This window comes from Streptomyces sp. BK208, from assembly GCF_004364245.1.
Classification (GTDB): Bacteria; Actinomycetota; Actinomycetes; order Streptomycetales; family Streptomycetaceae; genus Streptomyces.
The window spans coordinates 397,682-453,482 of sequence record NZ_SOAV01000005.1; the positions used below are offsets into that span (position 1 = coordinate 397,682).

The following is a 55,801-nucleotide window of genomic DNA, read 5'->3' on the forward strand; positions in this document are numbered from 1 at the left end:
CCCGGCCGATGCGGGTCCCGGTTGCTCTGCGCGAGGACGGGGCCGTGCACTACCGGGACTACCGCACGGTCCCGCACGGGCTGACCCTTGGGGCCACGGAGTCCGGCAAGTCGGTCTATCAGCGCACCCTCGTGGCCGCGCTCGCGCCGCAACAGGTTGCCCTGGTCGGCATCGACTGCAAGCAGGGCGTGGAGCTGTTCCCGCTGGCACGCCGGTTCTCCGCGCTCGCCGACAACCCCGACACCGCCGCCGAACTCCTCGACGCCCTCGTGTCCCACATGCAGGACGTGTATCAGCTCATCCGGTCTCACCAGCGGATCACCGCCGACGTGCCGGATGCCGAGATCGCTGCCGACATCTGGGACCTGCCCGAGGACCTGCGCCCGGTGCCGATCGTGGTCCTGGTCGACGAGGTCGCCGAACTCGCCCTCTTTGCCACCAGGGACGACGAGAAGCGCCGCGATCGGATCATCACCGCGCTCGCCCGGCTCGCTCAGCTCGGCCGTGCCGCCGGCGTCTACCTGGAGATCTGCGGGCAGCGTTTCGGCTCCGAACTCGGCAAGGGCATCACGATGCTCCGTGCCCAGCTCACCGGCCGGACCGCGCACCGGGTCAACGATGAATCGTCGGCGAACATGGCTTTCGGCGATATCGCCCCGGATGCCGTTGTGGCCGCGATCCAGATTCCCACCGACACGCCCGGCGTCGCTGTCACCGGTGACTCGTCCGGCGGCTGGGCCCGCATCCGCGCCCCGCACACCTCGCTGCGGCAGGCCGTGAACGTCTGCAACCGGCACGCCGACCTGACCCCGCATCTGCCCGCCCTCGCGCCGTTCCGGCCCGCCCTCGGCGCCCTCGCCTCGGTTCCGGCCCCGGCTGTCGAGTCGGCCCCGGCCGCCGCCTGACCCCGCCCGGGAGGCATCCCATGCCCACCGCGAAGAAGCCCACCACCCGCCGCAGGAACACGCCGTCGGCGCCGGAACCCGCGAAGTGCCCCGACTGCGACGGCAAGGGCGAGACCCGCGAAACCATCCGCGTCGGCGCCCGCAAGGGCCGTGTGACCGACGACCACCAAACCGCCCTGTGCCTCACCTGCTGGGGCACCGGCCACGCCACCGACTGACCAGGAAGGGAGGACACCATGCCCCGCACCGTGTTCCGCGTGGATGCCGTCCTGGTGCAAGCCGTCATCGCCGGCGCCCTGTCCTTCGCTCACCTGCACGACCTCGCCGCGGCTGCCGGGCAGGACGGCTGGAAGGCCTGGGCCTACCCGGTCTCCGTCGACCTGCTCCTGGTCGCCGCCTGGCGCCGACTGCGTGCCGACGGACCGTCTCGGCTGGCCTGGTGCTGGTTCCTGATCGCCCTGATCGCCTCGCTCGGTGCCAACGTCGCCACCGCCGGACTCCTCGACCTGACCAACGTCCCGGCCTGGCTGCGCATCCTCGTCGCCGCCTGGCCTGCCCTGGCCTTCATGGGCGGCACCCTCCTCGTCCACTCACCCGCCGACCGCTCCTCGCCCCCGACGGCACCCGCCGCCTCGGACCCGGAGCCCGTGCCCGAGGCGGAATCTGCCCCGGCCCCCGCTGCTGAACCGACCCCGGAACCGGTCAACTCCGCCGACCGCACCCCGGCTCTCCCGCCCGCTGACCCGGCCCCGGTACCGCCGCCGGCCGTCCCGGTCCCGGCCGCGCTGGTCGACCACGCCCGCAAGGTCGCCGCCGACCACGAGCAGCGCACCGGCGCCCGGATCGACACCGACACCCTTCGCGCACGTCTCGGCGTCCCGCCGTACATGGCCGACGCCATCGCCGTCCAACTCGCCTGACCCGAGAGGAGATCACCGCCATGCCTGCCCGCGACTTCTTCCACTCCGTGATGCGGATCGGACCGGTGCAGATCGGCACCCACCGCGACCGCCACGGCCAGACCAAGCACGCCGCCGTGTGCAGCTCGGACGGCTGCGGCTGGTCCGCCGACTACACCAGCCAGTCCGCCGCCCAGCTCGCCGCCCGCACCCACCGCTGCAAGGTCCGCTAGGAGGCCGCCATGGACGTCCCGCTCTGGTTCGCCCTGCTGGTCGTCGGAGTCCTCGGCGTCAAGCTCATCCGCCCGCCCTGGTGGCTCATCGGCGTGCTCCTGCTCGGCGGGTTCCTCCTCGCCGACAGCGTCCTCGCCCCGGTCATCGACACCGCCCTCAAGTAACCCAGGAAGGAGCAACGTTCATGTTCCGGCCCAAGCTCCCGACCATGCCCCAGCCCACCGGCATCGTCACCCCGCCCACCGTCATCGAACCGACCACGATCACGCCCGGCACCCCGACCGCACCGCAAGCCCCGACCGCCCCCGCTCCGTCCCGACCCACGATCCAGGTCAAGCCCGGCACCGCCCTCGCTCTCGTCGGCGGCGGTACCGCCGTGGTCCTCGTAGTCGGCGCGGTCCTGGTCTCCATGCTCCTGGCGGTCGCCATCACCGGCGTCTCCGTCGCCCTGGTCGCCGTCGTCCTGCGCCTGCTCGTCAACGACATGCACAAGGGACGGTGAACCCGTGGAGACCGTGATCGCCGCCGCCTTACCGGCCCTCGGCTGGGCCCTGCACGGCAGTCTTCTTCTGCGCCGCCTGTCCACCGCCCGCCGCGACCCGCTCACCGGCCTGCACACCCGGGCCGGCTTCACCACTCGCGCCGAACACCTGCTCGCCAGGAACCCGGCCGCGCTCGTCGTCCTGATCGACCTCGACGATTTCAAGGCCATCAACGACACGCACGGACACGCCGCCGGTGACGCCGTCCTCACCGCGACCGCCCGCCGACTGCGTGACTGGTGCGCCGGCCACGGCATCGCCGCCCGCCTCGGTGGAGACGAATTCGCCGCCATCGTCACCGACTCCGCCCGCACCCCCGGAACGACCGCGCTGCAAGCCACCCTCGGCCGGCCGGTCGCCTTCGACGGTCACCTTTTGCCGGTCTCCGCTTCGGTCGGTCTCTGCCACCGCGCCGACCTGCCGGTCCCCGCCCTCACCGACGCGCTGTCCGCGGCCGACGCCGGCATGTACGCGGCCAAGGGCCACGGAAGGCGCAACGTCCACAACTGAACGGCCCCCGGAGCGGCCTCGGTCGCCAAACTTCCGCCGCTCCGGGCGCCTACACCCATCCAGATCCAACGGACCCGAAAGGCAAGCCCCATCATGCCCCAGCACGCCCAGAACAAGCGCGTCTGCCGCGACTGCGACGGCTTCGCCACCGTCGCCATCACCACCGGCACCCGCCACCCCGACGGCACCCGCGCCACCCTCCGCGTCACCTGCTCGACCTGCAAGGGCACCGGCCACACGGTCCCCGTCGCCTCCCTCACTCGCGCGGGGAGGTGACCGCCGTGGGAGACCTCACCCCGACGCAGGCCAGTCCCGGCTTGCACATCAGCAAGCCCTCCCCGGACGCTCCCGCCACCGGCTCCGCCGTCTGCCACTGCGGCGCCTCCGCCTCCGCCACCGGTGACGCACAGGTGCAGGGACTCGTGCAGGGCTGGGAGGCTAACCACGGCGCCGCCCACCGAGGGGGCAAGTGATGACCGCCCTGCCTCGGGTCCTGGACCTGTTCTCCTGCGCCGGCGGGGCCGCCATGGGCTACCACCGTGCCGGGTTCCTGGTCGACGGCTGCGACATCGCCGACCGCCCCCGCTACCCCTTCGCCTACCACCAGGGCGACGCCCTCGACTACCTCGCCCACCTGATCACCACCGGCGACATCGAGCGGTACACCCTCGTCCACGCCTCCCCGCCCTGCCAGGCCGGCTGCGCCCTCACCGTGGGCACCAACCGGTCCCAGGGCTGGGGCGGCACCCACGTCGACCTCGTGGCGCCGACCCGGGCTCTCCTCGACGCCGCGGGCCTGCCGTACGTGATGGAGCAGCCCAACGGCCGTGCGGAGATCCGCAAAGACCTGTCCCTGTGCGGCGAGATGTTCGGCCTCGGCGTGCTGCGTCACCGCAACTTCGAACTCGGCCGCTGGGCCACCGCACAGCCGGTTCACCCCCGACACCGGGGCTACGTGCGCGGCCACCGCCACGGCGTCCACCGAACCGGCCCCTACGTCGCCGCGTACGGCAACGGCGGCGGCAAGGCCACCGTCCCGGAGATGCAAACCGCCATGGGCATCACCTGGACCGACGTCCGCGAAGAACTCACCGAAGCGATCCCGCCCGCCTACACCGAGTGGATCGGGCACGCCTTCCTGACCGCCCGACAGGAGGTCTTCGCGTGACCGACTCCGCCACCCTGGCGGGCCTGGACCCGATCACCCTCGGCGATCTGCTGCGGGTGGCCGGGTCCCCCGGCTTCGATCGCTGGCAAGACCAGATCAAGCGCACCGGCGGCTGCTCCGACCCGATCCACCTGACCGGATGGACGATCCACAAGGACAAGACCACCGGCGAGACTCTGCACCACTACACCACCGCCGACGAGCCCGGCGGACGGCTGCGCCTCGCCTGCGGCAACCGCCGGGCCTCCCGCTGCCCCTCCTGCGCCTGGACCTACGCGGGCGACACCTACCACCTCATCCGCGCGGGCCTAGCTGGTGACGACCGCCGCGACATTCCCGCCACCGTCCGGGATCACCCGCGCGTGTTCGCCACCTTCACCGCCCCCTCCTTCGGCCCGGTCCACAACCGACCCGGCACCCGGCCCTGCCGCTGCGGCACCCGGCACGCCGAGGACGCCCCCGAGCTGGGCACCGCCCTCGACCCGACCACGTACGACTACGCGGGCGCCGTGCTGTTCAACAATCACGCCGGGCAGCTCTGGCAGCGTTTCACCAACCGCCTGCGCCGCGAGATCGCCGCCCGCGCCGGCGTCACCCAACGCGAGCTGAAGGAATGCGCCCGACTGTCGTACGGCAAGGTCGCCGAGTTCCAGAAGCGCGGTGCCGTGCACTTCCACGCCGTGATCCGCATCGACGGACCCGACGGCCCCGACACCCCACCACCGTCCTGGGCCACGGTCGACCTTCTCTCCGACGCGATCCGCGCCGCCGCCGCACACTCCTACACGTCCGTCTCGGTCCCGGCCGCCGCCGACCAACCCGCCCGCACCTTCCGGTGGGGCACACAGCTCGACGTGCGGCCGGTGAAGGCGTTCGGGGACGGTTCCGACATCACCGAACAGGCCGTCGCCTCCTACGTCGCGAAGTACGCCACCAAAGCGGCTGAGAACACCGGCACCCTGGACCGCCGGGTGGGGGAGCTGTCCGAACTGGACCGCCACGGCGTCCCCGACCACGCTCGCCGCCTCATCGCCGCGTGCAAGCAGCTCGATCCGCTCTACCCCGACCGGCGCCTGTGGGCCTGGGCTCACATGCTCGGTTTCCGCGGCCACTTCTCCAGCAAGAGCCGCCGCTACTCGACCACCCTCGGCGTCCTCCGCCAAGCCCGCGCCGACTACCGCGCCACCCAGGAGCACGCCGCCCTCGCCCTGGATGACCGCGAGCCGGACACCGTCCTCGTCCTCGCCGATTGGCAGTACGCCGGCCACGGCCACACCCCCGGTGAATCCGTCCTCGCCGCCACCATCGCCCGAGATCTCCAGCTCAACCGCCAAATCGCCCGCGAAGAACTCGCAGCCCTGGAAGGAGCCTGACGTGAAAGACGAGCTGATGACCGTTCCGCAGATTCTTGACGAACTCGGGGGAGTCTCCCGGCGGACGTTCTACCGATGGCGTGAGCTCGGGCAGGGGCCGTCTGCATTCAAGCTGCCCAATGGGGAATTGCGAGTGTGGCGGAGCGACTTCCGGACCTGGCTGCGGCAGCTGGAGACCGCCGCGTGAAGTCTCTCGACGTAAAGGTCTGGAGCGTCCGTAAGCGGGACACAAAGACGCCGTCCTACGGAGTGCGCTGGTCAGTGGCTGGCAACGTGTTCTCGGAGTCTTTCCGTACGAAGGCGCTCGCAGACCACTATCGAGCCAAGCTCATGCGTGCGATGCGTGATGGCGAGGAGTTCGACACGGGGTCCGGCCTCCCGGCGTCGATGAAAGAGACGAAGTCGGCCGTGTCTTGGTACGGTTTCGCACTTCGGTACCTCGCCATGAAGTGGCCGCATGCCGCCCCCAACACGCGCGACGGCATCAACGAATCGCTCACCAGTGTGACCATGCAGCTTCTCGGTGAGCGCCCTGGTAGGCCGTCCGACGAGACGATCCGCAGAGCACTCCGCAACTGGGCTTTCGTGCTGCCGGCGCCGAACGATCGCGAAGTCCCGGACGACGTGCGGAACGTTCTCCATTGGGTGTCCAAAGCGTCTCGGCCGCTCACTGATCTCGCCGAACCCGCCACGGCTCGCGCAGTGCTCGACGCGCTGAAACTCAAGCTCGATGGAACAGCCGCAGCGGCGGAAACTGTGCGACGCAAGCGCCGGACCCTCGTCAATGCTGCGAACTACGCAGTCGACCTGGGGGAGCTGCGGGAGAACCCGATCACGGCCGTTCGCTGGCAGAAACCGAAGGTATCCAACCAGGTCGATCCGCGGGTGGTCGCCAATCCGGAGCAGGCGCGGAACCTCCTGGCGGCCGTCTCTTACGTCGGTGGGTACCGGCGTGCTCGTGGTCGTCGGCTCGTGGGTCTGTTCGCCGCCATGTACTTCGGTGGTCTCCGCCCGGCGGAAGCGGTCGGCCTCGTCGAGACTGATCTGAAGCTCCCCGAACACGGCTGGGGTTCGGCACTGCTCCACCGGACCCGCCCGTCCGCCGGCAAGCAGTGGACCGACTCGGGGGAGACCCACGACGACCGCGGGCTGAAGAATCGACCCGCCGAGGATGTTCGGCGGGTACCCGTCCCGCCGCACCTCGTCGCTGTGCTCCGCGAGCACCTGGTGACCTTCGGCACCGCGGACGACGGGCGACTGTTCTTCAGCGAGAAGGGCGCGGTCGTCCCGTCCTCGACCTACTACCGCGTGTGGCAGGAGGCTCGGCTCCTTGCGCTTCCGCCGACCGTTGCGGCCTCTCCGCTCGCGAGTCGGCCGTACGACCTTCGGCACTCGGCGCTGTCCACGTGGCTCAACGCGGGCGTCGACCCGACCGAGGTGGCCGAGCGGGCCGGCAACAGCGTTGAGGTCCTGCTGACCCGCTATGCGAAGTGCCTCGACGGACGGCAGGACGTCGCCAACCGGCGCATTGAGGATCTGCTCCGCGAGTACGACTGACACCACGCAATCGCGCCCGAGGCCCCTGGCATCCTGTCCAGGGGCCTCGTCGTTTTCGATGGCTCACCTGGGACAACGCTTCAAGATCCCGTCCACGCCTCGTCCACAGACGCCGACATACGCCCGCTCCGAGCGGCATACGGCTGCACAAACGCGAAGACCCCGGCCTCAGCGTCTCCGCTGGTGACGGGGTCTTTGGGCACCTCATGCAGGGTGCCCCCGGCAGGATTCGAACCTGCGCACACGGCTCCGGAGGCCGTTGCTCTATCCCCTGAGCTACGGGGGCGTGTCCGTCGCGGGCGATGTTGCTCGCGGCGACGGGTAGAACACTACCAGCTCGTCCGGGGTGGTCATGAACGGGTTTTCGCGGGTCGTCGGGGTGGCCACTGCGAGGGCGTCGTCCCCGTGCGAGGCGAGCCGTGAGGGCGCCCCCGCGAGGGGTGGAACGCGAGGGCGTCCCCCGCAGGGGGTGGAAGTGGGGAAAACCCGGACGCGGTGGCGGGCGCGGACCTACTCTCGGGTTGTGCCTAGGGCGTCCGGCCGGATTCTTGTTGTGGACGACAACAAGGTCATCCGGCAGCTGATCAGGGTCAACCTCGAGCTGGAGGGCTTCGAGGTCGTGACCGCGGGCGATGGTGTCGAGTGTCTGGAAGTCGTCCATCAGGTGCGGCCCGACGTCGTGACACTGGACGTGGTGATGCCTCGGCTGGACGGGCTCAGGACCGCTGCCCGGCTGCGTGCCGATCCGCGTACCCGGGACCTTCCGATCGCGATCGTCAGTGCCTGTACGCAGTACGAGGTCGACGCCGGGTTCGCCGCGGGGGTCGACGCCTTCCTGGCCAAGCCCTTCGAGCCCGCCGAGCTCGTCCGGCTCGTCCGGCAGTTGGCCGAAGGGGAAAATGGTGAAGTGGGCGGGGCGGCTGCCGCCTCGTCCCCTGTCTCGTCGGTGCGGGCCGTTCGTGGGCTTGCCGGGGAGAGCGAGACGTCGCCTCAGGCGTGAGCACCACTCAAGGCTCGGCGCCCGACGACAGTGTCCAATGCCAGCGCTCAACGTCAGTGCCCAACGTCAGCCTCCAACGCTGAGGGCGGTTCTTCGGGGCCACCGATCCCCCTCCCCCCGCCCCGTCCATATCCCGGGACTGCCGGGAATCGGTTCGCGTGCCCACCCCCCTCCTCCCATACGCTTGACCCGTGACCCCCGTAGAGCTCTCCCGCACCGTGCTGCACGCGGTGCGTCGCGCCGTCGACGCGGGGGAGCTGAGCGTGGTCGTGCCGTCGCGGGCCGTCGTCGCGCCGCCGGGGCCCGGGGGGCGCGGGGACTACGCGACCAACATCGCCCTGCAGCTGGCCCGGCCGGCCGGGCAGGCCCCGCTCCGGGTCGCCGAGGTGCTGCGGCCGTACCTCGCCGGGGCCGACGGGATCACGGACGTCGTCCTCACCGGGCCGGGGTTCCTCAACATCAGTCTCGATCGTGCCGCCTCCGCCGCCCGGCTCGTCGGCGAGATCCTGAACCTGGGCACCCGGTACGGGTACGCCCAGTCCGCCCACGGTGACGACGGGACCGACGGCCACCGCGCCCGTATCGTCCAGCTGCACACCCCCCGCGACCTCCGTGCCGTCGTCGTCGCCGAGGTGTCGGCGCGGCTGCTGCGCAGTCAGGGGGCGCTGGTGCGGGTGACCGCCGAGGGGTTCGATCCCGCCTGGACCACCGTGCTCGGGGTGCGGGCCGACGCCGTCGGGATCGCTCCCGCCGAGTCGCCCGTCAACGTCCGGTCGGTGTCCGCCCCCGCTCCCGCCGAGTCGCCCGGCGGCGTCCGGCCGGTGTCCGCCCCCGCCCCCGCCTCCGCCGAGCTGCCCATCAACGTCCGGCCGGTATCCGTGCCCGCCCCCGCCACCGCCGATGTCCTCGCCCTAGGGCGCGACGCCGGACGCTGGGCCCTGTTGCACCCCGCCGCCCACGACCGGCCCCGGACCGGCGGCGAGCATCTCGTCCAGCGGGAGACCAACCCGCTCTTCCGGGTGCGCTACGCCCACGCCCGCGTCCGTGCCGCCGTTCGCAACGCCGCCGACCTGGGGTTCACCGCCACCCCCGGTCCCGTCGCCGAGCGCGACCTGCTGGCCGTGCTCGCCGACCATCCCCGCGTCCTCGCCGCCGCCGCGGACCACCGCGCCCCCGACCGGCTCGCCCGGCATCTCGTCGCCGTCGCCGATGCCGCGCTGCCCTTCCTGCTCACCGTGCTGCCGCGCGGCGGGGAGAAACCCTCGGCCGCCCACCGTGCCCGGCTGGCCCTCGCCGAAGCCGTCGGGGCGGTGCTGGCCGGCGGCCTGTCCCTCCTCGGTATCGACGCACCCGACCACCTCTGAGAGAGCACAGAAGACGCCATGAGCCGTTCCGCACACCCCGCCGGGCCCCGTCACGCCGATGTCCTGCCCGAGGGGCACTACTCCGCCCCGGCGGACGATCTGAACGCCCTCGACCCCAAGGTGTGGGCCCACACCGTCGGCCGGGACGCTGACGGTGTCGTCACCGTCGGCGGGATCGCCGTCACGCAGCTCGCCGAGGAGTACGGCACCCCCGCCTACATCCTCGACGAGGCCGACTTCCGGGACCGGGCACGGGCCTGGCGCACCGCCTTCGGGAACGACGCCGACGTCTTCTACGCCGGGAAGGCCTTCCTGTCGCGGGCCGTGGTGCGGTGGTTGCACGAGGAGGGGCTGAACCTCGACGTGTGTTCCGCGGGGGAGCTGGCCACCGCTCTGTCCGCCGGGATGCCCGCCGAGCGGATCGCCTTCCACGGCAACAACAAGTCGCCGGAGGAGATCGAGCGCGCCGTGCGCGCCGGGGTCGGGCGGATCGTGATCGACTCGTTCCAGGAGATCGTGCGGGTCGCCCACATCGCCCAGTCGCTGGGCCGGCGGCAGCCGGTGCAGATCCGGATCACCGTCGGCGTCGAGGCGCACACGCACGAGTTCATCGCCACCGCCCACGAGGACCAGAAGTTCGGCATCCCGCTGGCCGGCGGACAGGCCGCCGAGGCCGTGCGGCGGGCGCTTCAGCTCGACGGGCTCGAGGTCATCGGGATCCACTCGCACATCGGGTCGCAGATCTTCGACATGTCCGGGTTCGAGGTCGCCGCGCACCGCGTGGTGGGGCTGCTCAAGGACATCCGGGACGAGCACGGCGTCGAGCTGCCCGAGATCGACCTCGGTGGCGGCCTCGGGATCGCGTACACCAGTGCCGACGACCCCCGCGAGCCGCACGAGATCGCCAAGGCGCTGACCGAGATCGTGACCCGGGAGTGCGAGAGCGCCCGGCTGCGTACGCCGCGCATCTCCGTCGAGCCCGGGCGGGCCATCGTGGGGCCGACCGCGTTCACGCTCTACGAGGTCGGCACCGTCAAGCCCCTGGACGGGCTGCGGACGTACGTCTCGGTGGACGGGGGGATGTCGGACAACATCCGTACCGCGCTGTACGACGCCGAGTACAGCGTCGCCCTCGTCTCCCGCACCTCCGACGCCGAGCCGATGCTCGTACGCGTCGTCGGCAAGCACTGCGAGAGCGGGGACATCGTGGTGAAGGACGCCTTCCTGCCGGGGGACCTGGCCCCCGGCGACCTCGTCGCCGTGGCGGCGACGGGGGCGTACTGCCGTTCCATGGCCAGCAACTACAACCACGCGCTGCGGCCGCCGGTCGTCGCCGTGCGGGACGGCGCGGCGCGGGTCATCGTCCGGCGGGAGACCGAGGACGATCTGCTGCGCCTCGACGTCGGGTGACACTCCGGGGGGAGGCCGGGGGGAGAGGAGGGGGCGGGCGAAGATTTTTCGGCCCGGTACCCATCCGAAAATGAAATAAACGTCTCACGATCCGGACGAAAGGCAGAAAATCCCGTCCGGTGCGTGAGACTGGTCCAACCGTAGACGGTATGAGGAAACGAGGTCGGATGATGCGTACGCGTCCGCTGAAGGTGGCGCTGCTGGGCTGTGGAGTGGTCGGCTCAGAGGTGGCGCGCATCATGACGACGCACGGCGCCGACCTCGCCGCCCGGATCGGGGCCCCGGTGGAGCTCGCCGGTGTGGCCGTACGGCGGCCCGACAAGGTGCGTGAGGGGATCGACCCCGCCCTCGTCACCACCGACGCCACCGCCCTCGTCAAGCGGGGGGACATCGACGTCGTGGTGGAGGTCATCGGGGGGATCGAGCCCGCCCGTACGCTCATCACCACCGCCTTCGCGCACGGTGCCTCCGTGGTCTCCGCCAACAAGGCGCTCATCGCCCAGGACGGCGCCGCCCTGCACGCCGCCGCCGACGAGCACGGCAAGGACCTGTACTACGAGGCCGCCGTCGCCGGTGCCATCCCGCTGATCCGGCCGCTGCGCGAGTCGCTGGCCGGCGACAAGGTCGACCGGGTGCTCGGCATCGTCAACGGGACGACCAACTTCATCCTCGACGCCATGGACAGCACCGGCGCCGGGTACCAGGAGGCGCTCGACGAGGCCACCGCCCTCGGGTACGCCGAGGCCGACCCGACCGCCGACGTCGAGGGCTTCGACGCCGCCGCCAAGGCCGCCATCCTGGCCGGGATCGCCTTCCACACGCGGGTGCGCCTCGACGACGTCTACCGCGAGGGCATGACCGAGGTCACCGCCGCCGACTTCGCCTCCGCCAAGGAGATGGGCTGCACCATCAAGCTGCTCGCCATCTGCGAGCGGGCGGCCGACGGCGGCTCCGTCACCGCGCGCGTGCACCCCGCGATGATCCCGCTGAGCCATCCGCTGGCCAGCGTGCGCGAGGCGTACAACGCCGTCTTCGTCGAGTCCGAGGCCGCCGGACAGCTCATGTTCTACGGGCCCGGCGCCGGCGGTTCGCCGACCGCGTCCGCCGTCCTCGGCGACCTGGTGGCCGTGTGCCGCAACCGGCTCGGCGGAGCCACCGGACCCGGCGAGTCCGCGTACGCCGCGCTGCCCGTCTCCCCGATGGGCGACGTCGTCACGCGCTACCACATCAGCCTCGACGTGGCCGACAAACCGGGCGTGCTCGCCCAGGTCGCGACCGTGTTCGCGGAGCACGGTGTCTCCATCGACACCGTGCGGCAGTCCGGCAAGGACGGCGAGGCATCCCTCGTCGTCGTCACCCACCGCGCGTCCGACGCCGCCCTCGGCGGTACGGTCGAGGCGCTGCGCAAGCTCGACACCGTGCGGGGTGTCGCCAGCATCATGCGGGTTGAAGGAGAGTAACCAGCAATGACCCACCAGTGGCGCGGAATCATCGAGGAGTACCGGGACCGGCTGCCCGTCTCCGACAGCACGCCCGTCGTGACGCTCCGCGAGGGCGGCACCCCGCTCGTGCCCGCGCAGGTGCTCTCCGAGCGCACGGGCTGCGAGGTCCACCTCAAGGTCGAGGGGGCGAACCCGACGGGGTCCTTCAAGGACCGCGGCATGACCATGGCCATCAGCAAGGCCAAGGAGGAGGGCGCGCAGGCCGTCATCTGCGCGTCCACCGGCAACACCTCCGCGAGTGCCGCCGCGTACGGCGTGCGCGCGGGCATGGTGTCCGCCGTGCTCGTGCCGCAGGGCAAGATCGCCCTCGGCAAGATGGGCCAGGCCCTCGTGCACGGCGCGAAGATCCTCCAGGTCGACGGCAACTTCGACGACTGCCTCACGCTGGCCCGGGCGCTCAGCGACAACTACCCGGTGGCCCTGGTCAATTCGGTCAACCCCGTGCGCATCGAGGGGCAGAAGACGGCCGCCTTCGAGATCGTGGACATGCTCGGCGACGCGCCCGACGTCCACGTCCTCCCGGTGGGCAACGCGGGCAACATCACCGCGTACTGGAAGGGCTACAAGGAGTACGCCGCCGACGGGGTCAGCACGAGGACGCCCCGCATGTGGGGCTTCCAGGCCTCCGGCAGCGCGCCGATCGTGCGCGGTGAGGTGGTCAAGGACCCGTCGACCATCGCCACCGCCATCCGGATCGGCAACCCCGCCTCCTGGGACTTCGCGCTCGCCGCGCGGGACGAGTCCGGCGGCGCCATCGACGAGGTGACGGACCGTGAGATCCTGCGCGCCTACCGGCTGTTGGCCTCGCAGGAGGGCGTCTTCGTGGAGCCCGCGTCCGCCGCGTCGGTGGCCGGTCTGCTGAAGGCCGCCGAGCAGGGCAAGGTCGACCCTGGGCAGCGCATCGTGTGCACCGTCACCGGCAACGGGCTCAAGGACCCGGACTGGGCGGTCGCGGGCGCCCCGCAGCCGGTCACCGTCCCGGTCGACGCGGCGACGGCGGCCGAGCGGCTCGGCCTGGTCTGAGGACCGCAGGCGACGGCGCCGGGCGAAGGCGCCCGGCGCAGGAGGGCGTAGGCGACGTCCGGCCGCGAATGCCCAGTACGGGGGGTGCACAGGGGGCTTACGACACGCATCGTGCGCCTCCTGTGCGCCCTATGTCGCCACAGAACCTTCCTTCGATAGGCTGTACCTAATCCGCCTGCCGCATATGCCGCGGTGCCGCGCCGTCTCCGCGGTCGGTACGGGCCGGCCGTGCGACAGGAAGCGGCGAGCCCCAGGGCTCATGTACGTCATCGAATGTCATTCGACAGTCCCGCAGCTCAAGGAGAGTCATCGAGCGATGGCCGGTCCAGCGTTCCGCGCCGCCGCCGTCAGGGTGCGCGTCCCCGCCACCAGCGCCAATCTCGGTCCGGGCTTCGACGCCCTCGGCCTCGCGCTGGGTCTCTACGACGACGTGGTCGTCCGGGTGGCCGACTCCGGGCTGCACATCGACATCGCGGGTGAGGGCAGCGAGACCCTCCCGCGCGACGAGAAGCACCTCCTCGTCCGCTCCCTGCGCACCGCCTTCGACCTGCTCGGCGGACAGCCGCGCGGCCTGGAGATCGTCTGCGCCAACCGCATCCCGCACGGCCGCGGCCTCGGCTCCTCCTCCGCCGCCATCTGCGCCGGCATAGTCGCCGCGCGCGCGGTGACCATAGGCGGCGAGGCCCGCCTCGACGACGCCGCGCTGCTCGACCTCGCCACCGAGATCGAGGGTCACCCGGACAACGTGGCGGCCTGTCTGCTGGGCGGTTTCACCCTGTCCTGGATGGAGTCCGGCGCCGCCCGGGCGATCAGGATGGAGCCCTCCGATTCCATCGTTCCGGTGGTTTTCGTGCCCGGAAAGCCGGTGCTGACCCAGACCGCGCGCGGACTGCTCCCGCGCCACGTCCCGCACGTCGACGCCGCCGCCAACGCCGGCCGCGCCGCGCTGCTCGTCGAGGCCCTCACCCGGCGCCCCGAGCTGCTGCTGCCGGCCACCGAGGACCGCCTCCACCAGGAGTACCGGGCGCCGGCCATGCCGGAGAGCGCGGCGCTGGTGGAGAGGCTGCGCGGCGACGGCATCCCGGCGGTGATCTCGGGTGCCGGGCCCACGGTGATGGCCCTGGCCGACGCCGACACGGCCGACAAGGTCGAGGCGCTGGCCGGGACGGACTGGGCGGCCAATCGGCTGAGTCTGGACGGGCAGGGCGCGAGTGTCCTGCCGCTGGCGACATCCGGCGACATTTAGACGCGCGAGCGGTTGCCGGATTTCGAGAGGGGGAATGTTTGTTGGATCCGGTAGTGTTAACCTCAAGTCTGCACCCGACCTCACCATGGCGAGGTGCCTCGTGTCCCCGTCCGGGACAGACATTCTTCCGGGAGCCCCCCAAGCCGCATCGTGCAGTGGATGTCGTACGTGATCAGTACGGCCGACACGGGCATTGAGCGGCCCGCCGGTGGGGGTCACCCCCCGCTGGGGGAGTTTCGGAACCGGTGCGACCACGCCGCATGACACAGATACCGGGTGCCACGGCTAGGGGAAGCGCCATCACCAGATATCTCTTCCGCCGTTCAGGCGGACCACCGCCCCGGCACGGTTCACACAGCAAGGACCGAAGCCGGACAGCACAACCGGTCGCCGAGCCAGACAGGCCGACGTCCGCTCCAGGGAAGGACCCTTCGTGAGCGACACCACCGATCTGATGGGCGCACGTGTCGAGGAGACCGCTGCCGCGCCCGCCACGGACGCCTCCGCGCCTGCCACCGGTGCCGGCTCCCGGCGGCGCCGCGGTACCGGCCTCGAGGGCATGGTGCTGGCCGAGCTGCAGCAGGTCGCATCCGGCCTCGGCATCAGGGGCACCGCGCGGATGCGCAAGAGCCAGCTGATCGAGGTCATCAAGGAGGCGCAGGCCGGGGGGAGTGCCCCCGCCAAGGCCGCGTCCGCCGCGGACACCGCCGGCGAGACCAAGCCGAAGCGCCGCAGCACCTCCCGGGCCCGTACGGGCGACGAGGCCCCCGCCGAGAAGGCGGAGAAGGTCGGCAAGGCCGACAAGAAGGCGGACAAGGCGACCGCCGACAAGGCCGCCGCCCAGCAGCAGATCGAGATCCCCGGTCAGCCGTCCCCCAAGGTCAACGCCTCGGCCGAGCAGACCGCCCCCGCCGACGACGCCCCCTCCGAGCGCCGTCGTCGCCGGGCCACCGCGGACGCGGGCAGCCCGTCCGCCGCCACCGAGACGGTGGCCGTCGACACCCGCGGCGAGGCGAAGGCCGACGCGTCGGGCCAGCAGCAGTCGCAGCAGCAGGGCCAGGGCGACGCCCGTTCCGACGGCGAGGGCGGCGAGGGCCGCCGCCGTGACCGCCGCGACCGGGGCGACCGGGGCGACCGCAACGACCGCGGTGACCGGGGCGACCGCGGTGACCGCGGCCGTGACCGGCGCAGCAAGGGCGACGACCAGCAGAGCCAGGGCGGCGGTCGCCAGGACCGTCAGCAGCAGGGCGGCGGACGCCAGGACCGTCAGCAGCACGACGACGGTTTCGACGACGACGGCGGCGGCCGCCGCGGCCGTCGGGGCCGCTACCGCGACCGCCGGGGCCGTCGCGGGCGCGACGAGATCGCCGCGGAGCCGCAGATCAACGAGGACGACGTCCTCATCCCGGTCGCCGGCATCCTCGACATCCTCGACAACTACGCGTTCATCCGGACCTCCGGCTACCTGCCCGGCCCCAACGACGTGTACGTCTCCCTCGCCCAGGTCCGCAAGAACGGCCTGCGCAAGGGCGACCACCTCACCGGTGCCGTGCGCCAGCCCAAGGAGGGCGAGCGCCGCGAGAAGTTCAACGCGCTGGTGCGCCTGGACTCGGTCAACGGCATGGCGCCCGAACACGGCCGCGGACGCCCGGAGTTCAACAAGCTCACCCCGCTGTACCCGCAGGACCGCCTCCGCCTGGAGACGGACCCCGGCGTCCTCACCACCCGCATCATCGACCTCGTCGCGCCGATCGGTAAGGGCCAGCGCGGTCTGATCGTGGCCCCGCCGAAGACCGGCAAGACCATGATCATGCAGGCGATCGCCAACGCGATCACGCACAACAACCCCGAGTGCCACCTGATGGTCGTCCTGGTCGACGAGCGTCCGGAAGAGGTCACCGACATGCAGCGGTCGGTGAAGGGCGAGGTCATCTCCTCGACCTTCGACCGTCCGGCCGAGGACCACACCACGGTCGCCGAGCTGGCCATCGAGCGCGCCAAGCGCCTGGTGGAGCTGGGTCACGACGTCGTCGTGCTGCTCGACTCGATCACGCGTCTGGGCCGTGCGTACAACCTCGCCGCCCCGGCCTCCGGCCGCATCCTCTCCGGTGGTGTCGACTCGACCGCCCTGTACCCGCCGAAGCGCTTCTTCGGTGCGGCCCGCAACATCGAGGACGGCGGTTCGCTGACCATCCTCGCCACCGCCCTGGTGGACACCGGGTCCCGCATGGACGAGGTCATCTTCGAGGAGTTCAAGGGCACCGGCAACGCCGAGCTCAAGCTCGACCGGAAGCTCGCCGACAAGCGCATCTTCCCCGCGGTGGACGTCGACGCGTCCGGCACCCGCAAGGAGGAGATCCTGCTCGGCAACGAGGAGCTCGCCGTCACCTGGAAGCTGCGCCGGGTGCTGCACGCCCTCGACCAGCAGCAGGCGATCGAGCTGCTCCTCGACAAGATGAAGCAGACCAAGTCGAACGTCGAGTTCCTGATGCAGATCCAGAAGACGACGCCGACGCCCGGCAACGGCGACTGAGTCACCGCCGGCCGGTTCGCAGCACGGAAGTCCCGCTTCGTCACTCGTGACGGGGCGGGACTTCTGACGTGCGGGGCTTGTAGGATCAGCGCACCGCGGTGGGGGGGAACGTGTTTTCGGATACGCCCACAGGGTGATCAGTGCTGCCTTCACGGGCCCGCACCCATGGGCTGTTCTCTCCTGTCCGCGTCTATCCGCGACAGGAGACCTGAGTGACATCTACCCCCCGAAGAGCCCGGCTGGCTCTTCCCGCGGCCACCGCCGCACTCGCCCTGTCGGGCGCGGTCCTCGCGGCCGCCCCCGCCCAGGCATCCGGCGGGGCTCCCGTCCCGCCCCGGCCGGCCGTCACCGAACGTCCCGCCGCGGCGTCCAGCGCCGAGCTGATGCAGCGTGTCCAGAACTCCGCAGCCGCCCTCAAGAGCAGCGCCGCGAACGCCCCCGGCATGCGGCCGGAGGCATCCGAGGACGCCGAGGCTCCGGCCGGCCGGATCGATCCGAAGATCATCGGGGGCAAGGACGCCACGTTCTCCGAGGCGCCGTGGATGGTGCAGCTGTACTACGACGACGACATGGGCACCGACGACCCCGACGACGACGAGGGCTACTTCTGCGGCGGCACCCTGGTGGCCCCGGCGAAGGTCCTGACCGCCGCGCACTGCGTGTATGGGCTGGACTGGTCGGAGAGGGGAACCGTCGTCGCGGGTACCGCCCAGCTGCCCGTCGGCAAGGACCTGCATGGCGGCCGGGCCGTCGGCGTCTGGCGCCAGTGGGTCAACCCCACGTACCGGCCGAGCAGCACCTCGGGCGGCGACCTGGCGGTGCTCACGCTGACCGAGGCGCTGCCGTACAAGACGCTCCGGACGACGACGAGCGGCGACACCGCCTCGTACGCCAACGGGACCCCGGCGACGGTGTACGGCTGGGGGCGCACCAGCTCCACCAGCCAGGACATCTCGCCGACCCTCAGGAAGGCGACCGTGCCGATGCGCTCGGACGCCCCCTGCACCTCGTACTGGGGCCCGGACTTCGTGCCCGGCCAGATGGCCTGCGCCGGCGACCCGGCCAGCGGTCAGGACGCCGGTACGGTCTCCGCGTGCAACGGCGACTCCGGCGGCCCGCTGGTCGTCAACGGGCGGATCGCCGGTGTGGTGTCCTGGGGCGTCAAGGACTGCGTCGCCTCGGGTGCCTACAGCGTCTACGCCAAGACCAGCTCCTACGTCGGTGAGGTCAACGCCCGCGTCGACGACACGGACCTCGACTTCGACGGGCTGGCGGACCTGTTCGCCCGCACCCCGGGCGGCAAGGGGTACGAGTACTACTCGCTCGGCGACCGGTCGCCCTACCTTGGCAAGCGCCTCGCGCTGAGCGGTGACTGGGGCGGGCGGAGCCTGGTGCGCCAGGGCGACCTGGACCGCGACTTCCACCAGGACTACGTGTACCGCACGTCCAGCGGTGTGCTGTACACGCTCGCCTTCAACGGGGTCGACCGCTACGAGTCGATCCGCGTCGGCGCCGGCTGGAACGTCATGAAGGACATCCGCGTCCCGGGCGACCTCTCCGGGGACGCCCTGCCCGACCTGGTGGCCAAGGACAAGGACGGCGTCCTGTGGCTCTACCCGGGCAAGGGCGACGGCACGTTCGGCAGCCGCGTCAGGATCGGCGGCGGCTGGGCCTCGTACACGATCACCGGCAAGGGCGACTACAACCGCGACGGCAGGCCCGACCTGCTGGCGCGGGACGGCTCGGGCGTCCTGTGGCTGTACCCGGGCACCGGGAAGGCCGCGCCGGCGCTCGGCAGCCGGGTCAAGGTCGGCGGCGGCTGGTCCGTCTACGGCGCCTTCGCCACCGCCGGTGACACCACCGGTGACGGCAGGCCCGACCTGCTGGCCCGCGACTCCTCCGGGGCGATGTGGCTGTACAAGGGAACCGGCAAGTCGGGCACGGCCACGTTCAAGGCCCGCACCCGCGTCGGGGCCGGCTGGAACGCGTTCGACCTGTTCGGCTGAGAACGGCGCCAGGGGCCGCCTCCGCTTCGGGGGCGGCCCCTTCGTCATGGGCCCCACCTGCGACCTTCGCCACACGCGCCGTCCCGGCGGGCGCCCCGGCGCGGCGGGGCCGAGGCCCGCCGACGCGCAGGTCAGCGGGGCGGAGGACCGCGCGGTGAATACGCTCCGTCACCGTTTCCGCACCGGGTCGCCACAGTCCGTTGTGCAACCCTGTCCCGAGTTCCCCCGTCCCACTCACGGGGGGACCATGGTGAGGTAGCGGCCCCGACACCGACGGAGCCGGCCGACCCGACCCCGACCCCAGGGGGTAACCGACCGGACGAACACCGAGGAGCCCATGTCCGCCGAGAGCACGCCGGATCCCGCGATACCCGACCCCGGCAGGTCCCGCACCGGACCCGGCCACCGGGGCAAGGGCCGACGCCGCAAGCCCAGAGCCAAGCGCCGCAAGGCCCTGCTCGTCGCGGCCTGGAGCGCCGCCGGCATCGTCGTCCTGGGCGGCACCGGAGCGGGAGTCCTGTACTTCAAGCTCAACGGCAACCTGACGAGCGTCGACATCGACCAGGCACTCGGCGCCGACCGGCCCGAGAAGACCGACAACGGCTCCGAGAACATCCTGGTCCTCGGCTCCGACACCCGCTCGGGCGGCAACAAGAAGCTCGGCGGCGGCACCGACGACGGCACCGCCCGCTCGGACACGGCGATGATCGTGCACGTCCACCAGGGCCACAAGAGCGCCAGCGTGGTCTCCATCCCGCGCGACACCCTCATCGACCGCCCCGACTGCACCGGCACCGACGGCACCGAGCACCCCGCGGCCCAGGACGTCATGTTCAACTCCGCGTACTCCACCGGCGGCGCCGCCTGCGCCGTGAAGACCGTCGAGTCGGTCAGCGGCCTGCGCATGGACCACTACCTGGAAGTCGACTTCAGCGGCTTCCAGAACCTCATCGACGACCTCGGCGGCGTCGAGGTCAGTACCACCGAGGACATCAAGGACCCCGACAGCCATCTCGACCTCACGGCCGGCACCCACCGGCTCGACGGCGAGCAGGCGCTCGGCCTGGTCCGCACCCGGCACGGCGTCGGCGACGGCTCCGACCTCGGCCGCATCCAGCTCCAGCAGGCCTTCGTCAAGGCCCTGGTCGACCAGGTCAAGGACGTCGGCCTGCTCGGCAACCCCAAGAAGCTGTACGACATCGCCGACACCGCCACCAAGACCGTGACCACCGACTCCGACCTGGGCTCGGTGAACTCCCTGATGTCCTTCGCGACCGGCCTGAAGGGGATCGGCCCGGACAAGATGCACATGGTCACCATGCCGGTGGTCTACGACCCCGCCGACGCCAACCGCGTCCTGGTCGAGAAGGACAAGGCCCAGCAGGTCTGGACGGCCCTGAAGAACGACCGTCCGATCCCGAAGTCGGCCACGCAGGGCACGGCCACCGGCGAGGCCGACGGCGTCGTCGGCGCCGGGGAATAGATCCCGCCGCCCCCCGGTTTTGGGAGATGCGGCCGGTCCTGGCAGACTGGTACGTCGGCTCCGGTTCACGCTCCCGCATCCCGCGGCTGCGACCCGGCGCCCTCCCGGAACAGTAGGAGACACCTTGAAGCGCGACATCCACCCCGAGTACGTCGAGACGCAGGTCAGCTGCACCTGTGGCGCGTCGTTCACCACCCGCAGCACCATTCAGTCCGGCACCATCCGGGCCGAGGTCTGCTCCGAGTGCCACCCGTTCTACACGGGCAAGCAGAAGATCCTCGACACCGGTGGCCGCGTGGCCCGCTTCGAGGCCCGCTTCGGCAAGGCTGCCGCCGGCTCCAAGAAGTAGCGAGCCCCCAACCGCCGGTCCACGGCCGCATCCCCTCCCCGGGGAGCGCCGGGACCGGCGTTTTTGGTCGCCCGCCTTCCCTTCCCACGCAGTAGCAGGAGCCCAAGATGTTCGAGGCCGTCGAGGAACTCGTCGCCGAGCACGCCGACCTGGAGAAGAAGCTCGCCGACCCGTCGGTCCACTCCGACCAGGCGAACGCGCGCAAGCTGAACAAGCGGTACGCCGAGCTGACCCCGATCGTCGCCACGTTCCGCTCCTGGAAGCAGACGGGCGACGACATCGAGACCGCGCGCGAGTTCGCCGCCGACGACCCGGACTTCGCCGCCGAGGTCAAGGAGCTGGACAAGCAGCGCGAGGAGCTCACCGAGAAGCTGCGCCTGCTGCTCGTCCCGCGCGACCCCAGCGACGACAAGGACGTCATCCTCGAGATCAAGGCTGGCGCCGGCGGCGACGAGTCGGCGCTCTTCGCGGGCGACCTGCTGCGCATGTACCTGCGCTACGCCGAGCGGATCGGCTGGAAGACCGAGATCATCGACGCCACCGAGTCCGAGCTGGGCGGCTACAAGGACGTCCAGGTCGCCGTGAAGACCAAGGGCGGCCAGGGCGCCACCGAGCCCGGACAGGGCGTCTGGGCGCGCCTGAAGTACGAGGGCGGCGTGCACCGCGTGCAGCGGGTCCCCGCGACCGAGTCCCAGGGCCGGATCCACACCTCCGCGGCCGGCGTGCTGGTCACGCCCGAGGCCGAGGAGATCGACGTCGAGATCAACCCGAACGACCTGCGCATCGACGTCTACCGCTCCTCCGGCCCCGGCGGCCAGTCCGTCAACACCACCGACTCCGCGGTGCGCATCACGCACCTGCCGACCGGAGTCGTCGCCTCCTGCCAGAACGAGAAGAGCCAGCTGCAGAACAAGGAGCAGGCGATGCGTATCCTGCGCTCCAGGCTGCTCGCGGCGGCGCAGGAGGAGGCGGAGCGGGAGGCCGCGGACGCCCGGCGCAGCCAGGTCCGCACCGTCGACCGCTCCGAGAAGATCCGCACGTACAACTTCCCCGAGAACCGCATCTCGGACCACCGCGTCGGCTTCAAGGCGTACAACCTGGACCAGGTCCTGGACGGCGACCTCGACTCGGTGATCCAGGCCTGCGTCGACGCGGACTCGGCGGCCAAGCTCGCCGCCGCGTAAGCCCCCCGTACGACAGCCCGGAGGACCAGCGTGAACCTGCTGCTCATGGAGGTGGCCCAGGCCACCCAGCGGCTGGCCGACGCCGGCGTGCCCTCGCCGCGCACCGACGCGGAGGAGCTCGCCGCGCACCTGCACGGCGTCAAGCGGGGTGAGCTGCACACCGTGCCGGACGCGGACTTCGACGCCCGGTACTGGGAGGTCGTCGCCCGCCGCGAGGCGCGTGAACCGCTCCAGCACATCACCGGCCGCGCCTACTTCCGCTACCTGGAGCTCCAGGTGGGCCCCGGCGTCTTCGTGCCCCGTCCCGAGACCGAGTCGGTCGTCGGCTGGGCCATAGACGCCGTGCGGGCCATGGACGTCGTGGAGCCCTGCATCGTCGACCTGTGCACCGGCTCCGGAGCCATCGCGCTCGCCCTCGCCCAGGAGGTGCCGCGCTCGCGCGTGCACGCCGTGGAGCTGTCCGAGGACGCCCTGGTGTGGACCCGCAAGAACATGGCGGGGTCCAGGGTCGACCTGCGCCAGGGAGACGCCCTGACCGCCTTCCCCGACCTCGACGGCCAGGTCGACCTGGTCGTCTCCAACCCGCCGTACATCCCGCTCACCGAGTGGGAGTACGTCGCCCCCGAGGCCCGCGACCACGACCCGGAGCTGGCCCTGTTCTCCGGCGAGGACGGCCTCGACCTCATCCGCGGCCTGGAACGAACCGCGCACCGCCTGCTGCGCCCCGGCGGCGTGGTCGTCGTCGAGCACGCCGACACCCAGGGCGGCCAGGTGCCGTGGATCTTCACCGAGGAGCGGGGCTGGGCCGACGCGGCCGACCACCCCGACCTCAACAACCGGCCCAGGTTCGCGACCGCCCGCAAGGCACTGCCGTGAGCGACCGCACCCCGCTGACTTCGACCCCGCAGTACGTGTACGAGGAGGCCCGCTAAATGGCACGGCGTTACGACACCAATGACGCGACCGACCGAGTGACCGGTCTGCGCGAGGCCGCCTCCGCCGTCCGCCGGGGCGAACTCGTCGTGCTGCCGACCGACACCGTGTACGGCATCGGCGCCGACGCCTTCACCGCGGAGGCCGTCGGCGACCTGCTGGAGGCCAAGGGACGGGGCCGCAACATGCCCTCCCCGGTCCTCATCGGCTCGCCCAACACCCTGCACGGCCTCGTCACGGACTTCTCCGAGATGGCCTGGGAACTGGTCGACGCCTTCTGGCCCGGCGCGCTGACGCTGGTCGCCAAGCACCAGCCGTCGCTGCAGTGGGACCTCGGCGACACCCGGGGCACCGTCGCCGTCCGCATGCCGCTGCACCCGGTCGCCATCGAGCTGCTCACCGAGGTCGGCCCGATGGCCGTCTCCTCCGCCAACCTGACCGGCCACCCGTCCCCCGAGGACTGCGACGCCGCCCAGCAGATGCTCGGCGACTCCGTCTCCGTCTACCTCGACGGCGGCCCCACGCCCGGCAACGTCCCGTCGTCCATCGTCGACGTCACCCGCGAGGTGCCGGTCCTGCTGCGCGCGGGAGCGCTGTCGGCGGAGGAACTGCGCAAGGTGGTACCCGACCTCGAGGTGGCGAATTGACGGCCCCTGAGACGGGGCGTGGCATAGGCAACGGGGAACGCGCCGCGGAGATCACGACCACGTTCGTCGGACTGCCGCGCGACAGCTTCCGCATCCTCCACGTCAGCACCGGAAACGTCTGCCGCTCGCCCATCACCGAGCGGCTGACCCGGCACGCGGTGAAGGAGCGGCTCGGCGTCCTGGGCGGCGGCCTGATCGTGGAGAGCGCCGGCACATGGGGCCACGAGGGCGCCCCCATGGAGGCGAACGCCGAGACGGTCCTCGCGGACTTCGGCGCCGACCCGGCCGGGTTCACCGGGCGCGAGCTGCTCGACGAGCACGTCATCCGCGCCGACCTGGTGCTCACCGCCACCCGGGACCACCGGGCCCAGGTCATCTCCATGGGCCACTCGGCGGGCCTGCGCACCTTCACCCTCAAGGAGTTCACCCGCCTGGTGAACGCCATCGACCCGGCCACCCTGCCGCCCCTGGAGGACGGCGTGGTGACCCGCGCCCGCGCCCTGGTCCGCGCCGCGGCCGCGCTGCGCGGGTGGCTCCTCGCCCCCACGGTGGAGGCGGACGAGGTGTACGACCCGTACGGCGCACCGCTGCCGTTCTTCCGCTCGATCGGCGACGAGATACACCAGGCCCTGGACCCGGTCGTGACCGCGCTGACCGGGGTGCCCGCGCGGACGTAGCGCGCCGCCCGGGCACGCCGGGCGCCTGCGCCGCGGCGGGCCTACATTGGTCGTACGTCACCGTCGACGCACGCCCCGGAGCGCACCATGTCGGTCACCCACGACATCATCGAGGCCGATGACAGCTCGCTCGGAGTCCTGCCGCGCCAGGATCCCGAGCTGGCCGAGATCCTGTTCGCGGAAGGCCGCCGGCAGGCGACGACGCTGCAGCTGATCGCCGCCGAGAACTTCACGTCACCCGCCGTGCTGGCCGCCCTCGGCTCGCCACTGGCCAACAAGTACGCGGAGGGCTACCCCGGCGCCCGCCACCACGGCGGCTGCGAGATCGTGGACGTCGCGGAGCGGCTGGCCGCGCAGCGGGCCCAGGACCTCTTCGGCGCCGAGCACGCCAACGTGCAGCCCCACTCCGGCTCCTCCGCCGTGCTGGCCGCCTACGCCGCCCTCCTGCGCCCCGGTGACACCGTCCTCGCCCTCGGGCTGCCCCACGGCGGTCACCTCACCCACGGTTCGCCGGCGAACTTCTCCGGCCGCTGGTTCGACTTCGTCGGCTACGGCGTGGACGCGGAGACCGGGCTGACGGACCACGACCAGGTGCGCGCCCTGGCCCGCGCCCGCCGGCCGAAGGCGATCGTCTGCGGTTCCATCGCCTACCCCCGCCATCTCGACTACGCGGCCTTCCGTGACATCGCCGACGAGGTGGGCGCCTACCTCATCGCCGACGCAGCCCACCCGATCGGGCTGGTCGCCGGGGGAGCGGCGCCCAGCCCGGTGCCGTACGCCGACATCGTGTGCGCCACCACCCACAAGGTGCTGCGCGGACCCCGCGGCGGCATGATCCTGTGCGGAAGCGAACTCGCCGAGCGGGTCGACCGGGCCGTCTTCCCGTTCACCCAGGGCGGTGCCCAGATGCACACCGTCGCCGCCAAGGCCGTCGCCTTCGGGGAGGCGGCGACCCCCGCCTTCGCCGCCTACGCCCACCAGGTGGTCGCCAACGCCCGCGCGCTCGCCGCCCACCTGGCCGCCGAGGGCCTGATCGTCACCACCGGCGGTACCGACACCCACCTGATCACCGCCGACCCCGCCCCGCTCGGCGTCGACGGGAAGACCGCCAGGGGGCGGCTCGCGGCGGCCGGGATCGTGCTGGACTGCTGCGCCCTGCCGCACGGCGACGCCCGCGGCCTGCGCCTGGGTACGGCCGCCGTGACCACGCAGGGCATGGGGGAGCGGGAGATGCGGGCGGTGGCCACCCTGCTCGCCGGAGTGCTGCGCGGCACCACGGACCCGGCCGCGGCACGGGCCGACGTACGGGACCTGACCGCGCAGTTCCCGCCCTACCCGGACTGAGGACGGGTAGGCGTACAGGCGTACCCGTCCACCCGTGCAACCATCGTCGGTACCCGGAAGTCCTCCACCGTATGCGTCGCACCGCCGAGCGCATCGTTAGGGTGTGGGGTCGAGGATGGCCAGCGAGACCTGTGGGGAAGCCCGTGCGTGAATACCTGCTGACGCTCTGCATCACGGCCGCGGTGACGTATCTGCTGACAGGGCCGGTACGGAAGTTCGCGATCGTGGCGGGAGCGATGCCGGAGATCCGGGCACGTGACGTGCACCGGGAGCCCACTCCGCGTCTCGGCGGGATCGCCATGTTCTTCGGGTTGTGCGCCGGCCTGCTGGTCGCCGACCACCTCACCAACCTCCACGAGGTCTTCGAGAAGTCCAACGAACCGCGGGCCCTGCTGTCCGGGGCGGCCCTGATCTGGCTGATCGGCGTCCTGGACGACAAGTTCGAGATCGACGCCCTGATCAAGCTGGGCGGCCAGATGATCGCCGCCGGTGTGATGGTGGTGCAGGGCCTGACCATCCTGTGGATCCCGCTGCCGGGTGTCGGCACGGTGGCGCTCACCCAGTGGCAGGGCACCCTGCTGACGGTGGCGCTGGTCGTCATCACCATCAACGCGGTCAACTTCGTGGACGGCCTGGACGGCCTCGCGGCGGGCATGGTGTGCATCGCCGCGGCGGCGTTCTTCATGTACGCCTACCGGATCTGGTACTCGTACGGCATCGAGGCCGCGGCCCCGGCCTCGCTCTTCGCCGCCATCCTCATGGGCATGTGCCTCGGCTTCCTGCCGCACAACATGCACCCCGCCCGGATCTTCATGGGCGACTCGGGCTCCATGCTGATCGGCCTCGTGCTGGCGGCCGGCGCGATCTCCGTCACCGGTCAGGTCGACCCGGACGTGATGAAGCTGTTCTCCGGCTCCGAGCGCAACGCCGTGCACCAGATGGTGCCGGTCTACATCCCGCTGCTGATGCCGCTGACCATCATCGCCATCCCGGCCGCCGACCTGATCCTGGCGATCGTGCGCCGCACCTGGCGCGGCCAGTCGCCGTTCGCCGCGGACCGGGGGCACCTGCACCACCGGCTGCTGGAGATCGGCCACTCGCACAGTCGCGCGGTGCTGATCATGTACTTCTTCTCGGCGCTGATCGCCTTCGGCGCGCTCGCCTACTCCGTGAACGCGGCGTCGATGTGGATCGTGCTGAGCGTCGTCTTCCTCAGCGCGATCGGCCTGGTCCTGCTCCTGCTGCCCCGGTTCACCCCGCGCACCCCCCGCTGGGCCGAGAGCTTCGTGCCGCCGCGCTACCGGCGCCGCCGGGCGGCCGCCGTCACCGGGGACGCGGGGGAGGCCACCGCGGTCGCGGACGAGGACGAGGAGCGGGTCCCCGTCACCGTGGGCGTCTCGGGCGTCAACGGGGCGACCGCCGTCGGATCCCGCACGCGGACCAGGTGAGAATCGGTGTGCAGTGCACGCGTCCCGAGGGCTGACGAGTCGGGTGGCAAAGCGCCCCATTACCAGACAAGTTGGCGCGGTGTTTGCACAGACGCGCACAGTCACTCTCATGTGTGACAGCAAGCACACCCACAGGTAAAGACCTCATCAAATAGTTTGTGATACGGTTCACGAGTAATCCCGGGGTAGAGCCCAAGGACCGTAGTGCGACGGTCTCTTGAGTGTGCGGACACCGTCCGACCCGGGGATACGCTCGTCCATGACGACACCTGCCCCCTGTGTGTTGAAAGCGGAGTTGCCGCCATGCCGTCCAATGACGTCCGGATCCTGCTTCAGGCTGCCGTGCCCACGGCTGCCGTCGGCGCTGTAGCCGCCGTCGTCAGCGCCGTGGTCGCCGGCGGCAAGGGCGCGGTCGGAGCCGTCGTCGCGACCGTGGTGGCGATGCTCTTCATGGGGATCGGCCTCTACGTCCTGCAGCGCACCGCCAAATCGCTTCCGCACCTCTTCCAGGCGATGGGCCTGATGCTCTACGCGGCACAGATCCTGCTGCTGTTCGTCTTCCTCGCCGCGTTCAAGAACACGACGCTGTTCAACCCCCGGTCCTTCGCGATCACTTTGGTCGCCGTCACGCTCGCGTGGATCGCCGCGCAGACGCGCGCGCACATGAAGGCCAAGATCCTCTACGTCGAACCCGAACCGAAGGGCGAAAAGCCCGAAAAGACGGGCCACTCGTCGTGAGGGGTAGGGCCGGGATAAAGAGGCATGTGAAGTCCTGCTATCGTCCGGTGCCAACTGCGGCATCGCGGGCGCGGGCATCTCGGCTGACGCCTGCTGAATCGCGAGGCGAGATGCCCCCCAGCCGCCCCCACACCCGAAACACCAGTCCCGTGCCGAACAGCGGTTACGCGCCGCGCCGACACAACGAGGTTGCCGTACCCATGCGCCACGATGAAGGAGCCCGCGGTGAGTGCTGACCCGACGCAGGTGCTCGCCTTCGAGACCGACTGCCACCTGTTCGACGGGTGTGGCTTCCCGGCTCCCGGCCTGCACTCGTTCCTCTTCGAGCCGCTCTGGGGCAACGCAGACGGCAACGGCATGTACTTCAACAAGCCGATGCTGCTCGCCCTGCTCGGCTCGCTCGTGATCGTGGGCTTCTTCTGGGCCGCCTTCAACAAGCCGAAGGTTGTCCCGGGCAAGCTCCAGATGGTCGCCGAGGCCGGCTACGACTTCATCCGCCGCGGCGTGGTCTACGAGACCATCGGCAAGAAGGAAGGCGAGAAGTACGTCCCGCTCGTCGTGACGCTCTTCTTCTTCATCTGGATGATGAACCTCTGGTCGGTCATCCCGGTCGCCCAGTTCCCGGTGACGTCGATCATCGCCTACCCCGCGGGCATGGCCGCGATCGTCTACATCCTGTGGGTCTCGCTGACCTTCAAGCGCCACGGCTTCGTCGGCTTCTTCAAGAACGTCACCGGCTACGACAAGTCGCTCGGCCCGGTGCTGCCGCTGGCCATGACGATCGAGTTCTTCTCGAACCTCATCGTCCGCCCCTTCACCCACGCCGTCCGGCTCTTCGCGAACATGTTCGCGGGCCACACGCTGCTGCTCCTCTTCACGATCGCCAGCTGGTACATGCTGAACGGCATCGGCATCGCCTACGCGGGCGTCTCGTTCGTGATGACGATCATCATGACGGCCTTCGAGCTCTTCATCCAGGCCGTGCAGGCTTACGTGTTCGTGCTGCTGACCTGCACCTACATCCAGGGCGCGCTCGCCGAGCACCACTGAGTCCGTCCCGCACCACACCCCAGCCGTCCGGTGGCCAACCCCCACCGGTCCGTAAAGAGAAGGAAGAACTGGCATGTCCCAGACCCTTGCTGCCGTCGAAGGTTCGCTCAGCTCCGTCGGTTACGGCCTGGCCGCCATTGGCCCCGGCGTCGGCGTCGGCATCATCTTCGGTAACGGCACCCAGGCCCTCGCCCGCCAGCCCGAGGCGGCCGGCCTGATCCGCGCCAACCAGATCCTGGGCTTCGCGTTCTGTGAGGCGCTCGCCCTCATCGGTCTCGTCATGCCGTTCGTCTACTAAGACGAAGACTGACGACCGACCCTTTCGACGAAAGGCATTGATGTGACTTCCGCCCTGGTTTTCCTGGCGGCTGAGGGTGAGAAGGAGAACCCCCTCATCCCGCCGTGGCCCGAGCTGGTCATCGGCCTGATCGCCTTCGTCATCGTCTTCGGCTTCCTCGCCAAGAAGCTCCTCCCGAACATCAACAAGGTTCTGGAGCAGCGTCGCGAGGCCATCGAGGGCGGTATCGAGAAGGCCGAGGCCGCGCAGACCGAGGCCCAGAGCGTCCTCGAGCAGTACAAGGCCCAGCTCGCCGAGGCCCGGCACGAGGCCGCGCGCCTGCGTCAGGAGGCGCAGGAGCAGGGCGCCACGCTCATCGCCGAGATGCGCGCGGAAGGCCAGCGGCAGCGTGAGGAGATCATCGCCGCCGGTCACGCCCAGATCCAGGCCGACCGCAAGGCCGCCGCGTCCGCGCTGCGCCAGGACGTCGGACAGCTGGCGACCCAGCTGGCCGGCAAGCTGGTCGGTGAGTCCCTCGAGGACCACGCCCGCCAGAGCCGTGTGATCGACCGGTTCCTGGACGAGCTGGACGACAAGGCGACGAAGGCAGAGGCAACCCGATGAACGGAGCGAGCCGCGAGGCCCTGGCCGCCGCGCGCGAGCGTCTCGACGCGCTGACGGACTCCACGTCCGTGGACGCCGGCTCGCTCGCCGACGAGCTGGCCGCCGTCACCGCGCTGCTCCACCGCGAGGTGTCGCTGCGTCGGGTCCTCACCGACCCGGCGCAGGCGGGCGAGGCCAAGGCCGAGCTCGCCCAGCGTCTCCTCGGCACCCAGGTCAGCGGCCAGGCCGTCGACCTGGTGGCCGGCATGGTGCGCTCCCGCTGGTCGCAGTCCCGCGACCTGGTGGACGCGCTGGAGGAGCTGGCGAACACCGCCGACCTCACCGCCGCCCAGAAGCGGGGCCGGCTCGACAACGTGGAGGACGAGCTGTTCCGGTTCGGCCGGATCGTCTCCTCCAACACCGAGCTGCGCGCCGCGCTCACCAACCGGTCGGCCACCACCGCGGCCAAGGGCGAGCTGCTGCGCAGCCTGCTCGGCGGCCGGGCGGAGCAGACCACCGAGCGTCTGGTGACGCGCCTTGTCACCGCGCCGCGGGGACGTAGCCTGGAGTCGGGACTCGAGTCCCTGTCCAAGCTCGCCGCCGACCGGCGGGACCGGATGGTCGCCGTGGTCACCTCGGCGGTGCCGCTGAGCGACACGCAGAAGCAGCGCCTCGGCGCGGCCCTCGCGAAGGTCTACGGCCGTCCGATGCACCTGAACCTCGACGTGGACCCCGAGGTTCTCGGCGGAATGCGGGTGCAGGTCGGCGACGAGGTCATCAACGGCTCCATCGCGGACCGTCTGGAGGACGCCGGCCGCCGGCTGGCGAGCTGACGCCTCACGCGATTCACGTCGCGACAACAGCACAGCAGTAACAGAGCAGTAGCAGTACGTACTTACGACGGCCCTGGTTGGGCCGTGCAGAGGATTCACCTCTCATTGGGGGGAGTCCCGACTCGTGGAATACCCCCCAAGTGAAACTTCGGGCCCAACAAGGAGAGCAGGGAACTCAGATGGCGGAGCTCACGATCCGGCCGGAGGAGATCCGGGACGCACTGGAGAACTTCGTCCAGTCGTACAAGCCGGACGCGGCCTCGCGCGAGGAGGTCGGTACGGTCACCCTTGCCGGCGACGGCATCGCGAAGGTCGAGGGCCTGCCCTCGGCCATGGCCAACGAACTGCTGAAGTTCGAGGACGGCACCCTCGGCCTCGCCCTCAACCTCGAGGAGCGCGAGATCGGTTGCGTCGTCCTCGGTGAGTTCAGCGGCATCGAGGAGGGGCAGCCGGTCTCGCGTACCGGTGAGGTCCTCTCCGTGGCCGTCGGCGAGGGCTACCTCGGCCGCGTCGTCGACCCCCTCGGCAACCCGATCGACGGCCTCGGCGAGATCGAGACCAGCGGTCGCCGCGCCCTGGAGCTGCAGGCCCCCACGGTCATGCAGCGCAAGTCGGTGCACGAGCCGATGGAGACCGGCTACAAGGCCGTCGACGCCATGACCCCGATCGGCCGCGGTCAGCGTCAGCTGATCATCGGCGACCGGCAGACCGGCAAGACCGCCCTGGCCGTCGACACGATCATCAACCAGCGCGACAACTGGCGCACCGGCGACCCGAACAAGCAGGTCCGCTGCATCTACGTCGCCATCGGTCAGAAGGGCTCCACCATCGCGTCCGTGCGCGGTGCGCTGGAGGAGAACGGCGCGCTGGAGTACACGACCATCGTGGCCGCCCCGGCGTCCGACCCGGCCGGCTACAAGTACCTGGCGCCGTACACCGGCTCGGCCATCGGCCAGCAGTGGATGTACGAGGGCAAGCACGTCCTGATCATCTTCGACGACCTGTCGAAGCAGGCCGACGCCTACCGCGCCGTGTCGCTGCTGCTGCGCCGCCCGCCGGGCCGCGAGGCCTACCCGGGTGACGTCTTCTACCTGCACTCCCGTCTGCTGGAGCGCTGCGCGAAGCTCTCCGATGCCGAGGGCGCCGGCTCGATGACCGGTCTGCCGATCGTCGAGACCAAGGCCAACGACGTGTCGGCGTTCATCCCGACCAACGTCATCTCCATCACCGACGGCCAGTGCTTCCTGGAGTCCGACCTGTTCAACGCCGGCCAGCGTCCGGCCCTGAACGTCGGTATCTCGGTCTCCCGCGTCGGTGGCTCGGCCCAGCACAAGGCCATGAAGCAGGTCTCCGGCCGACTGCGCGTGGACCTCGCCCAGTTCCGCGAGCTGGAGGCGTTCGCCGCCTTCGGTTCCGACCTGGACGCCGCGTCGAAGTCGCAGCTGGAGCGCGGTCAGCGCATGGTCGAGCTGCTGAAGCAGGACCAGTACCAGCCGATGGCCACCGAGGACCAGGTCGTCTCCGTCTGGGCCGGCACCACCGGCAAGATGGACGAGGTCCCCGTCAACGACATCCGCCGCTTCGAGAAGGAGCTGCTCGAGTACCTGCACCGCCAGGAGCAGGGCCTCATGACCTCCATCCGCGAGGGCGGCAAGATGTCCGACGACACCCTGCAGGCCGTCGCCGAGGCGATCGCGGCGTTCAAGAAGCAGTTCGAGACCTCGGACGGCAAGCTGCTCGGCGAGGACGCCCCGTCCGTCGCCAAGTGACGTAAGGAAGGGACCTGACTCATGGGAGCCCAGCTCCGGGTCTACAAGCGTCGCATCCGATCCGTCACCGCGACCAAGAAGATCACCAAGGCGATGGAGATGATCGCCGCCTCGCGCGTCGTCAAGGCGCAGCGCAAGGTGGCGGCCTCCACGCCGTACGCGCAGGAGCTCACCCGCGCGGTCACGGCGGTCGGTACCGGGTCGAACACGAAGCACCCGCTCACCACGGAGGCGGACAACCCGGCCCGTGCCGCGGTCCTGCTCCTCACGAGCGACCGCGGTCTGGCCGGCGCCTTCAACTCCAACGCCATCAAGGCGGCGGAGCAGCTGACCGAGCGCCTCGAGCATGAGGGCCGCCAGGTCGACACCTACATCGTCGGCCGGCGCGGTCTGGCCCACTACAACTTCCGCGAGCGCAAGGTCGTGGAGTCGTTCGCGGGCTTCACCGACGAGCCGACGTACGCGGACGCCAAGAAGGTCGCGGCGCCGCTGATCGAGGCCATCGAGAAGGACACGGCCGAGGGCGGCGTGGACGAACTCCACCTCGTCTACACCGAGTTCGTCTCGATGATGACGCAGACGGCGGTCGACTCCCGACTGCTGCCGCTGAGCCTCGAAGAGGTGGCGCAGGAGTCGGCGGCGAAGGACGAGATCCTCCCGCTGTACGACTTCGAGCCGTCGGCGGAGGACGTCCTCGACGCCCTGCTGCCGCGCTACGTCGAAAGCCGCATCTACAACGCGCTGCTGCAGTCGGCTGCCTCCAAGCACGCCGCCACCCGGCGCGCGATGAAGTCGGCCACCGACAACGCGGGCGAGCTGATCAACACGCTCTCCCGTCTTGCCAACGCGGCCCGCCAGGCCGAAATCACCCAGGAAATCAGCGAGATCGTCGGTGGCGCCAGTGCCCTGGCCGACGCGAACGCGGGGAGTGACAACTAATGACCACCACTGTTGAGACCGCGACGGCCACGGGCCGCGTCGCCCGGGTCATCGGCCCGGTCGTCGACGTGGAGTTCCCCGTCGACGCGATGCCGGAGATCTACAACGCGCTGCACGTCGAGGTGGCCGACCCGGCCAAGGAGGGTGAGCTCAAGACGCTGACCCTCGAGGTCGCCCAGCACCTCGGTGACGGCCTGGTCCGCACCATCTCCATGCAGCCCACCGACGGTCTGGTCCGCCAGGCCGCGGTGACCGACACGGGCGCGGCCATCTCCGTCCCCGTCGGCGACTTCACCAAGGGCAAGGTGTTCAACACCCTCGGCGAGGTGCTGAACGTCGACGAGCAGTACACCGGTGAGCGCTGGCCGATCCACCGCAAGGCGCCGAACTTCGACGAGCTCGAGTCGAAGACCGAGATGTTCGAGACCGGCGTCAAGGTCATCGACCTGCTGACCCCGTACGTCAAGGGCGGCAAGATCGGTCTGTTCGGCGGTGCCGGCGTCGGCAAGACGGTGCTCATCCAGGAGATGATCTACCGCGTCGCCAACAACCACGACGGTGTCTCCGTGTTCGCCGGTGTCGGTGAGCGCACCCGTGAGGGCAACGACCTCATCGACGAGATGAGCGAGTCCGGCGTCATCGACAAGACCGCGCTGGTCTTCGGTCAGATGGACGAGCCGCCGGGCACCCGTCTGCGCGTCGCGCTGGCCGGCCTGACCATGGCCGAGTACTTCCGTGACGTCCAGAAGCAGGACGTGCTGTTCTTCATCGACAACATCTTCCGCTTCACCCAGGCGGGCTCCGAGGTGTCGACCCTGCTCGGCCGCATGCCCTCCGCGGTGGGCTACCAGCCGAACCTGGCCGACGAGATGGGTCTCCTCCAGGAGCGCATCACCTCGACCCGTGGTCACTCGATCACCTCGATGCAGGCGATCTACGTCCCCGCGGACGACCTGACCGACCCGGCCCCGGCCACCACCTTCGCCCACCTCGACGCGACGACGGTTCTGTCCCGTCCGATCTCCGAGAAGGGCATCTACCCGGCCGTGGACCCGCTGGACTCGACGTCCCGCATCCTCGACCCGCGGTACATCGCGGCGGACCACTACCAGGCCGCGATGCGCGTGAAGAACATCCTGCAGAAGTACAAGGACCTGCAGGACATCATCGCGATCCTCGGTATCGACGAGCTCGGCGAGGAGGACAAGCTCGTCGTCCACCGTGCCCGTCGCGTGGAGCGCTTCCTGTCCCAGAACACCCACGTCGCCAAGCAGTTCACCGGCGTCGACGGGTCGGACGTCCCGCTGGACGAGTCGATCGCGGCCTTCAACGCGATCTGCGACGGCGAGTACGACCACTTCCCGGAGCAGGCGTTCTTCATGTGCGGTGGCATCGAGGACCTGAAGAACAACGCCAAGGAGCTGGGCGTCTCCTGAGCCTCGGCTCGCGGTGAGCCGCACGGCTCATCATCCGGAGGGGGCGGGCGCGTCCCGTCCCCTCCGGCACGCCCCTTAGACTTGTAACCAACACCCGGCTCTCCCGCCGGGTGGTGACCCGAGGAGCCACCTTGGCTGCTGAGCTGCACGTCGCGCTGGTCGCGGCCGACCGAGAGGTCTGGTCCGGCGAGGCCACCCTGGTCGTCGCGCGCACCACGTCCGGCGACATCGGCGTCATGCCCGGTCACCAGCCGCTGCTCGGTGTGCTGGAGTCGGGCCCGGTGACCATTCGTACGAGTGACGGCGGGACGGTCGTCGCCGCCGTGCACGGCGGTTTCATCTCGTTCGCCGACAACAAGCTGTCGCTGCTGGCCGAGACCGCCGAGCTGGCGGACGAGATCGACGTCCACCGCGCCGAGCGGGAGCTGGAGCGCGCGAAGACGGAGGGCGACGCCCACGCCGAGCGCCGCGCGGACGTCCGACTGCGCGCGGCGGCGGGACGCTGATCCACAGCACTGTGCGATAGCGTCGTGCCATGACGTCACTCAGCCGCGGCTGGGACCGGAGTCATCCGGACCCGGCCGCGGCTGAGGCAGATCCGGGTGTTTTTTCCGTTCCGTTACCTAGGAGACGAGGAGGTCGGTGTCGATGGCCCTCGCTCTGACTGTGTGCGGAATCGTGGTCGCCCTGGTGGTGATCGGGCTCTTCGTCTTCGGTCTGCGCCGTCGGCTGATCCAGCGCTCGGGCGGCACCTTCGACTGTTCCCTGCGCTGGGACGCCCCCGAGGAGGGCGACTCGGGCGGCAAGGGCTGGGCCTACGGGGTGGCCCGCTACAACGGCGACCGGGTCGAGTGGTACCGCGTCTTCTCGTACTCCCCCCGCCCGCGCCGCGTGCTCGAACGCTCGGCGATCGAGGTGGCCGGCCGCCGGGTGCCGGACGGCGAGGAGGAGTTGGCGCTGCTCTCCGACGCCGTGGTCCTGGCCTGTCTGCACCGGGGCACGCGGCTCGAACTCGCGATGAGCGACGACGCGCTGACCGGATTCCTCGCGTGGCTGGAAGCGGCCCCGCCCGGACAGCGGGTGAACGTGGCGTAGCCGCACTCACCCTCCCCTGGACGAAGACCGGGAGAGTGAATGCGGCTACGGGACGGTTCTTACTTCAGGCCGCTGTCGATGGCGCTCACCAGTTCACCGTTGGTGGTGTCGCCGCTGAACTCCCAGAAGAAGGCGCCGCCGAGGCCCTGCTGCTCCGCCCAGTCCATCTTCGACTTGATGGTGGCCGGGGTGTCGTAGGACCACCAGTTGCTGCCGCAGTGGGCGTACGCGGTGCCGGCGATCGTGCCGGTGGCCGGGCAGCTGGTCTTGAGGACCTTGTAGTCCTCGATGCCCGCCTCGTAGGTGCCGGTCGCCGGGCCGGTCGCGGTGCCGCCGGGGGCGGCCTGCGTGACACCGGTCCAGCCGCGGCCGTAGAAGCCGATGCCGATCAGCAGCTTGCCGGCCGGCACGCCCCTGGCCTTGAACTTCGCCATCGCGTCGGCGGTGTTGAAGCCCTGCTGCGGGATGCCGTCGTACGCGGTCAGCGGCGAGTGCGGGGCGGTCGGGCCGTTCTTCGCCCAGGCGCCGAAGAAGTCGTACGTCATCACGTTGTACCAGTTGATGTACTTCGAGGCCTCGCCGTAGTCGGCGGCCTCGATCTTGCCGCCGTCCGAGCCGTCGGCGGTGACGGCCGCGGTGATCAGGTAGTCCTGGCCGAACTCGGCGCGCATGGCCTTCATCATGCTGCTGAAGGCGTTCGGGGCGCTGGTCTCGTCGCAGCTGAGACCGCAGGCGTTCGGGTACTCCCAGTCCAGGTCGATGCCGTCGAAGACGTCCGCCCAGCGCGGGTCCTCGACCAGGTCGTGACAGGACTTGGCGAAGGCGGCCGGGTTCTTCACGGCGTCGGGGAAGCCGCCGGACCAGGTCCAGCCGCCGAAGGAGTAGAGGATCTTGATGTTCGGGTACTTGGCCTTCAGCTTGCGCAGCTGGTTGAAGTTGCCGCGCAGGGGCTGGTCCCAGGTGTCGGCGACGCCGTCGACGGACTGGTCGGCGGTGTACGCCTTGTCGTAGTCGGCGTAGGAGTCGCCGATGGTGCACTTGCCGCCCTGGACGTTGCCGAAGGCGTAGTTGATGTGCGTGATCTTCGCGGCGGAGCCGGAGGTGACCAGGTTCTTCACGTGGTAGTTGCGCCCGTAGACGCCCCAGTTGGTGAAGTAGCCCATCTTGACCTCGTCACCGGTGCCGGGGTTGCCGCCGTCCCCGCCGCCGGTGGTGGTGACCTTCACGGAGCCGCTGGCCGGACCGGTCTGGTCGGCGGTGTCACGGGCCTTGACGCTGTACGAGTACGCGGTGCCCTTGGTGAGGCCGGTGTCCGTGTAGGTGGTGCCGGTGACGGTGGCGACCTTCGCGCCGTCCCGCAGCACGTCGTAGTTCTTGACGCCCTTGTCGTCGGTGGCCGCCGCCCAGGACAGCTTCACCGAGGTGTCGGTGACGTTCGAGGCGGTGGGTGTACCGGGCGCGGAGGGGGCCGCGTCGCCGGGCACCGAGGTGCCGTCGCAGCTGCCGCCGTTGAGCTTGCAGTTGGACGGGGAGCCGGGGCCGCTGCCGTTGAAGCCGAAGGAGACCGAGGCGCCGGGGGCGAGCGTCCCGTTCCAGCCGACGTTCTTGGCGGTCCAGTGGTCGGCGGAGTTGGTGACGGTGGCGTCCCAGGCGGAGGTGACCTTGGTGCCGGAGGGGAAGTCCCACTCGACGGTCCAGGAGCTGAGGGGGGTGGTGCCGGTGTTCTTCACCGTCCAGCTGCCGCCGAAGCCCGTGCCCCAGTCCGAGGTCTTGGCGAACGTGGCCGTCGCGCTGGTGGCCGCCTGCGCCGGGCTCGCGAGGCCGACCAGGCCGGCCAGGGGAAGCGCCAGGGTCGCTGCGAGTGCCGCGGCTTTGTGTCTGAAGCGCATGTGCGCCTCCTTATATGACGTTGTTGTTGTGGGCATGACTGAGCCTCATGCCCGCAGTGCCGCGAGAATAGAAAGGTCTGGACCATAGGTCAATAGGTCTGGACCAATGTGCCGCAGTGTGGTTGAGCCGGTGACCGAGAGGGGAAACTAGATCCCCAACTCCTGCGCCAGCACCGCCGCCTGCACCCGGCTGCGCAGCCCCAGCTTCCCCAGCAGCCGGCTCACGTGCGTCTTCACCGTGGCCTCCGCCATGTCCAGTTGCTCGGCGACCGCGGCGTTGGAGAGTCCCTGGCCCAGACAGGACAGCACCTCGCGCTCCCGCCGGGTCAGCTCCCGCAGCACCGCCGGATCGGCGCCCGGCTCCCGTACCGGCTTGGCGGCGAACTCGGCGATCAGCCGCCGGGTGACGGCCGGGGCCACGATGCCCGCGCCGCCCGCCACCGTGCGCACGGCCGTGAGCAGGTCCTTGGCGTCGGTGTTCTTCAGCAGGAACCCGGCGGCCCCCGCCCGCAGCGCCCCGAAGACGTACTCGTCCAGGTCGAAGGTGGTCAGCACCAGCACGTCGGCGAGCCGCTCCCCGACCACGATCCGGGTCGCCGCGACGCCGTCCAGGCGGGGCATCTGCACGTCCATCAGCACCAGGTCGGGACGGAGTTCGCGGGCGAGCGCCACCGCCTGCTCGCCGTCGGCGGCCTCGCCCACCACCTCGACGTCCGGTGCGCTGTTCAGGATCAGCACCAGTCCCGCGCGGACGGCGGACTGGTCCTCGGCGACGAGGACGCGGATCATGCGAGGTCTCCTTCGGTGAGGGGCAGGGTGGCGCGTACGGCCCAGATCGTGCCGCCCGCAGGACCGGGGCCCGGCGCCGGGCCCGCCTCGAAGGTGCCGTGCAGCAGTGCGGCCCGCTCCCGCATCCCGACCAGACCGGCACCCGAGCCGGGGACGCGCGGGGTGTCCCGGTCGCCGTACGGGCTGGTCACCTCGACCCGCAGGGCGCCCTCGTACCGGGCGAGCCGCACCCGGACCGTCCCCTTCGAGGCGTGTTTGAGCGCGTTGGTGAGCGACTCCTGCACGATGCGGTACGCGGCCAGTTCGACCGGTGCGGGCAGGCTCTCGCCGGGTCCGGCGCGGGGTGCCGAGCCGGGTCCGGCGTCGAGGGCGGCGTCGAGGGTGACGTCGAGCCCGTTGGCGCGGGCGCCGTCGACCAGCGCGCCGACCCCGTCGAGGGTGGGTGCTGCGGCCGGTTCGGTGTCCCCGCCCTCGTCCCGCAGAATGCCGATGAGACGGCGCATCTCGGCCAGGCCGGCCACGCTGTTCTCGCGGATCACGCCGAGCGCCTGCCGGGTGGTCGCCGCGTCGTCCAGGGAGAGGGCGGCCGTGGAGTGGACGGCGATCGCGGAGAGGTGGCCCGCGACCAGGTCGTGCAGCTCGCGGGCCATCCGGGAGCGCTCCGCCGTCACCGCCTGGGACCGGTCCATCTCGGCGAGCAGCGCGGTCTGCTCGGCCCGCAGCAGCGCGGCGTCGGCGGCCTCGCGGTGATTGCGGACGATGAGGCCCGTGGAGGCGGGAGCGAACGACACGATGCCGACGGCGACACCGATCAGCAGCGCCTCGGGCACCCGCCACAGCGCGAACGGCACGACGGTGCCGGCCACGGTGAGCAGCCCGGTGATCCACGGGATGCGGCGGGCCGAGGCGGGCGGGCCGTACAGCACGGCGGCGTACATCAGGTCGGTGTACATGATCACCGTGACCAGGCTGCCCCGGGTGAGGGTGTCCGCGATCAGGGCGGCGGTGCCGACCAGCAGGCCGGTGCGGGGCGCGGCCCGGCGCAGCAGCTCGCAGCCCGCCATGACGACGAGCGGCACCAGCAGCGGCCAGCGGCCGTCGAACAGGACGACCGGCTCGTCGGCCGGCCGCACCCCCAGACCGATGCCCCACAGCAGCAGCCCGCCGAGCAGCCCGGCCGACGCGGCGTACGCGTCGAAGCGGCGCGGGCGGGGGAGTCGTGGGGCCATGCCCCCATCCAACACGGCCCCCGCGCCGCCCGCCTGACACCCGGGAAGGGTTCCGCACTGCATCTTTCGATGTACCGGAGGTTCGTCACCGGCGACGACGAGCCCGGCGGATTCCCGGAGGAGCCTGGAACGGTGAACGAAGGGAGTGCGTCGTGGTCGTCGCGTTGATCATCGCCTGCGAGGTCGGCTTCTGGGTCCTGCTCGCCCTCGGCCTGGGCGCCCGCTACCTGCTGAACTGGCGGCGCACCGGTGTCTTCCTGCTGCTGTGCGAGCCCGTCCTGGAACTGGTGCTGTTCGCCGTCACGGCGTACGACCTGAAGAACGGCGCCGAGCCCGGCTGGGAGCACGGCCTGGCCGCGCTGTACATCGGCTGCACCGTCGCCTACGGCCACCGCACGATCCGTTGGCTCGACGGCCACGCCGCCCACCGCCTGGCCGGCGGCCCGCCCCCGGTCAGACCCCCGCGCCACGGCATGCCCCGGGCGCGGCACGAGGGCGCGCTGTGGCTGCGCACGCTGCTGGGCGCCGCCGTGGCCTGCGCCCTGCTCCAGGGTGCCGTCTGGTACGTCGGCGGCGACGGCGACGTCTCGTCACTGCGGTCCTTCCAGTGGACGGCCCTGCGCGTCACCGGCATCCACGGCCTGATCGCCCTCACGTACCCGCTCTGGCCGAAGAGGGCCCCGGCGGGTGGGCCGCAGCCCGTGGCCGGCCGGCGCGAGCGGGAGGTGCACCGGTGAACCGGGCGCACAGGAACCTCCTCGAAGGCGTCGTCACCCTGCTCGCCGGTCTCGCCCTGTGGCTGTTCACCGGCGACGTGGAGCTCCCGGTGGTCAGCCTGACCAAGGTGGGCGCCGTGATGGTGTGCGTCGGGGCGGCGCAGGCCGCGTGGGGCGGGTACGGCGCCGTCCGTCGCCAGGTCTGACACGCGGGGCCGGGAAGCGCCCGAAGGGGCGCGGGGCCGAGTCGACCCGCGGCTCCGCCGCGTGGGCGCGACCACTCACGGCGGAGCCGCGGACGCGCGACGGCTGTCGTCCCCGGCACACCCGCGGAGCGTCTAGCGCTCCCCGCCCGGCACCCACAGGACGTCGCCGACCTCCTTGTTGGCCACCCGGGCCAGGATGAACAGGAGGTCGGAGAGGCGGTTCAGGTAGGTCGCGGTGAGCGGGTTCATCGACTCGCCGTGCACCTCCAGCGCCGCCCAGGTGGAGCGTTCCGCGCGGCGGACCACCGTGCACGCCTGGTGCAGCAGGGCCGCGCCGGGGGTGCCGCCGGGGAGGATGAAGGAGCGGAGCTTCTCCACCTCGGCCAGGTAGCGGTCGCAGTCCGCCTCCAGCTTGTCGACGTAGAACTGCTCGACCCGCAGCGGCGGGTACTCCGGGTTCTCCACCACCGGCGTGGACAGGTCCGCGCCCACGTCGAACAGGTCGTTCTGGACGCGGACGAGGACCTTGACCACGTCCTCGGACAGGCCGCCGAGGGCGAGGGCGGCACCGATCACCGCGTTCGCCTCGTTCGCGTCGGCGTACGCGGAGATCCTGAGGTCGGTCTTGGGGACCCGGCTCATGTCGCCGAGGGCGGTGGTGCCCTGGTCGCCGGTCCGGGTGTAGATGCGCGTCAGGTTGACCATCCGGCCAGCGTAGTCAGGCCCCGGCGGTACGGAACACGCGTGTGCCCACCGTCACGGCCAGCGCGGTGAGGCCGAGGGCCACCAGGGTGCCGTACAGCATGTGCGCGGTCGCGTAGGAGCCGACGTACGCGTCCCGCACCGCGTCCACCAGATAGCGGAACGGCATCAGGTGCGAGAGCACGTCCAGCCACGCCGGGCCGAGCGTCATCGGGAGCATCAGGCCGGACAGCAGCATCGACGGCATGGTGAGGGCGTTGATCGCGGGCCCGAACTCCTGCGGGGTGCGGACCTTCATCGCCAGGGTGTACGACAGCGACGCCAGCGACACCGTCAGCAGGGCGACGAACACGAAGCCGATCAGCACGCCGGGCAGCGGCGCGCGCAGGCCCATCAGCAGGGCCGCGAGGACCAGCAGCACCGCCTGGAAGGCGAAGACGGTGGCGTCCCGCAGCACCCGCCCGAGCAGCAGCGCGAGCCGGCTGACGGGTGTGACCCGCATCCGCTCCACCACCCCCTGACCGTTCTCGATGATGATCGAGAAGCCCGCGAAGGAGGCGCCGAAGAGGCCGAGTTGGAGCAGCAGGCCGGGGACGAGGACCTGCCAGGAGCTGCCCCGCCCGCCGAGCGGCAGGCCGGTCAGCAGCGGGCCGAAGAAGAGCAGGTACAGCAGGGGCATCAGCACGCCGAACAGCAGCGCGAAGCGGGAACGCAGGGACTGGCGCAGGTAGCGGCCGTAGATCAGGCCGGTGTCGTGGAGCAGCATCGGGTCCTCGGGTCCTCGGTGTCTCATACGGTCATGGGGGCGGCGTCGGCCGGGGTGGTGCCGCGGCCGGTGACGGCCAGGAACGTGTCCTGGAGGGAGGCGTCCGGCGAACCGCCGTACTCCTGCTTCAGGGCGGCGGGCGTGCCCTCGGCGGCCACCACCCCGCCGTCCACGACCACCAGGCGGTCGGAGAGGGCGTCGGCCTCGTCGAGGTAGTGGGTGGTCAGGAAGACCGTGGTGCCGTGCTCGTCGCGCAGCCGGCGGACCAGGTCCCACAGGCCGGCGCGGCTGCCCGGGTCCAGACCGGTCGTCGGCTCGTCCAGGAAGAGCACCTTCGGGCGGTGCGTGAGCGCCATCGCGATGTCCAGCCGGCGCCGCTGCCCGCCGGAGAGCGTGCCGCACTTGCGGTCGAGCAGCTCGGTGAGGTCCAGGTCGCGGGCCAGTTCCCGGGCGCGCTCACCGGCCCGCGCCCGGGGCAGGCGGTACAGGCGTCCCTGGGTGACCAGCTCCTCCCGCACCGTGATCTGCGCGTCCACCCCGCCCGACTGGGCCACGTAACCGCAGGCCGCGCGCACTCCGGCCGGGTCGGTCGCCAGGTCGTGCCCGGCGACGGTGGCCGCGCCGCCGGTGGGGGCGAGCAGCGTCGTGAGCATTCGCAGGGTGGTGGTCTTGCCCGCGCCGTTGGGGCCCAGAAGGCCCAGGATCTCGCCCTCGCGGACGGTGAGGTCGATGCCGCGCACCGCTTCGACCGGGCCGCGTTTCGTCGTGAAGGTGCGGGCCAGCCCGGCCGTACTGATGATTGCCATGCCGCCCAGAAAAACAGAGACACTGAAATTTTGCAATGCCTCCAAGTTTTCAGCGGCTCCAGCCGTCGGGGCCGGCGCGGCTAGGATGCGGGCATGGCCGAGGGACTCAGGGAACGGAAGAAGCGGCAGACCCGGCAGTACATCTCGGATGTCGCCACGGGGCTGTTCCTGGAGCGCGGCTTCGAGGCCGTGACGGTGGCGGAGGTCGCGGACGCCGCGAACGTCTCCGTCAACACCGTCTACAACTACTTCCCGGCCAAGGAGGACCTGTTCCTCGACCGCTCCAGGGGCGTGGTCGACCGGCTGTCGCGCTGGGTGCGCGGCCGGGGCGACGGGGAGTCGGCCGCTCGGGCCGTGCTCCGGGAGCTGCGCGAGGAGGTCGAGTCGGTTTCGCCCCGGATCGGCCTCATGGACGGATACGCGCGTTTCATGGGAGTCATCCACTCCTCGCCCGCGCTGCGTTCCCGGCTCTGGGCGATCGGCCAGGAGGTGCAGGACAACCTCGAGCGCACCCTGCGCGAGGAGACCGGCGCCCCGGACGACGAGCCCGTCCCCTCGCTGATGGCGGGTCAGATCGGCTGGCTGCACAGCACGGTGATGGCCAGCATCGGCCGTCGCATGATGACCGGCGGAAAACCCGCCGAAGTGTCCCGCGACGTCCTCGTGCTGCTGGACGAGATGGAGGACCTGCTGAGCGAGAAGGTGCTCAACTACGCCGTACGGGGCGCCGAGTGACACCCGGACGACACCCCTCGGTGTGACGTCCGTCATTTGAGACGTGACGCGCGTTACTAACCGGTCACACAGCGCCTCACGCCCGCTAATCTCCGGCCGAGAGACGAGAATCAGCGCGTATCAGGGGAGTCGCACAGTGGCACGGAAGCTCGCCGTCATCGGAGCCGGTCTCATGGGATCCGGCATCGCCCAGGTCTCCGCTCAGGCGGGCTGGGACGTCGTCCTGCGGGACGTCACCGACGAGGCGCTGCGGCGCGGCACCGACGGCATCAGGGCCTCCTACGACAAGTTCGTCGCCAAGGGGAAGCTCACCGCCGACGACGCCGAGGCCGCCCTCGGGCGCATCACCGCGACCACCGACCTGGACGCCGCCGCCGACGCGGACGTCGTCGTCGAGGCCGTCTTCGAGAAACTGGAAGTCAAGCACGAGATCTTCCGTACCCTGGACAAGCTGGTGAAGGACGGGGCGATCCTCGCGTCCAACACCTCCGCGATCCCGATCACCAAGATCGCGGCAGTCACGGAGCGCCCCGAGCGGGTCGTCGGCACCCACTTCTTCTCGCCGGTCCCCATGATGCAGCTGTGCGAGCTGGTGCGCGGCTACAAGACCAGTGACGAAACGCTCGCCACCGCGCGGGAGTTCGCCGAGTCCACCGGCAAGACCTGCATCGTCGTCAACCGCGACGTCGCCGGGTTCGTGACGACCCGTCTCATCTCCGCCCTCGTCGTCGAGGCGGCGAAGCTGTACGAGTCGGGCGTCGCCACCGCCGAGGACATCGACCTCGCCTGCAAGCTCGGCTTCGGCCACGCCATGGGACCGCTGGCCACCGCCGACCTGACGGGCGTCGACATCCTGCTGCACGCCACGGGCAACATCTACACCGAGTCCCAGGACGAGAAGTTCGCCCCGCCGGAGCTGATGCGCCGGATGGTGGACGCCGGTGACATCGGCCGCAAGAGCGGGCAGGGCTTCTACAAGCACTGAGCTCGCACCCGTCCCGGCAGACATCACACGCCGGGGTGAATTCGGTATCGGTTCGCTTACAGGCGGCAACCTCCGGTCGTTCCGGCCAGTCAGAGGGTGCAACACCTGTTGCCGCCCAGAGATCACCACGCAGAGACGACGAAGAGAAGACGCACGCCGGGGAGCGCATATGCACATCAGGGGCGACCACGTCGAGCTGGTCGTCGGGGGCCGCCTCGACGTCCGCAGCGCGGCGGACGCCCGTACGGTCCTGCACTCGGCCGTCGACGACGGAGTCGGCGACCTGGTGCTGGACCTGTCCGAGCTGGACTCCTGGGACGCGACCGGACTCGGCGTGATCATGGGAGCCCACCGGCGGGCCGGCCGCTGCGGCCGGCGCCTGGTGCTGCGCGGCGTGCCGCCGCAGATGCAGCGTCTGCTGGTGGCCACCCGGCTGCACCGGATCCTGGCCATCGAGGGCGGCATCGGCGTGGAGACCCTGCCCCGGGTGTGAAGAGCGCGGCCACACGTCCGACACACGCAATCCTCACGAGACCGTGACCTCTCGGGCGGTCCGGCACCCCGGGCTGTCGGAGATACTGGGCGAAGGTTTAGGGTCTGGCTGCCCGCTCACTTGCGACCCACCGGCGGGCCCGGACCAGAAGCGACAGCGCGGTGTGCGGCAAGGCCGGGAGGGTGGTCCCGACCGGGGCCCTGCACACGACGCTTTTGGGGGGCTAGGAACCTATGGACCCGAACGACCGGGGCCCTGAGGAGTACGGCCAGGACGGCGACCACCAGCCGTCGCGCCCGCGCCCGCCCAGGGATCCCCTCACCTCCGACTTCGGACAGCACGCGCCGGCCCTCGCCCGCACGGTGCGACTGGTGTCCGGCGACTTCCTGCTCACCGTCAACCCGGTCGACGGCAGCGAGATCGAGGTCTGCCCGCCCACCGAGCGGCCCGCGCGGCCCGAGAAGCTCACCGCGGCCGAGCGTGCCGAGGCCGAGCGCGCCGCGCGCCCGCCCGTCCCCCCGGGGCCGGTCCGCACGGTCCTGGGCCTGCTGGCCCGCGAGGACGAACGCGAACGCCTGGTGCGGCTGCTCGCCCGCGGCCGCTCCGTCCGCCTCACCGGCCCGGCCGGCTCCGGCCGCACCAGCCTCCTCGACGTCGTCGCCGAGGACTGCGCGGGCCTCGCGCCCGACGGCGTCGTCCGGCTCAGCGGCCACCACCGCACCGCCGACGACCTGCTCCACGACCTCTTCCGCGCCGTCCACCGCACGCCCCTGCACCGCCCGGACCGGACGGAACTCCTCGGGCACCTGCGCGAGGTGGGCGCGGTCGTCGTCCTGGACGACGTCGAGTTCGGCGGCGCCGCCCTCGACGAACTCCTCGACGCCACCCCCGAGTGCGCCTTCCTCCTCGGCGCCACCCCGGACGTGCCCGCACCCTCCGCCGACTCGGCCGTCGAGGAGGTCTTCCTCACCGGGCTGGACCGCTCCGACGGCGTGGAGCTGCTGGAGCGCGCCGCCGGCCGCACCCTCACCGAGGACGAGGCCAACTGGGCCGGCGACCTCTGGTTCGAGTCCGAGGGCCTGCCGCTGCGCTTCGTCCAGGCCGGCGCCCTGCTGCGCCGCCGGGACCGGGAGCGGGCCGGCGCCGACGCCGTCGACGAGTTCGGCGTCTTCGCCGACGCCCGCCCGGCCGACGACACCCCCTACGACCCCGCCGAGACCGGCGACGTCCCCCTGCCGTCCCTCGGCGAGGCCGCCGCGCCCGCACCGCTGCTCGCCTCCCGGCTCAGCGCCGCCGCGCGCGCCACCCTGGAGTTCGCCGTCGCGCTCGGCGGCGAGGTGCCGCACCAGGCGCACCTGCCCGCGCTGGTCGGCGACACCCACGCGGACGCCGCCCTCGGCGAGCTGGCCGACTGCGGACTGGTCTCCCCGGTGGGCTCCCGCTACCGGCTGGCCGCCGGTGTGCTCACCCAGCTGGAGAGCGCCGGGTACGCCGACGACGTACGGGAGCGGGCCCTGGCCGCCGCCCAGCACTACGCCTGGTGGGCCGGTCATCCCTCGGTCACCCCGGAGCGGGTCTGCGCGGAGGCCGACGCGGTCCTGGCCGCCCTGGCCGTGCTGGTGCCGGCGACGACGCGGACCGCCGACGACCGGGAGAGCCCGGCCGTCCAGCTGGCCCGCACCGCGGCGCCCGCGTTCGCCGCCGGACTGCACTGGAGCGCCTGGCAGCGGGCGCTGCGCTCCGGCACCGAGGCGTCCCGGCTCGCCGGGGACGTCGCCGAACAGGCCTACTTCCACCACGAACTCGGTGTCCTCGCCCTGTGCGAGGACCGGCTGGACCGGGCGCGCGCCGAGCTGGAGGCCTCCATCGGGCTGCGCGGCGCGCTCTCCGACAAGCGCGGCGCCGTGGCGGGCCGCCGTGCCCTCGCGCTGGTCGCCGACCGCACCGGGGACACCCCCGGCCCGAGTGGCGGCGCGGGCGTGTTCGCGGTTCCCGGGGCCGCCGCCGGGATAGGCGTCGCCGGCGCCGGCCTCGGCCCGGCCGTGGCGGAGGAGGTGCCCGACGCGCGCGACGAGGAGTCGGTGTCGCCGTCCGCGGGCGTCCCCGCGCCCTTCCCGCCGCTCCAGCCGCCCCCGCAGTCCCCGACCCTGGTCACCCGCCGCGAGTCCGACGAGGAGCCGTCCCGCACGGTCGCCGGCGGCATCAAGGGCTTCGCCCGGCGCAATCTGGTGGCCGCCGGAGCGGGCGCGCTGCTCGTCGCCGTGCTCGGCACCGTGGTGACCCTCGGGGCGACCTCCGAGAACGACGCCGGTGACCCCTCCGACGAGGTCGGCGTCAATCCGTCGGTCAGCCAGGGCTTCGACGACGGCGACCTGGACGACGACCGGCCCTCCGACGACGGCGGGGGTCGGGAGACGTCCGCAGGACCGACCGACTCGGGCCCCGACGGCACCCCCGGCACCTCCGACGACCCGTCCCCGACCCGGTCGGGCGAGCCGTCGAACGGGCCGAGCAGCACGAGCGGCGGCGACCCCGGGGACGACGAGAGCCCGGACGACACCGGTTCGCCGCACGACCCGCCCTCGTCCCCCGAGCCGCCCACCTCGGACGAGCCGACCGGCCCGACGACCTCACCGGACCCCACGGACTCCGAGACCGACCCCGGCAGCGAGGAACCCACGGACCCCGGCACCTCCCCGAGCGACCCCGACTCGCCGACCACCACGCCGCCCGTCTCCAACAGCGCCGACGGCACCGTCAGCCCCACCGCCGCGAGCTCTCCGGCCGGCACGCCCTCCGCCGCGCAGAGCGGCACCGGAAGCGGAACGGGCACACCGACCGGCTCAGAGACGGAGACCGGTCAGATCATCTGACCCCGGCGTATGCGACGACGTACGAGGAAGGGCCGGGTCCGACCCACGGACCCGGCCCTGCTCCGTACCCGCTGCGTGACGTCCTCTCAGAACAGCCGCAGCTTGTCGTCCTCGATGCCCCGCAGGGCGTTGTAGTCCAGCACCTGGCAGCCGATGCCGCGGTCCGTGGCCAGCACGCGGGCCTGCGGCTTGATCTCCTGGGCGGCGAAGACACCGCGCACGGGGGCGAGGTGCGGATCGCGGTTCAGCAGCTCCAGGTAGCGGGTGAGCTGCTCCACGCCGTCGATCTCGCCGCGCCGCTTGATCTCGACTGCGACGGTCCCGCCCTGGGCGTCCCGGCACAGGATGTCGACCGGGCCGATGGCGGTCATGTACTCGCGGCGGATGAGGGTGTAGCCCTCGCCCAGGGTGTCGATGCGGTCGGCGAGCAGCTCCTGGAGGTGCGCTTCCACGCCGTCCTTGATCAGGCCGGGATCGACGCCCAGTTCGTGCGAGGAGTCGTGGAGGATCTCCTCCATCGTGATGATGAGCTTCTCGCCCGCCTTGTTGACGACGGTCCAGACGCCCTCCTCCTCGCCCGTGCCCTCCTTCAGGGTGCAGGGCGGCGACATCCAGTTGAGGGGCTTGTAGGCCCGGTCGTCGGCGTGGATCGAGACGCTGCCGTCCGCCTTGACCAGGATCAGCCGGGGGGCCGAGGGCAGGTGGGCGGTGAGCCGTCCGGCGTAGTCGACGGAACAGCGGGCAATGACGAGACGCATGGTCGGCAACGCTACTCGACGCGCCCGGTCCGACGCGATTCGCCCGTGCCCGGCCGTCCCGCGACCCCCCGGTGCGCTGTCCCACTTCTCCCATTGGACCCGTCTTGCACACTGGCCGATTGTGGGCCTACCGGATGGTGTCCATCTGGGCATTCTCCTGGTGCCGTCACGATCGGTTGCTTACGGTATTGAACGGGAGGTCGCGAACCGTGTACGCAGCGTGTTCGGAATCGCGAACTCCCTCAACTGTCCGGCAACCCCTGCCAATCGGGGGTGCGAGAGGAGAACCCATGTCGCTCGACGTCTCACCGGCCCTACTCGAACAGGCCGAGCGAGGCGAGGTCGACGAAGCAGACTTCGTCGACTGCGTCCGGACCTCCCTGCCCTACGCATGGGAGATGGTCAGCTCCCTGGTGGCACAGCTGAAGGTCGACGGCGGAGCGTTCGCCGACAACCAGACGCCCCCGCCGGACGAGCAGGCGCGCGGTCAGCTCCTGCGTGCGCTCGCGAGTGACGCCATACGCGGTGCACTGCAGCGGCACTTCGGGGTGCGGCTGGCCTTCCAGAACTGCCACCGGGTGGCGGTGTTCCCGTTGGACTCCTCCGTCGACGAGACGCTCGGCACATTCACCTCGGTGCGCAGCCAGTTGCTGAACCAGTCGCCCGAACTGCGCGACTGCTGAGGCCTTTCGGGGAATCCGCTTGCCGCTCCGTACGCGGGAGGTGCAGTTCTGTACCGGAGCGGCAAGCTCCCCGCCCGCCGGCTCAGCGGAGCTGGGGGAGTACCTCGGCCCCGAGCCGCCGTACGTTCTCCTCGGTCGCCGCCAGGTCCCCCGAGCCCTCGACGAGCAGGGCGAAGCGGGAGATGCCGGTCCGCTCGCCGGTCGCCGCGAGCCGGTCCGCGCACAGCCGGGGCGTGCCCACCGGGTGCAGCCCGCAGAGCAGTTCGGTGTACTCGTGCGGGTCGCGCATCCGCCGGGTCCGGCCGTCCACCGTGACATGGGCGCCGAGACCCTGCCGCAGCCACCCCGGCATCGCCTTGAGCAGGGTCTCCGCCGCGTCCGCGCGCCGGTCCGCGATCTGGCAGACCCCGGCAGACACGTGCGCGGCGCCGTGGACCTCCTCGGCGGTCCGGCCGGCTTCGCGCGCGTGGCGGCGCCACAGGGCGACCATCTCCGCCTTCTCCTCGTCGCCGACGTGCATCCCGAGGAGCATCGGCAGCCCCCGCTCGGCCGCCGTGCGTACGCTCGACGGCGACGTGCAGGCGACCACGACCTCCGGGCCCGGCTCCTGCTCCAGGGACTCCGAGGGCCGCGGCACGACGGGCACCTCGCGGAACCGGAAGCGGTCCCCCGAGGCACCGACGGCCGGGTCGCGCAGCCAGCGCAGCAGCAGATCCAGCGACTCCGGAAAGCCGCTCTCGTACGCCTCCAGGCCCGCTCCGAACACCTCCAGGTCCACCCACGGCCCGCCGCGGCCCACGCCCAGCGAGAACCGGCCGCCGCTCGTGACGTGCAGCAGCGCGGCCTGCTCGCCGAGCGCCACGGGGTGCACGGTGGGCAGCACACTGACCGCGGTGCCGACCCGGATGCGGCGGGTGCGGCCCAGCAGCAGCGCGGCCAGAGTCACGGCCGACGGACACGTGCCGTACGGCACGAAGTGGTGTTCGGCCAGCCAGACGGCGTCGAGCCCGGCCTCCTCGGCGACCTCGGCCGAGCGGACCGCGCGGTGCAGCGCCTCTCCTTGGCCCTGGCCCGGGAACTGGGCACCCAACACGAAACTTCCTACGCGCATTGCCTTTTCCTGCTTCCTCGGCCCCGACGTGGAGCTCCCCCGCACGGCATAACCGCCTGACACGTGCCGAGGACACGGCCGGACGGAGGGATTTGCGGATTGTCTGCAGAATCGGCCGCTGTGGGACGGGACACGGACCCGGACGGCAACTCCGCGCGGGGGAGTTGCGGTGTTTGGCGCCGTACGCCTACCCGTGTCCGTGCCGCGTAGGCTGGAAGCCGCACTGCTTCCTGTATAGCTCCGTGAGGTGTCCTGTGTCCCCGCGTCGCAACCGACCCAAGGGAGCCGGTCCGTCCGGCCCGAGCGCCGAGGACGGCTCCGGGCGCTACGGCGGCTGGCAGTCCTCGGAGAGCTGGCAGGGCGAGGAGTGGAGCGTACGGCACGTGGCGGGGGCCAGCGCGCAGGGGAAGTCGTACCGCTGCCCCGGGTGCGACCAGCTCATCCCGGACGGCGTCCCGCACGTGGTGGCCTGGCCGGCCCACGCGGGCGTCGACGACCGGCGGCACTGGCACAAGGCGTGCTGGAACGCGAAGGACCGCCGCACCACGCGGGTGCAGCGGTCCCGTAACGCGCCGAGGTTCTGAGGATCCCGCCCGCCGGCTCCCGGCCGTGCGGCCTCACACGTCCCGCTGCTCCAGCAGGACGAAGGCGGCGGCGAGCGCGGCGGCGGTCACGCCCAGCAGGATCCACAGCGGGTCCCAGCCCGAGGGCCCGGACTCGGAGAGCGAGTTGGCGTAGAAGATGCTCATCTGGTTCGGGATCGAGTACTCGAAGAGGGCCTGCTGCACGTCCTTGAGCGACTCCGAGAACATGAACAGCGCGATCACCAGCGGGGCGAGCAGGACGCCGACCATGATGGTGATCGCGCCCGCCGAGTGCCGGATGATCGAGCCCACGGCCAGCGAGAGCAGGCCGAGCAGCGCCACGTAGAGCGAGACGCCGACGGTGCCCTTCAGCCACTCCGAACCGGTGGGGTCGACGGCGCCGTTGCCCTCCAGCATGGTCACGTGGGCCAGCCCCACCAGCGTCGCGGACACCAGCGTCACCACGAAGGCGACCAGGAAGAACACGATGCCCTTGGCCGCCAGGACCCGGCCGCGGCTGGGGCAGGCGGTCATCGTGGTGCGGATCATGCCCGTGCCGTACTCGGAAGCGGTGGTCAGCACGCCGAGCGTGATCACGCACATGCTGCCGAGCAGCAGCCCGAAGAAGCCGAGGCTCAGCGCGCTCTCACCGGCCAGGTCGGACTCCGAGCCGGCCACCACCGCGCCGGTCAGCATCCCGATGCCGAGGACCAGCAGGACGAACACGCCCAGCGTCCACATCGTCGAACGGACCGACTTGATCTTCGTCCACTCGGAGGCCAGCGCGTGCACCAGGTTCGTGCGCACCACCGGGATCGGCGACGTGTAGGTGGGGGTGGGGTACGGCGAACCGGGCGCCGCGTGCCACTCGGGCGCGGGGTGCTGCGTCGGGGGCTGGGGCGTGCTCATCGGGCGTCCTCGGGCTTGGTCGGGTCGGTGACGGGCGCGGAGGCGGGCGCCGGGGCGGCGGTGGGCGCGGGGGCGGCAGCGGGAGGCGCGGGGGCCGCGGCGGGCGGCGGGGGCGCCTGCGGGGCCTGCTGCGCCGCGTACGGGTTGCCCGGCTGCCCGCCCGGGACGGCGCCGGGCGCCGCCGGGGCGCCGTACGGGCCCGTCGGTGCCTGGCCCGGCGCGGCGAAGGGCTGACCGCCCTGCTGGGGCGGCGGCGGGGCGTACCACCCGGCCTGGCCCTGCCCGGGCACCGGCATCGGCGGCTGCGCGCCGGGCGGCAGGGGCTGCTGGAGCCCCGCCTTCTGGTCGACGGTCGACCGGTAGTCCACGGCGCCCTGCGTCATGCGCATGTACGCCTCCTCCAGCGAGGCCTGGTGCGGCGACAGCTCCCACAGCCGCACGTCGGTGTCGTGCGCGATGTCGCTGATCCGAGGGAGCGGGAGGCCGGTCACGCGCAGCGCGCCGTCCTGCTCGGGCAGCACGTGGCCGCCGGCCTCGGTCAGCGCCGAGATCAGCTTCTCGCGCAGTTGCGGCTCGGTGTCCGGGGTCCGCACGCGCGCGAAGTCGGCGGAGTTGGCCGAGATGAACGCCGTCACGCTCATGTCGGCGAGCAGCCGGCCGCGCCCGATGACGATCAGGTGGTCGGCGGTCAGCGCCATCTCGCTCATCAGGTGCGAGGAGACGAAGACGGTGCGCCCCTCCGCCGCGAGGGCCTTCATCAGGTTGCGCACCCAGTGGATGCCCTCCGGGTCGAGACCGTTGACCGGCTCGTCGAAGAGCAGCACCTGGGGGTCGCCGAGCAGTGCCGCGGCGATGCCGAGCCGCTGGCCCATGCCGAGGGAGAAGCCCTTGGAACGCCGCTTGGCCACGTCCTGGAGGCCGACCACGCCGAGCACCTCGTCCACCCGGCGGGCCGGGATGCCCGACAGCTGGGCGAGGCTCAGCAGGTGGTTGCGGGCGGCCCGGCCGCCGTGCACCGCCTTGGCGTCCAGGAGCGCCCCGACGTGCCGGGCGGCGTTCGGCAGTTTGCGGTACGGGTGGCCGCCGATCGTCACGTGACCCGCGGTGGGGTTGTCCAGGCCCAGGATCATGCGCATCGTCGTCGACTTGCCGGAGCCGTTGGGGCCCAGGAAGCCGGTGACGGCGCCGGGCCGCACCTGGAAGGAGAGGTCGTGCACGGCGGTCTTGTCGCCGTATCGCTTGGTCAGGCCGACAGCCTCGATCATGCTCCGCACCCATCGGAAGGTTCAGGACAGCAGGGCATACGCCCCCGTAAGGGTTAGGAGCTTATCCAGGAGCTGACGGTTCCGTTCAAGCGCGGGCAAAGTCCGACGCCGTACGGACGCCGCCGGGACCCGTGGCCGCCCCGGCGCGCGCCGTGTCCGCCGGCCTACGCGTCCCGCTTCCGCAGCACCGCGTATCCGCCGACGAGCGCCGCGATCACCCACAGGGCCATGATGCCGAGGCCGCCCCACGGCCCGTACGGGACGTCGTCGTCGATCGGCGTGACCACCTGCATGATCTTGCTGCCGGCCTGGTCGGGGAGGAAGCGGCCGACCTTCTCCGTCGCCGGGACGTTGCCCAGGATGTTGGAGATCAGGAAGAAGAACGGCATCAGGATGCCCAGCGACAGCATCGGGGAGCGCAGCATCGCGGCGACGCCCATCGAGAACATGGCGATGAGGGTCATGTAGAGGCCGCCGCCGAACACCGCGCGCAGCACGCCCGGGTCGCCGATCGACGCCTTGAGGTCGCCGAGCATCGCCTGCCCCAGGAAGAACGTGGCGAAGCTGGTGATCATGGCCACGACCAGGGCGAGGAGGGTGGCCACCGCGATCTTGCTGAACAGGAAGGTGCCGCGCCGCGGCACCGCGGCCAGCGAGGTGCGGATCATGCCGGAGCTGTACTCGTTGCCCACCACCAGGACCCCGAACACGATCATCGCCAGCTGGCCGAGGCTGGTGCCGGCGAAGCTGATGAAGGTCGGATCGAAGGAGAGCTGGTCCCGCCGGCTCATGTCGCCGAACTCGTTCTTCGACAGAGCCGAGATCAGCATGCCGAGGGCGATCGTGACGACCACGGCGAGGCCCAGCGTCCACACCGTGGACGCGACCGAACGGATCTTGGTCCACTCGGACCGGACGACCTGTGTCGCCGCCATGCTCAACCCCTCTTCCAGTCGCTGCCCCACTGCTGCCGCGGCGGCGGCCCCGGTGGCTGGTGCTGCTGAGGCACCGCGCCGGGCGGCTGCCCGTCGTGCGCGTGGTACTCCACGGACTCCGCGGTCAGTTGCATGAACGCCTCCTCCAGCGAGGCGCGCTGCGGGCTCAGCTCGTGCAGCACGATCTGCTGCCGCGCCGCCAGCTCCCCGACGGCCTCCGACTTGTCACCGTCCACCTCCAGCACCCCCTCGGCCGCCTCGGTGACCGGGACGCCGGCGTCGTGCAGCGCGTCGAGCAGCTGCTCGCGCTGCGGGGTGCGGATCCGGACGTAACTGCGGGAGTTCTCCGCGATGAACTCGGCCATCGAGGTGTCCGCGAGCAGCCGGCCCTGGCCGATGACCACCAGGTGGTCGGCGGTCAGCGCCATCTCGCTCATCAGGTGGGAGGAGACGAAGACCGTACGGCCCTGCGAGGCCAGGGTCTTCATCAGGTTCCGGATCCAGTGGATGCCCTCGGGGTCGAGCCCGTTGACCGGCTCGTCGAACATCAGGATCCGCGGGTCGCCGAGGAGTGCGGCGGCGATGCCGAGCCGCTGCCCCATGCCGAGGGAGAAACCCTTGGTCTTCTTCCGGGCGACCGCCGAGAGCCCGACGGTGTCCAGGACCTCGCGCACCCGCCCGGCCGGTATGCCGTTGCTCTGCGCGAGGCACAGCAGGTGGTTGTAGGCGCTGCGCCCGCCGTGCCACGCCTTGGCCTCGAGCAGCGCGCCGATGTACGTCAGCGGGTCCTTGAGCTGCTCGTAGTGCTTGCCGTCGATCCGCACGTCCCCGGCCGTGGGCCGGTCCAGGCCCAACACCATCCGCATGGTGGTCGACTTGCCCGCACCGTTGGGGCCGAGGAAGCCCGTGATGATGCCGGGTCTGACGGTGAAGGAGAGATTGTTGACCGCCACCTTCTCGCCGTACCGCTTGGTCAGCCCCTCGAGCTCGATCATGGCGCCCACGCTAGAACGGGACGAGGCCCGCTGCCACCCCAGTGACAGAAGGCCTCGTCGTTGTTCGTACATATTCAGCAGGCGTACGCCCCCGCGCCGGCCGCGACGTGCCGGCCGGACCGCGTCAGCGGGACTGCTGGGCCGGCACCCCGCGGGAGACCGACTCGTCCTCGACCGACGGAGCGGCGGCCACCGCGGCGCCCGTGAGGGACGCCAGCATCTCGCGCACGTTGGTCAGCTGCGCGTTGATGGAGTCGCGGCGGTTGGTGAGGGCGGCCAGCTCGCGCTCCGACTC

Annotated in this window: 60 protein-coding genes and 1 tRNA gene (2 of these 61 cut by a window edge); 47 read left to right on the forward strand and 14 right to left on the reverse strand. The window is 71.2% G+C overall.

Annotation, left to right across the window (positions count from 1 at the left end; translation table 11 throughout):
• From EV562_RS15425 to EV562_RS15485, 13 genes are all read left to right on the forward strand, one after another.
• A protein-coding gene (locus EV562_RS15425) for an FtsK/SpoIIIE domain-containing protein (RefSeq protein ID WP_133887364.1) crosses the window boundary here: on the forward strand, positions 1-905 show its 3' portion. 451 nt of this gene lie to the left of the window's left edge; only the last 905 of its 1,356 coding nucleotides appear in the window; the start codon falls outside the window, past its left edge; it ends in the stop codon at positions 903-905.
• Positions 906-925: 20 nt separating this feature from the next.
• Complete coding sequence (locus EV562_RS15430) at positions 926-1,123, forward strand: hypothetical protein (RefSeq protein ID WP_133887365.1); 198 nt, start codon at positions 926-928, stop codon at positions 1,121-1,123.
• Positions 1,124-1,141: 18 nt separating this feature from the next.
• Positions 1,142-1,825 carry a DUF2637 domain-containing protein gene (locus tag EV562_RS15435; RefSeq protein WP_133887366.1) on the forward strand — a complete coding sequence of 228 codons (684 nt, stop codon included), beginning with the start codon at positions 1,142-1,144 and terminating at the stop codon, positions 1,823-1,825.
• A 20-nt stretch (positions 1,826-1,845) separates the two neighbouring features.
• On the forward strand, positions 1,846-2,037 hold the full coding sequence (locus EV562_RS15440) for a mobile element transfer protein (protein WP_007387681.1): 192 nt from the start codon (positions 1,846-1,848) through the stop codon (positions 2,035-2,037).
• 9 nt (positions 2,038-2,046) lie between these two features.
• Positions 2,047-2,202, forward strand: a complete 156-nt coding sequence (locus EV562_RS15445) for a hypothetical protein (protein ID WP_037835743.1) — start codon at positions 2,047-2,049, stop codon at positions 2,200-2,202.
• 20 nt (positions 2,203-2,222) lie between these two features.
• Entirely contained in the window at positions 2,223-2,540 is a 318-nt protein-coding gene (locus EV562_RS15450) for a SpdD-like protein (RefSeq protein WP_133887367.1), read from the forward strand.
• 4 nt (positions 2,541-2,544) lie between these two features.
• Positions 2,545-3,090 (forward strand): GGDEF domain-containing protein, encoded by a 546-nt coding sequence (locus EV562_RS15455; protein ID WP_133887368.1) that lies wholly within the window; start codon positions 2,545-2,547, stop codon positions 3,088-3,090.
• Positions 3,091-3,183: 93 nt separating this feature from the next.
• Positions 3,184-3,366, forward strand: a complete 183-nt coding sequence (locus EV562_RS15460; RefSeq protein ID WP_133887369.1) for a hypothetical protein — start codon at positions 3,184-3,186, stop codon at positions 3,364-3,366.
• Positions 3,367-3,371: 5 nt separating this feature from the next.
• Positions 3,372-3,563: a hypothetical protein gene (locus EV562_RS15465; protein WP_133887370.1), complete on the forward strand. Its 192-nt coding sequence runs from the start codon at positions 3,372-3,374 to the stop codon at positions 3,561-3,563.
• Complete coding sequence (locus EV562_RS15470; RefSeq protein WP_133887371.1) at positions 3,563-4,258, forward strand: DNA cytosine methyltransferase; 696 nt, start codon at positions 3,563-3,565, stop codon at positions 4,256-4,258. The genes EV562_RS15465 and EV562_RS15470 overlap by 1 nt, the downstream gene beginning before the upstream one ends.
• Entirely contained in the window at positions 4,255-5,631 is a 1,377-nt protein-coding gene (gene repSA, locus EV562_RS15475; protein WP_166661805.1) for a replication initiator protein RepSA, read from the forward strand. The genes EV562_RS15470 and repSA overlap by 4 nt, the downstream gene beginning before the upstream one ends.
• Before the next feature lie 16 nt (positions 5,632-5,647).
• Entirely contained in the window at positions 5,648-5,818 is a 171-nt protein-coding gene (locus tag EV562_RS15480; protein ID WP_166661819.1) for a helix-turn-helix domain-containing protein, read from the forward strand.
• Positions 5,815-7,188 (forward strand): tyrosine-type recombinase/integrase, encoded by a 1,374-nt coding sequence (locus EV562_RS15485; protein ID WP_133887373.1) that lies wholly within the window; start codon positions 5,815-5,817, stop codon positions 7,186-7,188. The genes EV562_RS15480 and EV562_RS15485 overlap by 4 nt, the downstream gene beginning before the upstream one ends.
• Positions 7,189-7,402: 214 nt before the next feature.
• Here the strand turns inward: EV562_RS15485 and EV562_RS15490 are convergent.
• Positions 7,403-7,474 (reverse strand) — tRNA-Arg (locus EV562_RS15490).
• Positions 7,475-7,711: 237 nt separating this feature from the next.
• On the opposite strand from EV562_RS15490, the gene EV562_RS15495 reads away from it, so the two are divergent.
• From EV562_RS15495 to EV562_RS15620, 26 genes are all read left to right on the forward strand, one after another.
• A complete protein-coding gene (locus tag EV562_RS15495) occupies positions 7,712-8,188 on the forward strand; it encodes a response regulator (protein ID WP_133887374.1) in 477 nt (158 codons plus the stop codon).
• Between the two features lie 191 nt (positions 8,189-8,379).
• Positions 8,380-9,552, forward strand: coding sequence for an ArgS-related anticodon-binding protein NrtL (gene nrtL, locus EV562_RS15500; protein ID WP_133887375.1), 1,173 nt, complete (start codon positions 8,380-8,382; stop codon positions 9,550-9,552).
• A gap of 18 nt (positions 9,553-9,570) precedes the next feature.
• Positions 9,571-10,962: a diaminopimelate decarboxylase gene (gene lysA, locus EV562_RS15505; RefSeq protein ID WP_133887376.1), complete on the forward strand. Its 1,392-nt coding sequence runs from the start codon at positions 9,571-9,573 to the stop codon at positions 10,960-10,962.
• A 167-nt stretch (positions 10,963-11,129) separates the two neighbouring features.
• Positions 11,130-12,422 carry a homoserine dehydrogenase gene (locus tag EV562_RS15510; RefSeq protein ID WP_166661806.1) on the forward strand — a complete coding sequence of 431 codons (1,293 nt, stop codon included), beginning with the start codon at positions 11,130-11,132 and terminating at the stop codon, positions 12,420-12,422.
• A 6-nt stretch (positions 12,423-12,428) separates the two neighbouring features.
• Entirely contained in the window at positions 12,429-13,487 is a 1,059-nt protein-coding gene (gene thrC, locus EV562_RS15515) for a threonine synthase (RefSeq protein WP_133887377.1), read from the forward strand.
• A 316-nt stretch (positions 13,488-13,803) separates the two neighbouring features.
• Positions 13,804-14,733, forward strand: a complete 930-nt coding sequence (gene thrB, locus EV562_RS15520) for a homoserine kinase (RefSeq protein WP_133887378.1) — start codon at positions 13,804-13,806, stop codon at positions 14,731-14,733.
• A 433-nt stretch (positions 14,734-15,166) separates the two neighbouring features.
• Positions 15,167-17,266, forward strand: coding sequence for a transcription termination factor Rho (rho, locus tag EV562_RS15525; protein WP_133887379.1), 2,100 nt, complete (start codon positions 15,167-15,169; stop codon positions 17,264-17,266).
• A gap of 212 nt (positions 17,267-17,478) precedes the next feature.
• Entirely contained in the window at positions 17,479-19,272 is a 1,794-nt protein-coding gene (locus tag EV562_RS15530; RefSeq protein ID WP_133887380.1) for a trypsin-like serine protease, read from the forward strand.
• A gap of 337 nt (positions 19,273-19,609) precedes the next feature.
• Positions 19,610-20,755 (forward strand): LCP family protein, encoded by a 1,146-nt coding sequence (locus tag EV562_RS15535; RefSeq protein WP_133887381.1) that lies wholly within the window; start codon positions 19,610-19,612, stop codon positions 20,753-20,755.
• 124 nt (positions 20,756-20,879) lie between these two features.
• Positions 20,880-21,104, forward strand: coding sequence for a 50S ribosomal protein L31 (rpmE, locus tag EV562_RS15540; RefSeq protein WP_030672379.1), 225 nt, complete (start codon positions 20,880-20,882; stop codon positions 21,102-21,104).
• 107 nt (positions 21,105-21,211) lie between these two features.
• Positions 21,212-22,288 carry a peptide chain release factor 1 gene (prfA, locus tag EV562_RS15545; protein WP_133887382.1) on the forward strand — a complete coding sequence of 359 codons (1,077 nt, stop codon included), beginning with the start codon at positions 21,212-21,214 and terminating at the stop codon, positions 22,286-22,288.
• Between the two features lie 30 nt (positions 22,289-22,318).
• Positions 22,319-23,164, forward strand: coding sequence for a peptide chain release factor N(5)-glutamine methyltransferase (prmC, locus tag EV562_RS15550; RefSeq protein ID WP_133887383.1), 846 nt, complete (start codon positions 22,319-22,321; stop codon positions 23,162-23,164).
• Between the two features lie 56 nt (positions 23,165-23,220).
• Positions 23,221-23,868, forward strand: coding sequence for an L-threonylcarbamoyladenylate synthase (locus EV562_RS15555; protein ID WP_133887384.1), 648 nt, complete (start codon positions 23,221-23,223; stop codon positions 23,866-23,868).
• Positions 23,865-24,545, forward strand: a complete 681-nt coding sequence (locus EV562_RS15560) for a protein-tyrosine-phosphatase (RefSeq protein ID WP_133887385.1) — start codon at positions 23,865-23,867, stop codon at positions 24,543-24,545. The genes EV562_RS15555 and EV562_RS15560 overlap by 4 nt, the downstream gene beginning before the upstream one ends.
• Positions 24,546-24,632: 87 nt before the next feature.
• On the forward strand, positions 24,633-25,889 hold the full coding sequence (glyA, locus tag EV562_RS15565) for a serine hydroxymethyltransferase (protein WP_133887386.1): 1,257 nt from the start codon (positions 24,633-24,635) through the stop codon (positions 25,887-25,889).
• Between the two features lie 143 nt (positions 25,890-26,032).
• Complete coding sequence (locus EV562_RS15570) at positions 26,033-27,337, forward strand: MraY family glycosyltransferase (protein WP_133887387.1); 1,305 nt, start codon at positions 26,033-26,035, stop codon at positions 27,335-27,337.
• A gap of 303 nt (positions 27,338-27,640) precedes the next feature.
• A complete protein-coding gene (locus EV562_RS15575; RefSeq protein ID WP_030187255.1) occupies positions 27,641-28,075 on the forward strand; it encodes a hypothetical protein in 435 nt (144 codons plus the stop codon).
• 210 nt (positions 28,076-28,285) lie between these two features.
• A complete protein-coding gene (gene atpB, locus EV562_RS15580) occupies positions 28,286-29,125 on the forward strand; it encodes a F0F1 ATP synthase subunit A (protein WP_166661807.1) in 840 nt (279 codons plus the stop codon).
• 73 nt (positions 29,126-29,198) lie between these two features.
• On the forward strand, positions 29,199-29,423 hold the full coding sequence (gene atpE / locus EV562_RS15585; RefSeq protein ID WP_030545783.1) for an ATP synthase F0 subunit C: 225 nt from the start codon (positions 29,199-29,201) through the stop codon (positions 29,421-29,423).
• Between the two features lie 42 nt (positions 29,424-29,465).
• Entirely contained in the window at positions 29,466-30,026 is a 561-nt protein-coding gene (locus tag EV562_RS15590) for a F0F1 ATP synthase subunit B (protein ID WP_208298357.1), read from the forward strand.
• Positions 30,023-30,838 carry a F0F1 ATP synthase subunit delta gene (locus EV562_RS15595; RefSeq protein ID WP_133887389.1) on the forward strand — a complete coding sequence of 272 codons (816 nt, stop codon included), beginning with the start codon at positions 30,023-30,025 and terminating at the stop codon, positions 30,836-30,838. The genes EV562_RS15590 and EV562_RS15595 overlap by 4 nt, the downstream gene beginning before the upstream one ends.
• A gap of 179 nt (positions 30,839-31,017) precedes the next feature.
• Positions 31,018-32,607, forward strand: a complete 1,590-nt coding sequence (gene atpA, locus EV562_RS15600) for a F0F1 ATP synthase subunit alpha (protein WP_133887390.1) — start codon at positions 31,018-31,020, stop codon at positions 32,605-32,607.
• Between the two features lie 21 nt (positions 32,608-32,628).
• On the forward strand, positions 32,629-33,546 hold the full coding sequence (locus tag EV562_RS15605) for a F0F1 ATP synthase subunit gamma (RefSeq protein ID WP_133887391.1): 918 nt from the start codon (positions 32,629-32,631) through the stop codon (positions 33,544-33,546).
• Positions 33,546-34,982 (forward strand): F0F1 ATP synthase subunit beta, encoded by a 1,437-nt coding sequence (gene atpD, locus EV562_RS15610; RefSeq protein WP_133887392.1) that lies wholly within the window; start codon positions 33,546-33,548, stop codon positions 34,980-34,982. Before EV562_RS15605 ends, atpD begins: the two co-directional genes overlap by 1 nt.
• A 131-nt stretch (positions 34,983-35,113) precedes the next feature.
• The gene (locus tag EV562_RS15615) at positions 35,114-35,488 is read left to right on the forward strand and encodes a F0F1 ATP synthase subunit epsilon (RefSeq protein WP_007387650.1); all 375 of its coding nucleotides are present in this window, start codon (positions 35,114-35,116) and stop codon (positions 35,486-35,488) included.
• A 142-nt stretch (positions 35,489-35,630) separates the two neighbouring features.
• A complete protein-coding gene (locus tag EV562_RS15620) occupies positions 35,631-36,077 on the forward strand; it encodes a DUF2550 domain-containing protein (RefSeq protein ID WP_133887393.1) in 447 nt (148 codons plus the stop codon).
• 59 nt (positions 36,078-36,136) lie between these two features.
• On the opposite strand, the gene EV562_RS15625 is transcribed toward EV562_RS15620, so the two are convergent.
• The 3 genes from EV562_RS15625 to EV562_RS15635 form a co-directional block, all read right to left on the reverse strand.
• A complete protein-coding gene (locus tag EV562_RS15625) occupies positions 36,137-37,966 on the reverse strand; it encodes a glycoside hydrolase family 18 chitinase (RefSeq protein ID WP_133887394.1) in 1,830 nt (609 codons plus the stop codon).
• Positions 37,967-38,113: 147 nt separating this feature from the next.
• On the reverse strand, positions 38,114-38,755 hold the full coding sequence (locus EV562_RS15630; RefSeq protein ID WP_133887395.1) for a response regulator transcription factor: 642 nt from the start codon (positions 38,753-38,755) through the stop codon (positions 38,114-38,116).
• Positions 38,752-39,984: a histidine kinase gene (locus EV562_RS15635; RefSeq protein WP_133887396.1), complete on the reverse strand. Its 1,233-nt coding sequence runs from the start codon at positions 39,982-39,984 to the stop codon at positions 38,752-38,754. Before EV562_RS15635 ends, EV562_RS15630 begins: the two co-directional genes overlap by 4 nt.
• A gap of 152 nt (positions 39,985-40,136) precedes the next feature.
• Between EV562_RS15635 and EV562_RS15640 the strand changes: the two genes are divergently transcribed.
• Positions 40,137-40,721, forward strand: coding sequence for a hypothetical protein (locus EV562_RS15640; protein ID WP_133887397.1), 585 nt, complete (start codon positions 40,137-40,139; stop codon positions 40,719-40,721).
• Positions 40,718-40,906, forward strand: coding sequence for a DUF5708 family protein (locus EV562_RS15645; protein WP_133887398.1), 189 nt, complete (start codon positions 40,718-40,720; stop codon positions 40,904-40,906). The genes EV562_RS15640 and EV562_RS15645 overlap by 4 nt, the downstream gene beginning before the upstream one ends.
• 132 nt (positions 40,907-41,038) lie before the next feature.
• Here EV562_RS15645 and EV562_RS15650 read toward each other — a convergent pair whose 3' ends face one another.
• From EV562_RS15650 to EV562_RS15660, 3 genes are read right to left on the reverse strand one after another with little or no spacing between them, the layout of a single operon-like run.
• On the reverse strand, positions 41,039-41,611 hold the full coding sequence (locus EV562_RS15650; protein WP_133887399.1) for a cob(I)yrinic acid a,c-diamide adenosyltransferase: 573 nt from the start codon (positions 41,609-41,611) through the stop codon (positions 41,039-41,041).
• Between the two features lie 13 nt (positions 41,612-41,624).
• A complete protein-coding gene (locus tag EV562_RS15655; RefSeq protein WP_133887480.1) occupies positions 41,625-42,374 on the reverse strand; it encodes an ABC transporter permease in 750 nt (249 codons plus the stop codon).
• A 23-nt stretch (positions 42,375-42,397) separates the two neighbouring features.
• The gene (locus EV562_RS15660) at positions 42,398-43,180 is read right to left on the reverse strand and encodes an ATP-binding cassette domain-containing protein (RefSeq protein WP_133887400.1); all 783 of its coding nucleotides are present in this window, start codon (positions 43,178-43,180) and stop codon (positions 42,398-42,400) included.
• Positions 43,181-43,273: 93 nt separating this feature from the next.
• Between EV562_RS15660 and EV562_RS15665 the strand changes: the two genes are divergently transcribed.
• From EV562_RS15665 to EV562_RS15680, 4 genes are all read left to right on the forward strand, one after another.
• Positions 43,274-43,915, forward strand: a complete 642-nt coding sequence (locus EV562_RS15665) for a TetR/AcrR family transcriptional regulator (RefSeq protein WP_133887401.1) — start codon at positions 43,274-43,276, stop codon at positions 43,913-43,915.
• Positions 43,916-44,051: 136 nt separating this feature from the next.
• Positions 44,052-44,900 carry a 3-hydroxyacyl-CoA dehydrogenase family protein gene (locus EV562_RS15670; protein WP_052840654.1) on the forward strand — a complete coding sequence of 283 codons (849 nt, stop codon included), beginning with the start codon at positions 44,052-44,054 and terminating at the stop codon, positions 44,898-44,900.
• A 169-nt stretch (positions 44,901-45,069) separates the two neighbouring features.
• Entirely contained in the window at positions 45,070-45,393 is a 324-nt protein-coding gene (locus tag EV562_RS15675) for an STAS domain-containing protein (RefSeq protein ID WP_003973611.1), read from the forward strand.
• A 233-nt stretch (positions 45,394-45,626) separates the two neighbouring features.
• Complete coding sequence (locus EV562_RS15680; protein WP_133887402.1) at positions 45,627-48,266, forward strand: ATP-binding protein; 2,640 nt, start codon at positions 45,627-45,629, stop codon at positions 48,264-48,266.
• Positions 48,267-48,352: 86 nt separating this feature from the next.
• Here EV562_RS15680 and nucS read toward each other — a convergent pair whose 3' ends face one another.
• The gene (gene nucS / locus EV562_RS15685) at positions 48,353-49,024 is read right to left on the reverse strand and encodes an endonuclease NucS (protein WP_059301477.1); all 672 of its coding nucleotides are present in this window, start codon (positions 49,022-49,024) and stop codon (positions 48,353-48,355) included.
• A gap of 290 nt (positions 49,025-49,314) precedes the next feature.
• Between nucS and EV562_RS15690 the strand changes: the two genes are divergently transcribed.
• On the forward strand, positions 49,315-49,707 hold the full coding sequence (locus EV562_RS15690) for an SCO5389 family protein (protein WP_133887403.1): 393 nt from the start codon (positions 49,315-49,317) through the stop codon (positions 49,705-49,707).
• Positions 49,708-49,789: 82 nt separating this feature from the next.
• Here the strand turns inward: EV562_RS15690 and EV562_RS15695 are convergent, their stop codons facing one another.
• Positions 49,790-50,818: an LLM class flavin-dependent oxidoreductase gene (locus EV562_RS15695; protein WP_133887404.1), complete on the reverse strand. Its 1,029-nt coding sequence runs from the start codon at positions 50,816-50,818 to the stop codon at positions 49,790-49,792.
• A gap of 254 nt (positions 50,819-51,072) precedes the next feature.
• Between EV562_RS15695 and EV562_RS15700 the strand changes: the two genes are divergently transcribed.
• Positions 51,073-51,402, forward strand: a complete 330-nt coding sequence (locus tag EV562_RS15700) for an ATP/GTP-binding protein (RefSeq protein WP_133887405.1) — start codon at positions 51,073-51,075, stop codon at positions 51,400-51,402.
• Positions 51,403-51,435: 33 nt separating this feature from the next.
• Here EV562_RS15700 and EV562_RS15705 read toward each other — a convergent pair whose 3' ends face one another.
• From EV562_RS15705 to EV562_RS15725, 5 genes are all read right to left on the reverse strand, one after another.
• Positions 51,436-52,311 (reverse strand): ABC transporter permease subunit, encoded by an 876-nt coding sequence (locus tag EV562_RS15705; RefSeq protein WP_133887406.1) that lies wholly within the window; start codon positions 52,309-52,311, stop codon positions 51,436-51,438.
• The gene (locus EV562_RS15710; RefSeq protein ID WP_133887407.1) at positions 52,308-53,576 is read right to left on the reverse strand and encodes an ABC transporter ATP-binding protein; all 1,269 of its coding nucleotides are present in this window, start codon (positions 53,574-53,576) and stop codon (positions 52,308-52,310) included. Before EV562_RS15710 ends, EV562_RS15705 begins: the two co-directional genes overlap by 4 nt.
• Before the next feature lie 164 nt (positions 53,577-53,740).
• On the reverse strand, positions 53,741-54,511 hold the full coding sequence (locus EV562_RS15715) for an ABC transporter permease (protein WP_208298358.1): 771 nt from the start codon (positions 54,509-54,511) through the stop codon (positions 53,741-53,743).
• 2 nt (positions 54,512-54,513) lie between these two features.
• Positions 54,514-55,506, reverse strand: coding sequence for an ABC transporter ATP-binding protein (locus tag EV562_RS15720; protein ID WP_166661808.1), 993 nt, complete (start codon positions 55,504-55,506; stop codon positions 54,514-54,516).
• A gap of 124 nt (positions 55,507-55,630) precedes the next feature.
• A protein-coding gene (locus EV562_RS15725; RefSeq protein ID WP_133887409.1) for a cellulose-binding protein crosses the window boundary here: on the reverse strand, positions 55,631-55,801 show its 3' portion. It continues 762 nt past the right edge of the window; the window shows 171 of its 933 coding nt (coding positions 763-933); the start codon falls outside the window, past its right edge — the gene reads right to left on this strand; the stop codon is at positions 55,631-55,633.

Excerpts from the sequence above, each read along its gene's own strand:
- EV562_RS15430 (WP_133887365.1), top strand. The coding sequence starts at position 926 with ATGCCCACCGCGAAGAAGCCCACCACCCGCCGCAGGAACACGCCGTCG.
- EV562_RS15435 (WP_133887366.1), top strand. The coding sequence starts at position 1,142 with ATGCCCCGCACCGTGTTCCGCGTGGATGCCGTCCTGGTGCAAGCCGTC.
- EV562_RS15440 (WP_007387681.1), top strand. The coding sequence starts at position 1,846 with ATGCCTGCCCGCGACTTCTTCCACTCCGTGATGCGGATCGGACCGGTG.
- EV562_RS15445 (WP_037835743.1), top strand. The coding sequence starts at position 2,047 with ATGGACGTCCCGCTCTGGTTCGCCCTGCTGGTCGTCGGAGTCCTCGGC.
- EV562_RS15450 (WP_133887367.1), top strand. The coding sequence starts at position 2,223 with ATGTTCCGGCCCAAGCTCCCGACCATGCCCCAGCCCACCGGCATCGTC.
- EV562_RS15460 (WP_133887369.1), top strand. The coding sequence starts at position 3,184 with ATGCCCCAGCACGCCCAGAACAAGCGCGTCTGCCGCGACTGCGACGGC.
- EV562_RS15470 (WP_133887371.1), top strand. The coding sequence starts at position 3,563 with ATGACCGCCCTGCCTCGGGTCCTGGACCTGTTCTCCTGCGCCGGCGGG.
- EV562_RS15480 (WP_166661819.1), top strand. The coding sequence starts at position 5,648 with ATGACCGTTCCGCAGATTCTTGACGAACTCGGGGGAGTCTCCCGGCGG.
- lysA (WP_133887376.1), top strand. The coding sequence starts at position 9,571 with ATGAGCCGTTCCGCACACCCCGCCGGGCCCCGTCACGCCGATGTCCTG.
- EV562_RS15510 (WP_166661806.1), top strand. The coding sequence starts at position 11,130 with ATGATGCGTACGCGTCCGCTGAAGGTGGCGCTGCTGGGCTGTGGAGTG.
- thrC (WP_133887377.1), top strand. The coding sequence starts at position 12,429 with ATGACCCACCAGTGGCGCGGAATCATCGAGGAGTACCGGGACCGGCTG.
- thrB (WP_133887378.1), top strand. The coding sequence starts at position 13,804 with ATGGCCGGTCCAGCGTTCCGCGCCGCCGCCGTCAGGGTGCGCGTCCCC.
- EV562_RS15535 (WP_133887381.1), top strand. The coding sequence starts at position 19,610 with ATGTCCGCCGAGAGCACGCCGGATCCCGCGATACCCGACCCCGGCAGG.
- prfA (WP_133887382.1), top strand. The coding sequence starts at position 21,212 with ATGTTCGAGGCCGTCGAGGAACTCGTCGCCGAGCACGCCGACCTGGAG.
- EV562_RS15555 (WP_133887384.1), top strand. The coding sequence starts at position 23,221 with ATGGCACGGCGTTACGACACCAATGACGCGACCGACCGAGTGACCGGT.
- glyA (WP_133887386.1), top strand. The coding sequence starts at position 24,633 with ATGTCGGTCACCCACGACATCATCGAGGCCGATGACAGCTCGCTCGGA.
- EV562_RS15575 (WP_030187255.1), top strand. The coding sequence starts at position 27,641 with ATGCCGTCCAATGACGTCCGGATCCTGCTTCAGGCTGCCGTGCCCACG.
- atpB (WP_166661807.1), top strand. The coding sequence starts at position 28,286 with ATGAAGGAGCCCGCGGTGAGTGCTGACCCGACGCAGGTGCTCGCCTTC.
- atpE (WP_030545783.1), top strand. The coding sequence starts at position 29,199 with ATGTCCCAGACCCTTGCTGCCGTCGAAGGTTCGCTCAGCTCCGTCGGT.
- EV562_RS15595 (WP_133887389.1), top strand. The coding sequence starts at position 30,023 with ATGAACGGAGCGAGCCGCGAGGCCCTGGCCGCCGCGCGCGAGCGTCTC.
- atpA (WP_133887390.1), top strand. The coding sequence starts at position 31,018 with ATGGCGGAGCTCACGATCCGGCCGGAGGAGATCCGGGACGCACTGGAG.
- EV562_RS15605 (WP_133887391.1), top strand. The coding sequence starts at position 32,629 with ATGGGAGCCCAGCTCCGGGTCTACAAGCGTCGCATCCGATCCGTCACC.
- atpD (WP_133887392.1), top strand. The coding sequence starts at position 33,546 with ATGACCACCACTGTTGAGACCGCGACGGCCACGGGCCGCGTCGCCCGG.
- EV562_RS15620 (WP_133887393.1), top strand. The coding sequence starts at position 35,631 with ATGGCCCTCGCTCTGACTGTGTGCGGAATCGTGGTCGCCCTGGTGGTG.
- EV562_RS15625 (WP_133887394.1), bottom strand. The coding sequence starts at position 37,966 with ATGCGCTTCAGACACAAAGCCGCGGCACTCGCAGCGACCCTGGCGCTT.
- EV562_RS15630 (WP_133887395.1), bottom strand. The coding sequence starts at position 38,755 with ATGATCCGCGTCCTCGTCGCCGAGGACCAGTCCGCCGTCCGCGCGGGA.
- EV562_RS15635 (WP_133887396.1), bottom strand. The coding sequence starts at position 39,984 with ATGGCCCCACGACTCCCCCGCCCGCGCCGCTTCGACGCGTACGCCGCG.
- EV562_RS15650 (WP_133887399.1), bottom strand. The coding sequence starts at position 41,611 with ATGGTCAACCTGACGCGCATCTACACCCGGACCGGCGACCAGGGCACC.
- EV562_RS15655 (WP_133887480.1), bottom strand. The coding sequence starts at position 42,374 with ATGCTGCTCCACGACACCGGCCTGATCTACGGCCGCTACCTGCGCCAG.
- EV562_RS15660 (WP_133887400.1), bottom strand. The coding sequence starts at position 43,180 with ATGGCAATCATCAGTACGGCCGGGCTGGCCCGCACCTTCACGACGAAA.
- EV562_RS15665 (WP_133887401.1), top strand. The coding sequence starts at position 43,274 with ATGGCCGAGGGACTCAGGGAACGGAAGAAGCGGCAGACCCGGCAGTAC.
- EV562_RS15675 (WP_003973611.1), top strand. The coding sequence starts at position 45,070 with ATGCACATCAGGGGCGACCACGTCGAGCTGGTCGTCGGGGGCCGCCTC.
- EV562_RS15680 (WP_133887402.1), top strand. The coding sequence starts at position 45,627 with ATGGACCCGAACGACCGGGGCCCTGAGGAGTACGGCCAGGACGGCGAC.
- nucS (WP_059301477.1), bottom strand. The coding sequence starts at position 49,024 with ATGCGTCTCGTCATTGCCCGCTGTTCCGTCGACTACGCCGGACGGCTC.
- EV562_RS15690 (WP_133887403.1), top strand. The coding sequence starts at position 49,315 with ATGTCGCTCGACGTCTCACCGGCCCTACTCGAACAGGCCGAGCGAGGC.
- EV562_RS15695 (WP_133887404.1), bottom strand. The coding sequence starts at position 50,818 with ATGCGCGTAGGAAGTTTCGTGTTGGGTGCCCAGTTCCCGGGCCAGGGC.
- EV562_RS15705 (WP_133887406.1), bottom strand. The coding sequence starts at position 52,311 with ATGAGCACGCCCCAGCCCCCGACGCAGCACCCCGCGCCCGAGTGGCAC.
- EV562_RS15710 (WP_133887407.1), bottom strand. The coding sequence starts at position 53,576 with ATGATCGAGGCTGTCGGCCTGACCAAGCGATACGGCGACAAGACCGCC.
- EV562_RS15715 (WP_208298358.1), bottom strand. The coding sequence starts at position 54,511 with ATGGCGGCGACACAGGTCGTCCGGTCCGAGTGGACCAAGATCCGTTCG.
- EV562_RS15720 (WP_166661808.1), bottom strand. The coding sequence starts at position 55,506 with ATGATCGAGCTCGAGGGGCTGACCAAGCGGTACGGCGAGAAGGTGGCG.